The following is a 55,799-nucleotide window of genomic DNA, read 5'->3' as shown; positions in this document are numbered from 1 at the left end:
GCTGGCCTGGCGCCGCGTGTTGCAGGGGTGTGAGGCCGTGCTCATGACGGCCGAACCGCTGGGTGTGAAGCTGGCTTTCGAGCCGGAGCCGGGGATGTACATCGAGTCGGTCGACGACTGGCGCGCCCTGGACGAGCAGCTGAGCCACCCGCTGTTCGGGCTCACGCTCGACATCGGGCACTGTCTGGTCACCGAGAAGCGGCCGGTCCCTGAGGTGATCGAGCAGGTGCGTGACAACCTCACCTACGTCCAGATCGACGACATGCCCCGGGGTGTGCACCAGCACCTGAACTTCGGTGAGGGTGACGTCGACTTCCCGCCGGTGATGAGGGCACTGAAGGGTTTCGAGGGGCTGGTCGCGGTCGAGCTGTCGCGGCACTCGCACACGGCGCACACGGCGGTCCCGCGGGCGATCGAGTTTCTCCGTCACGCCGAACACGTTCGTCCGCGAGAGGATTTCACATGAGGGCAGCGATGACGGACGCGTCGGGAGACCGGGCGTGAACGGGGACGTCTGGGTTCGCGAGTCACTGGTCCGGATCGAGGCCGATCCCGCCAGCATCCGCCGGTTGTTCCCCATGGTCACGCGCAAGGTCGGCGCCGGGCACGAGCAGGTGCGGGCGCGACTGCTGCGGGCCCTGCCCGACCGCAGCGAGCTTCCCGGCCTCTACCGTTACGGTGACGTTCACGAGCGCCGGGCCGTGATCGCGTCCGCCGCGGTGCTCGGGGTCGATGACACTCTGCTCGAACTCGCCCGAGACGCGTTCCGCAGCAACGATCCCCGGCTCGTCACGGCGTCGGCCGCGGCTGCCGTCGTCGAGCGGCTGAGTGACGACGAGGTCGACCAGGTACTCATGAAGTGCGTGTTCATGGGCATCGACCTGAGTGAGGTGCCGGCGCTGACGGCCCGCGCCACCGCCCGCACCTCGAAGATGGTGGCCGGGTTCGCGCTGGAGCGGATCGTGGCCGGCCGCGACGTGGCACCCCAGCTCTGGGGCGTGATCGACCGTTATCCGCCGGACGTCGAGATCGCCCAGATCGAGCGGCAGCTCACGGCCGACGACCCGGAACGGCGAAGGGCGGCGGCGCAGGCCCTCGCAGGAAGAGGCTGACATGAGGATCTTCGAGCCCCACATCCACATGACGTCGCGCACCACCGACGACTACGAGGCGATGGCCGCGTCGGGGGTCACCGCTCTGGTGGAGCCCGCGTTCTGGCTCGGCCAGCCCCGGTCGGGCGCCGGGTCGTTCGTGGACTATTTCAACGCGCTGATCGGCTGGGAACGCTACCGGGCCGCGCAGTTCGGCATCGCGCACCACTGCACGATCGCGTTGAACCCGAAAGAGGCCAACGACCCGTCGTTCCGGGCCGAGGTGATGGACCTGCTGCCGCGGTACCTGGCCAAGGACGGCGTGGTGGGTGTGGGGGAGACCGGGTACGACTCGATCACCCCGGCCGAGGACGAGCTGCTCGCCCGGCACCTGGAGCTGGCTCTCGAGTTCGACCTGCCGGTGCTGGTGCACACGCCGCACCGCGACAAGCTGGCCGGCACGCGCCGCACGCTCGACGTGGTGAAGGAGTCGGGCCTCGCACCGGAACGGGTGCTGATCGACCACAACAACGAGCTGACGGCCCGGCTGGTGGTCGAGAACGGTTTCTGGGCCGGCTTCTCGATCTACCCCGACACCAAGATGGACGAACGCCGCATGGTGCTCGTGGCCAAGGAGCTCGGTCTGGCGCGGATCATCGTGAACTCCGCCGCCGACTGGGGCCGCAGCGATCCGCTCAAGGTCGCCAAGACCGCGCAGGCCCTGCTGGCGGCGGGGTTCAGTCACGCCGAGGTGGAGGGCGTGGTCTGGGGCAACCCGGTCGAGTTCTTCGGTCAGAGCGACCGATTGGACCTGACGCCGCCGTTGAGAGATGATCTTTCGCAAGGCAATTCGATCCTTCGGGGGGAGCGAAGCTGATGCGGTTCCGGCATCCTGACGGCAGTGTGATCCACCTGTCGTACTGCACCAACATGCATCCCGCCGAAGACCTCGAGGGCATCCTGGCGCAGTTGCATCAGTACGCCGGGCCGGTGCGGCGCAGCCTGGGCTGGCCGCTGCTGGGGGTGGGGCTGTGGCTGCCCGCGCCGGCGGCCCGGCACCTGGCGCAAGACCGCAAGGCGCTCGATCTGCTGTGGCGTACCCTCCGGGCCGAGCAGCTCGAGGTCGTCACGCTCAACGGCTTCCCCTACCGGGCCTTCCAGGCCGAGGTGGTGAAAGGTGCCGTCTACCGGCCCGACTGGCTGAAGCGCGAGCGGCTCGACTACACGCTCGATCTGGCCTCGATCCTGCACCAGCTGCTGCCCGGCGACGCGCTCTCCGGCAGCATCTCCACGCTGCCCTTCGGCTGGCGCACCCGGTTTCCCGACGGCACGGCGCCCGCCGACGCCGCGATGCTGGGCGTCGCGACCGAACTGCAGGCGCTGGCGGGGGAGTACGGGCGCCCGGTGCGGCTGGCCGTCGAGCCGGAACCCGGGTGCGTGGTCGAGACGATGGGCGCCGGGGTCGCCGCGGTCTCGCGGCTGGGGGTTCCCGGGTGGATCGGGATGTGCCTGGACGCGTGTCACCTGGCCACCCAGTTCGAGGACGTTCCCGACCTGGGGGAGGTGTCGATCTACAAGGCCCAGGTCTCGAACGCGCTGCGGGTCAACGGAGACGAGCGCGAATGGCTGGGGGAGTTCGCCGAGCCGCGGTTCATGCACCAGATCCGCCAGCAAGACGGCTACGGCGAAGATGATCTCGACATCGCCACGGTGAAGTCGTTCGACGCGGAACAGGAATGGCGGGTGCACTTCCACCTCCCGCTCGACCAGACGGTGAACACCACGCAGCCCGAGCTGGTGAACACGCTGAGGTACCTGGTCGGCGAGGAGCGGGCGCGCACCACCCACCTCGACGTCGAGACCTACACGTGGTCAGTGCTCCCCGGGCCACAACGTCCGCAATCGACGCATGATCTGGTGAAAGGCATTGCCGGGGAGCTCAACTGGACCGCCACCCAACTCGCCGCCCTGGGCCTGGAGCCGATCCGATGACGAAGAACCCGGTGCTCGTGATCAATGTCGTGGGTCTGACCCCGCGGCTGCTCGCGCACATGCCGCGCGTCGCCTCCACCGGATTCGTGGCGAACCTGGGCACCGTGCTGCCCGCCGTCACGTGCAGCGCCCAGGCCACGTACCTCACCGGCAAGCTCCCGTCCGACCACGGAATTGTCGGCAACGGCTGGTATTTCCGTGATCAGGGCGAGGTCTATCTGTGGCGTCAGCACAATCGGCTGATCGAGAGCGAGAAGGTCTGGGAGACAGCGCGTCACCACCGGCCCGGGCTGACCGCGGCGAACATCTGCTGGTGGTACGCGATGGGCGCCACCACCGACTGGACCGTCACCCCGAGGCCCATCTACTTCGCCGACGGCAAGAAGGATGCCGACTGTTACACGCGGCCTCCGTCACTGCATGACCGGCTCACGGGTGAGCTCGGCCCCTTCCCGCTGTTCACCTACTGGGGGCCCACCGCGTCCATCCGCTCGTCGGCCTGGATCGCGAACGCGACCCGCCGGCTGATCAGCACCGAAAGACCAGATCTGGCACTCTGTTACCTGCCTCATCTCGACTACGACCTGCAGAGGTTCGGCCCGCACAGCCCGCAGGCGGTGGCCGCGGCGCAAGAGATCGACGCGGTGGCGGGTGATCTCATCGCCTGTGCCCGGGGTATCGGTTACACGGTGGTCGTGCTCTCGGAGTACGGCATCACCGAGGTCGACCGGCCGGTCGACGTCAACCGCCTGCTGCGGCGAGAAGGGCTGCTCGAGGTCTACACCCAGGCGGGTATGGAGTATCTCGACCCCTGGACCTCGCGGGCGTTCGCGGTCTCGGACCACCAGATCGCACACGTGTACGTGAACGATCCTCGTGACGTGCCCCGGGTGCGGGAGCTGCTGACCGCTCTGCCGGGAGTGGAGACGGTGCTCGACGCCGACGGCAAGAAGGAGCACGGGCTCGACCACGCGCGCAGCGGTGAACTGGTGGTGGTGGCCGACGAACGGTCGTGGTTCACCTACTACTACTGGCTCGACGACGCGCGGGCTCCCGACTTCGCGCGGGGTGTCGAGATCCACCGCAAGCCCGGTTACGACCCGGCCGAGCTGTTCATGGATCCGGACGACCGTTTCGTGAAGGCCCGCGCTGCTCTGACCCTGGCCCGGAAGTTCAGCGGGCTGCGTTATGCGATGAGGGTGGTGCCGCTCGACCCGAAACCGGTGCGCGGGAGTCACGGTCGTGCGGCGGTGGATCCCTCGGACGGTCCGGTCCTGCTCTGCTCCGACTCATCCGTCGCAGCAGCATCGTTCGAAGCCACGGCCGTGCGCGACCTGATCCTGGAAGTCCTGCTCTGAGGTCACCGAATGCCACTGGTTGACTCCCGTTCATCCTCTGGTCGACCCTGCCTCACCCCCGCTTGAAAAGCTCCGCCCGACCAGGCAACAGATCGTGAGGAGTGACGTGGGTAAGAGGCAGACCGGGGTTCGCACCGCAGCCGTGTTCACCGCGACGGCACTGGCGGGGGCGGCCCTGGCGGCCGTCGCGCAGCCCGCCAGTGCGGGGTCGTCGCACGGCCGGTTCTTCTCCCGCACCGACACCTACGCGGTGTACCAGAACCGCCCGGCCGGTGCCGCGGTGTCCGACGAGACGGTGGCCGAGATCTCGACCGTCACCAAGGACGGCAAGACGATGATCTACACCGATGCGGCGGGCAGGCGCATCGGTTTCCTCGACATCTCGAACCCGGACGAGGTGAAGGGGCTCGGCACGCTGTCGCTGGCCCAGCTGGGCGACACCGAGGACGAGCCCACGTCGGTCACGGTGGTCGGTGACTACGTGCTCGTGGTGGTCAACACCAGCAAGAGCTACACCGAGCCGTCGGGCCGGGTCGATGTCATCCGCGTCTCCGACCGCACGCGGGTGCGCAGCATCGACCTCGGTGGCCAGCCCGACTCGATCGCGGCGAACAAGGCTGGCACCCGGGTCGCGATCGCCATCGAGAACGAGCGCGACGAGGAGGCCACCCCCACCGGTGGTGAGGAGGGCGACCTGCCGCAGCTCCCGGCCGGTTTCGTGCAGATCCTCGACCTGAGCCGGCCGGCCGACCCGGCGACGTGGACCGCGCACAAGGTCTCCCTGGTCAACGCCGACGGCTCGGCGCTGAAGTCGTTCGCGGACGCGGGGATCGACACCCCGATCGACCCCGAGCCCGAGTACGTCTCGTTCAGCGACGACGGCCAGCTGGCCGTGACGCTGCAGGAGAACAACGGCATCGTGCTGATCGACGCTGCCTCTCACCGGGTCAGCAAGGTGTTCAGCGCCGGCACCGCCTCGGTCTCTGGCATCGACACCGAGGACGACGGGGTGATCGACCAGACCGGCTCGATCAAGGACGTCCCGCGCGAGCCGGACGCCGTGGCCTGGCTGGACAACCGCTACCTGGGCACCGCGAACGAGGGTGACTGGAAAGGCGGTACGCGCGGCTGGACGGTGTTCGACTCGAAGACCGGCAAGGTGCGCTGGGACTCGGGCAACGAGCTGGAGAAGCTCGCGGTGCAGATCGGGCAGCACTCCGAGTCGCGGGCGGGCAAGAAGGGCATCGAGCTCGAGGGCCTGGCCACGGCCGACTTCAACGGCCAGAAGTACGCTTTCGTGGGTTCGGAGCGCAGCAACTTCGTCGCGGTCTACGACATCTCGAAGGCTCGCGACCCGAAGTTCGTGCAGGTGCTGCCGACGACGAACGGGCCGGAGGGCATCCTGCCGATCCCGTCGCGCGGTCTGCTGGCGGTCTCGAGCGAGGTGGACGACGCGGACGCCGGGGTGCGTTCGTCGGTGGCGCTCTACGAGCTGGGTGCTTCTTCGTCGTCGTACCCGCAGATCGAGTCTCGCGAACGTCGTGGTGCACCGATCGGCTGGGGCACTCTGGGTGCCCTGTCGGCGGTGCCGGACTCCCGCGACCGCCTGGTGAGCGTGACGGACGCCGGCTACAGCACCACGGGCATCCTCACGATCGACACCTCGTCGAAGCCGGCGCGGATCACGAAGCGTCTCGACGTCACCGATTCCACGGGCAAGGCGGTGGCGCTGGACGCAGAAGGCATCTACGCGCGTCCGTACTCGTCCGGTGGCGGTTACTGGCTGGCGGTGGAGGGTGCGACCGGCGCGGAGAACAAGCTGGTGCGCGTGGACAAGCGCGGTGTGGTGGCCCAGACGGTTCCGCTGCCCTCGGACGTGGCGGTGGGCCTGAAGTCGCAGGGTTTCGAGGGCGTCACGGCCACCTACGACCGTAACGGTGAGCACCTGTTCGCGGTGGTGCAGCGGGCGTCGTCGAAGGACCCGGCGAACGTGGCCCGGATCGGCCGCTACGACGTGAAGACGGGCAAGTGGACGTGGTTCGGCTACCAGCTGGAGACCACGACGACGGCGGGCGACTGGATCGGTCTGTCGGAGGTGACGGCGCTGTCGGACGGACGGCTGGCGGTGATCGAGCGCGACAAGCTGAACGGCCCGAACGCGAAGATCAAGCGGGTCTACACGGTGACGCTGCCGTCGAAGGACCCGGCGCCGGGGACGCTGCCGGTGCTGTCGAAGAAGCTGGCGGTGGATGTGCTGCCGTTCCTGCAGGCGGGGAACGGGTGGACGCAGGAGAAGCTCGAGGGTCTGACGGTGGGCGGTGACGGTCAGGTGTGGATCTCGACCGACAACGACGCGCTGGACGACTCGACGGGCGAGACGGTGTTCATGTCGATCGGCAAGGCGAACAAGATCTTCGGTAAGAAGTGACCTGAGCTCCTGCTTCTGGAAAGGCCCGCAGCTTCGGCTGCGGGCCCTTCCGCTTTTCCGACGGCTCGCCGCGTCTTAGGCTCGCCGCGTCTTAGGCTCGCCGCGTCTTAGGCTCGCGGCGTGACCGAGACCGTGACGATATCTATGTGGACTCGGCCCAACCACTGTTCGCAGCCTGGACCCCATCCACCTTGAGCTTCCTCGACCCCGGCGAAGTGGCTCTCGTCGCGAGAACGCTGGCCTCTACAGACCCGGATCAGGTCATTGCAGGCCTGGCGCTCCGGCCTCCGAGGCCCGAGAGAGTCCTGCTTTCGATCATCGATAATCGAAAGCAGGACTGTCCCGCTGATCCGAACTACTGGGGCGGCCCGCCGCTGAACACCCGATCTGTGCGGCCCCGAGAGGATTCGAACCTCCGACACAAGCTTGAGGAAACCTCTGCTCAATCTTCTGAGCCGGGGCACGGATGCAGTCGGAGAAGTCTTGACGTCCAGTTCTGGATCGGCCTCGGCCACAGGGGCAGAGAGTTCCTCAAAGGGAATCACCAGTTTCAGTGGCCATGCGCGACCACCTGTCAGGGCTTTCCTTCGCGGTGATGTGCGCTTCAAGTATCACGCCAGCCACAACACCACCCCCGTCACCCCGCTCAGCACGCTCGCCACCCCTGCCCGCACCGCGTCCCCGCACCGCTCGGCCGTGAAGGTCGCCGGGTCGAACTCGGACGACGCCTGCAGCTCCGCACCGCGGTAGGCAGCTCCCGTCCAGTCCACCGCCGTGACATTCGCCGTCGGCTCGCCGGTCTCGGCCCCGATCACCAGGAACTCCTGGTCGAGGTGACTCGCGCTCACCAGGGTCAGGGGGTCGATCAGGGCATTGCCCGCGCTGATCACCAGGTCGCCGTTCATCCCGATCGCCTCGGTGATCCTGGGGACGAGGTCGTGCTCACCGGTGCCGTCGACCGTACGCAGGTCCACGTCTTCCGCGGAGGCCCAGGACTCGACCGCCGAGACCAGCGCCCGGGTCGGGGCGTCGTCGCCGGCCGTCAGCAGCACCACGCGGAAGCCCTTCGACGGGCGCACCTCGTCCCACGAACCGGGTGCCGGGGTGAAGGTGGCCTCCGGGCCCGGGGGTGAGGCGGGGTCGGTGAAACCGGCTCCGAGAGCGCCGATCGCGGTCGGCATCGGGCGGGACTGCGACCAGTCACCCGATCCGCAGGCCGCGGTGGCGAGCACCGCCGCCAGAAGTACTGCCGCCGGAAGTACAGCCGCCGGAAGTACAGCGGGCCAGGGGCGCACGGGCTCCTCCTTCATGAATGCGTCCGTACTTCTTACCCCCTTGAAGACGTCCAACCCGATCGAGACCGTTTCGGGCCGGAGTGTTCCGTCTCTGTTGGCCGAGGCAACGTTATTCATTCACCTGGAACGGGAAGGTTGCTCGCGCCAACCGTAAGGAGTCCCATGTCCAGCCGCCCTCTCCGCGCCGCCGTCCTCGGGGTCGTCGTCGCCGCGGGGATCGTTCTCGGTGCGGCCCCGGCTCAAGCCCACGGCTTCACGTCCGTGGTGTACGTCGACGCCACCGCACCCGAGAAGAACCACGTCACCACCGAACTCGGCCTCGAGTACGACCTGCTCGTCGTCTCGGCCGCGGACGCCGCCCAGGAGGACGCGCTCTTCCAGGACGGAACCGCCGCCTTCGAGAGCGGCGACGCCACCGCCCAGGCCCAGGCTCTCGAGAAGCACACCGCGGTGGTGACCGACTACGTCACCCAGCGGTTCCAGGTGAACGGGTGCACACCTTCCCTCAGTGAAAGCATGGGGATCAAGCAGCGCGAGGGCGTGCCCTACGCCTTCCTGACGCTCGACCACGCCTGTACCTCGGACGATTACGTGGTCACGAGCAAGCTCTTCCCCGACAGCGAGACCTTCGTCCGGGACACCAGGACGATCGTCACCTACTCGGTCGGCGGACTCCACGGCTCCGCCGCCCTGGACGCGTCCAACCCCTCGTTCGACCTGTCGCAGAGCGGTTTCCAGCGCTTCCGGGAGTTCTTCAAGCTCGGCGCCGAGCACCTCTACGAGGGCCCCGACCACCTGCTCTTCCTGCTCGCCCTGATCGTCGGCTCCCGTCGCCTGCGCGAGGTCGTGCTGGTCGCGACCTCGTTCACCCTTGCCCACTCGGTCACGTTCATCCTGGCCGCCCTCGGCCTGGTGAGCGTCTCGGGCGACGTCGTCGAGCCGATCATCGCGATCTCCATCGCCGGCGTGGCCGCCTGGTACCTGTGGCGCCTCTTCCGGAAGGGCTCGAGGGCCTCCGACATCGATACCGGCGAGAGCCATTTCAGTCTCGACCGGGCCGGATGGACGCGTCTGGGCGTGGTCTTCTGCTTCGGCCTCGTGCACGGGCTGGGTTTCGCGGGGGCTCTGGGCATCGACGAGGCGTTCTCCTGGTCGCTGCTCTGGTCGCTGCTGGTGTTCAACATCGGGATCGAGGCGGTGCAGCTCGGCATCATCGCCGTGATCTTCCCCGTGCTCGCGCTGATGCGTCACCGGGCCCCGACCGCGGCGGTGTGGACGAGCGGCCTGATCTCGGTCGTCGTGACCGTCGTCGGCCTCTACTGGTTCGTGGAACGCGTCTTCTAGATAACGAAATGGCACACAGTGTCATGTCTTACGACGATCACCCCCAGAAACAGTGGGGCCGTTCACCGTTCGTTCATCGCACCGCTGAACATTGAGCCCGCCTCATTTCTGTTCACCCTGAAAGGGATGAATCAACGTGTCTCACAAAGACGCTCGCCGGCCGCTGCGGCTGGCCCGGCCGATCGCGGCGTGCGCGCTCGGTCTGGCCGTCGCGGTCGGTGGATTCGCCGCTCCCGCGTCGGCGGCCGACACGGTCAACCTGACCGGTGTCATTCTCGGTGTCGGTGCCGACGAAACGCAGCGCATGGTGTCCTGGTACTCCTCGGGCGACACCACGCAGGCTGTCGAGGTGGCCCCGGCCGCCTCGGTCAAGGACGGTGAGTTCCCCGCCTCCGCCAAGAGCTTCTCGGCGGTCGGCGGCGCCAACATCGCCTCGAGCGGTGGCTACAACCGGAACGCCACGATCACCGGTCTGGCCGAGAACACCTCGTACTCCTACCATGTCGGGTCGGAGGGCAACTGGTCGAAGGCCTACACCTTCAAGACCCAGGACTTCGACGGGGACTACGACTTCCTGTTCCTCGGTGACCCGCAGATCGGTGCGTCCGGCAACGTGGCCAAGGACCAGGCCGGCTGGGCGGACACGCTGGCCGTGGCGACCAAGGCCAACCCGGACGCCGAGATCCTGGTGTCCGGCGGCGACCAGGTCGAGACCGCCAACACCGAGACGCAGTGGGACGCCTTCCTGGCTCCCGACCAGCTGCGCTCGATCCCCTGGGCGGCGACGATCGGTAACCACGACGTCGGTGGCAAGGCCTACGAGCAGCACATGGCGGTGCCGAACAACGATCGCTCGGGTGCGTACTACTCGAACGGCAACCCGTCGTCGAACACCTCCGGTGGCGACTACTGGTACATCTACAAGGACGTGCTGTTCATCGACCTGAACAGCAACAGCTACGCCACCTCTCAGGGTGGTGGCGGTGACGAGGCACACCTGGGCTACGTCACCGACGTCATCAACAAGCACGGCAACGAGGCCAAGTACAAGGTTCTCGTGTACCACCACGCGATCTACTCGCCGGCCAGCCACGCGAAGGACAGCGACGCCAAGGTCCGCCGCGTCGACTTCCCGACCACCTTCTCGAAGCTGGGTGTCGACCTGGTTCTGCAGGGCCACGACCACGCCTACACCCGTAGCTACCTGATCAAGAACGGCGAGAAGGCGGACGCGGCCGAGCGGCCGGGGGCCGAGAACGTCTACCCGGGTCCGGGTGGCGTGCTCTACGTGACGGCGAACTCGGCCTCCGGGTCGAAGTACTACGGCATCACGGCGCCGGACAACAGTGGGACGAGCGGTGCCGGTAACGGCGCCGACCCGCTGAACCCGGGCAACTACTGGTACAACTCGGTCCAGAACCAGGAGAACACCCGCACCTACGTCAAGGTGAAGGTGCGCTCCGACGAGCTGGTCGTCGAGAACATCCGCAGCGAGACGAACGTCGGCTCCACGGTCGACAAGGTCACGGTGCACCCGTACCACGGTGAGGGCCAGGAGATCCAGGTCAAGGTGCCGAAGGCCGCCCCCGGTGAGTTCGGGTGGACGATCGACGGCAAGAACGGCCTGGTCGACATGGGCACGGCACAGGACAAGGACGGCAAGTACCTCGGCGCGACCGGCACGATCAACCCGATCGCGGTCACCGACACCCGCAGTTCCCAGGCCCCGTGGTCGATCTCGGCCTCGGTGGGCGACTTCAAGGACGGCGACAAGACGTTCTCCGGGTCGTACCTGGGCTGGACCCCGGAGGTGGCGCAGGCCGGCGCCGGGGCCAAGGCGGGTGCCGAGGTCGACTCCGGCCTGGACGGCGGTGACGGTCTTTCCGTCTCCCGCACCCTGGGTCAGGCCGACCAGGGACACGAGAAGGGCGAGGGCAAGCTCTCGGCCGACCTCGATCTGAAGATCCCGAGCAGCGTCGAGACGGGTAGCTACCGCGCCACCCTGACCATCACCGCGCTCAGCAGCTGATCCACCCGGTGGGGCGGTCCCGTACCGGGGACCGCCCCACCGACTCTCGAGGAATGAGCCGGTTCGTGAAGACCGTAAAGATGCTTGCCGCCATGGTTCTGGCCGCGAGTGCCGCCCTGGTGGGTGCCGCACCCGCGTCGGCCACCACGTCCACCATTGCCGCTCCCACCGATGACGTGACCTGGACCGTGCGCACGGCGTCGAACGACCTGGGCGAGAACCGCACCAGTTTCAGCTACGACATCAGGCCCGGCGACACGCTCGAGGACGCCATGGTGGTGGCCAATCGTGGCAAGACCCCGCTCACCCTGGGGGTCTACGCGGCCGACGGATTCACCACCGAAGCCGGCCAGATGGACCTGGTGACGAAGGACGCGGAGTCGATCGCGGTGGGCTCGTGGGTGCGGCCCACGTCCGACAACGTCACGATCAAGCCCGGCAAGAGCGCCGAAGTGCCCTTCAAGGTAATGATTCCCGAGAACGCCACGCCTGGCGACCACGCCGGTGGCATCATCACGTCGCTGGTGCAGGAGGACTCCGAGGAGACCATCAACGTCGACCGGCGGCTGGGCATCCAGATCAAGCTACGCGTGGACGGCGACCTGAAGCCGGGTCTCGCGATCGAGGGCCTTTCCGTCGAATACCGGGGCACTCCGAACCCGGCCGGAAAGGGTGACGCTGACGTCAGTTACACGATCCACAACACCGGCAACGCGATCCTGTCGGGTCAGGGGAACAGCACGATCACGGGCCCGTTCGGCTGGTTCGAGGCCGACGGTGACGCACAGGTCGTGCCCGAGCAGCTCCTGCCGGGCGAGAGCTGGAAGGTGACGGGCGTCGTCCATGATGTCGTGCCCTCTGGCCGCCTGACCGCGAGAGTGACTCTGGTGCCGATCATCACCGATGCGGCGGGTTCGAGCACGACGCTCCCGCCGGTGGTCGAGACCGCCACCACGTGGGCACTGCCGTGGACGCTCGGGCTGCTGATCGTGGTCGTGGTCGCCCTGGTCGTGGGAATGGTGGTGCTGTCGCGGCGGCGTCGCCGTCGTCGGCAGGAGCTTGAGGACGCGCGGGTCGACGCGGCGGTCAAGGAGGCCTTGGAGACGCGGTGACCATTCCGGGCCGCAGCAGTTCTCGGTCCTGTCGACGGCGCATCGGCACTGAAAGTCCTTCCGAATACGCTGACGTCTGGCTTCCGGGAAGCTGACGATTTCCGAAAAAGTGTTTCGCTGAGGCTTTTTGGCTCGTCGAGCGAGTTTCGGCTCCGGTCGCCCACCGGCGTTCGTCCTCCTAGCCTGACAGCAGTCGAGCGATGGACGAAGGAGCAACGGTGAGCCAGGCCCAGGACGTGAAGATGGCGGACAGCCGGGACATGGTCGGAGCGCACGACATGTTCCGGCTCCACTACGGAAAGCTGCCCGCGCTCGTGCGGGGCGTCGCGCCCGGAGACGTGGAGCGCGCCGGAGTCGTGACCGGCCACATCGAGCTGCTGGCCGCTCTGCTGCACGGGCATCACGGCAGCGAGGACGACCACGTGTGGCCGCTGCTGCACGAGCGCTGCCTGGAGGAGGTGCAGCCGCTGGTCTCCACCATGGAGGCACAGCACGACCAGCTCGACGTGGGGCTGCAGGAGCTGGTGGCCGGGGCCCGGAGCTGGGCGGTCTCGGCGGGCGAGGCGGAGCGCGACGCGCTGGCCGCCGTTGCCGACCGGGTCGACGCCGCGCTCCGGGAGCACCTGGAACTCGAGGAGAACCAGGTGCTCCGTCTCATCGACACGTACCTGACGGACGCGGAGTGGAAGGCCACGGTCGCGGCCGCCTCGGGCAAGCTGACACCCGAGAGCGGTGCGCTGGCGATCGGGATGATGCTCGACCAGGCGGACGCGCCGATGCAGGAGATCATCCGCGAGGGGGTGCCGGAGGAGTTCTGGCGCGAGGTGCGGCCGGCGGCGGTGGCTGCTTACCAGGACTACGCGAAGCGGGTCTACGGCTGAGCCTCATGAGGCCGCGTTGAGCAGGTCCAGGGCGCTGAGCTGGCAGGTGTGGCCGGTGCCGGAGTGGCCGTTCGTGACCGGGGCCCAGTCCCAGCCGTAGAAGTCGGCGGCGTTGCGGTCCGTGGACCAGGCACTGTCGGCGTTGGTCTTCAGGTAGCTGGAGTAGGCGCTGTTCGTGCTCTTGTTCAGTACGCCCAGTCCACGGATCGCGGCGCCCTTGAAGGTTCCGCCGTCCTGGTCGCAGTTGTTGCCGTTCGGCGGCTCCTGCAGCACGCCGGCCGGGGACAGGCCGGTCTTCGAGGTCATCGCGTCCGCGATCGAGCGGGCCTTGGCCAGCGTGGTGGCGTCACCGGTGGTGCGGTGCAGCTCGGTGAGGGCGTTCACCAGCACGCCCTGGTTGTACGTCCAGGTGGTCGATCCGTTGTTCTTGCAGGTGCTCATGTTCAGGCCGTCGTTGACCAGGTTCTGGCCGTTCACCAGGCCGGACTCGTTGAACCACTTCCAGCCCGCCTGAGCCCGGCCGCGGTAGGTGGTGTCACCGGCGATGCGCTGGCTGAGCTGGGCGTTGAGCTGGATGTAGAGGCTGTTCTCGATCGCGTTCTTGGCCTTCTTGTCGGTCTTCCACCAGACCCCGCCGCCGCACGTGGTGTCCCAGTACTGCTGCAGGTGATCGGCGTCGGCCCGGGCGGTGTCGAGGTAACGCTGATCCTTGGTCAGGTCGTAGGCCTTGATCCAGGCCAGGCCCCACCAGGCGGTGTCGTCGAGGAACTCGTTGCGGAACTGGCCCGCGTGGGCGTTCTTCTGCTTGTCGTAGGTGTTGGCGATCGCGTACCGGTAGCTGCCCATCGAGCTGCTGCTGATGTTGTCCATCACCGCGGTCAGGGCGTTGGCGCTGGTCCACCACGCGTTGTTCGCGAAAAGCCCGGTGTTCTGGTCGTAACCAGTCATCAGGGCAGTGGCGGCGGCGGTGCTGCGGGTCGACGCGTTCCAGGTGCTGCGGGCCCAGGGGGTGCAGGCGATCTCGGTGCGGTCGCCGGCCTTGCCGCAGGCGCGCACCAGCCCGACGCCGCGGGTGTTCCAGTCGTCGACGTTGAACTGGGTGGTGCGGGCGCTGCGCTCGGTGGCCTTGGTGGCGCCGAGCCGACTGCCCGCGCTCCAGGTCTTGCCGCCGTCGAACGAGCGGTCGAGCCACACCTCGTCGGCCGGGTTGCCGGTCTCGAGCGAGGCCCAGGCCATCGAGTCGGCGTCGTTGACGTGCAGTTTCACACTGCGGCCGTGCACCGCGGCGTTGACGGGGATCCGGTCGCCGGCGGCGGACGCGGCGTCGCGGCCGTCGCAGTAGCGGTTGCAGATCTGGCCGGCGGCGGCCTGCGTGGACGCGGTCTGGGCCTCTGCCTGGGCCTGGGCCTGGGTCTGGGCCGACGACGACATCGGCCACTGGATCACGACGCCGACGGCCAGCGCACCGGCGGCGGCCACGGAGGCGAGCTTGAACCTGGAGGGACGCATCCGGGGAGGCTAGGGGCGGGTGCCCTAAGCGTTGTGGTCGCGCGGGGTTAAGAGCCGCGCAAGGGCGTGGGCCGGGCGCCTGAACAGGGCGGATGCGGAGTTGCCCGGGCTCTGCGATAGCCTGGACCCGCGCCTTGCCCCCGTAGCTCAGAGGATAGAGCAGAGGTTTCCTAAACCTTGTGTCGGAGGTTCGAATCCTCTCGGGGGCACCACTGGTCAGGGCCGGGAAACCGGCCCTGCATTGACACTCATTGCCCACAGCATGCGGCCAGGCACTGCCGCATGCTGTTCGGCGCGTCGAAGTGAACCGCCGCGGCGCTGTCCCGTGCCCCTGGCCGCGACGATCCGCAGGCCCTGCGCATCGCCCGGGGCCTCCTCAGCGCGTACCTGCTCTGCGCGCTGCGCCGCGAGGTCGGTGAACTGCGCGCTCAGGACTCCAGCGGGCTGGATACGGCGCAGAGGCAGAGGGCGCTGGGGCCGTATCTGGGACGTCAGCCGGCGACAGGCGACCTGCCAAGGGTCGAGAGCGTCGTCCGGGCGCCGGACGTCTCACCCGAGGCGACCTTCGAGGCCGAGCTCACCTCGTCCTCAATTCTCTGAGGTGAGGATGTAAGAGTGTGAGAAGAGAGCATCATGCCACCATGACGCTTCCCGACCCCCAGGCCTTCGCCGCCCAGTGGCTCGCCGCCTGGAACGCCCATGACCTCGAAGCCGTGCTCGCACACTTCGCCGAAGACGTCGTCTTCACCTCCCCGGTCGCGCGGCAGTTGCTCGACGGGTCCGACGGCGTGATCCTTGGCAAGGCAGCCCTGCGCGAATACTGGACCCGAGGGCTGCAACTCATTCCCGACCTGCGGTTCGAGATCGTCGGCGTGTACGCGGGAGTCGAGGCGATCGTCGTCCAGTACCGCAACCAGAAGGGCGGTCTGGTCTGCGAGGTGCTCATCTTCCGCGACGGGCTGGTGGCCGAGGGGCACGGTACCTACCTGGACGCCGCGATCGACGGCAACCTGGCGGGCGCCGGAAAAGCCGGCATCACGCCACGATCGTCGTGATGCGGCACGGAGATCATTTGTTGGCCGAAACCTTGGTGGGCGGCGCGGGCGGCGGACGAAATGCCCTGCAGGTGTCGGACAATTGGGCAGAGGGGGCGGGTCAGATCCTCACCAAGGGGTGATTTCACCGGCTGGTCAAAGGCTGGGCGGGCGCGGGATAATCGGGCATGGCGACGAAGCAGCAACGCTCCGAGTTCGCCGTCAGTCTGGCCGAGCTGGAGCGCACCACCCGCGTTCCCGTCGAAGACCAGGTGACGGAGCAGGCCATCACCGATCGTGAGCCGGCCATCAGTGAGTACGACCTCCGTCTCGGCCGCCTTCTGGGCATCGAGCACGCCGGGTAGAACGCTGCTCACGCCCTACCCTGTTTCCTTCCGGACGTCGGCGGGGGCGGAACGGTGCGGGCATGGACGGGCAGACCTGGGCCAACATCTTGGCCGTGGGGGGATCGTTGCTGGGCGTGGTGGTCGGCGGGGCCCTCGCGTCCCGGGCGCAGCAGCGGCACTGGCGCTTCGCCGAACAGGCCGACGCCTGCTCCGAGTTCCTCGCGGCCTACTCCGGCGTCTATCTGGCCCACGTCGCCGCGGTGCGCTCGGGCCGCACCGAAACGGCCTCCTCGAGCTCGGGTTTCATCGACTGGCACGAGTTCGACCAGGCCACCGAGAACCTGAACCTGCGGGTGGACGCCGAGGTGGTCCAGGCCGCGCACGACCTCGACAAGGCCCTGTGGGAAGTGGCGCCGCAGATCGTCGGCCGGCCGGTCACGCTGGAGCAGTGGAACGCTCTCCGCCGCCCGCTCGACGCGGCCAAGCTTCGGTTCGTGAACGTCTGCCGCACCCGGATCGGCCGTCGCTCGGTGCCCCTGACCAGCCTCAACGGCCGTCCGGCCGACGATGATCCGCACTGGGACGAACATCGTTCAGGGTGTCCCGTACCGTCTCCAGCGCCGCCAGCAGATCACGCCGCCGGCTCTCGCTGAGGTTCGCCACCGTCCGCCGTTCCAGCTCCTGCCAGGCCTCCTTCGCGCGCGGAGCCGCCTCGGCCCCGGCCGGCGTCATCTCGACGACCATCGCCCGCCGATCGGTCGGTGACGGCGTACGCACCACCAGCCCCGCCCGCTCCATGGCCTGCAGGGTTGCCGTCACCGTGGAGCGGTCGCGGGCCAGGTAGTGCACCAGATCGGTCTGCGGCACCGGGCCGTGTTCGTGCAGGTAGAGCAGCACGATCTCGTGAGGCGGGGTGACGCCCGCCGCCGTCAGCAGCTCCGTGCCCATGCGCGCGTGCGCCCGCAGGGCCTGCAGCAGGGCTGAGCCGATCGGGGCCCCGTCGATCGATGTGCCCACATGGTTCGTCACGTCCACAGGATAGTTGGCATGCCAGCGAACGGCGGGTACGTTTGTTGGCATGCCAGCAATGAGGGACGCGTCGGTGGACCGGGAACTCGTCCGGCTCGTCGGTGTGCTGCTTCTCGGGGCGATGGCCGCGCTCATCGACACGACCGTCGTCAGCGTCGCCCTGGGTGACCTGGCAAAGGTTTTCGGGGTGGACGTGTCGGTCGTCCAGTGGGCGTCGACGGGTTACCTGCTGGCCATGGTCGCCGTGATCCCGCTGCTCGGCCCTCTGGTCGACCGTTTCGGCACGCGCCGGCTCTGGTTGGGCACGATCTCGGTGTTCCTCACCGGGTCGGTCTTGTGCTCGACGGCCTGGTCGATCGAGAGCCTGATCGTGTTCCGGGTGGTGCAGGGGCTCGGCGCCGGGCTGATTCTTCCTCTGGTGCAGGCCATCCTGGCTCAGGCGGCCGGCCCGCAACGCATCGGCCGGGTGATGGGGCTCGTCGGGATCCCCGGTCAGCTCGCGCCCGTCCTCGGCCCGGTCGTCGGTGGGCTGATCGTGGGTTCGCTGGGCTGGCGCTGGATCTTCCTGGTCAACGTGCCGATCTGCGGGGCGGCGTTGCTGCTGGCCGGGCGCAATCTGGAAAGTCCGGGCACGACGCCGACTTCGAGGGGATCCCTGCTGAAGACCCGGTCGCTCGTTGTGGGAGCCTTGCTGGTCTTTCTCAGCGGTGCCTGTCTGTATGCTCCGATGTTGTTGACCCCGCTCTTCTTTCAGCAGGTCCGAGGCTATGACGTGGAACAGGTCGGGCTTCTGCTGGCGCCGCAGGGCATCGGGCTGATGGTCTCGCTGTGGTTCACCGGGCGCTGGGCCGACCGTTCGGGGCCGCGTGTCGTGGCCGCGTTCGGCGCGCTGATGCTCGCTCTCGGGGTCGTGACGCTGGCGCTGGGCGCGAGGGCGCCACTGTCGGTGCTGCTCACGGCTCTGGTCTGCATGGGGATCGGGTTGGGCGGCATCGGGATCGGGGCCTCGGCAGCCAGTTATCGCGATGTGCCGTCCGGTTCGATCCCGCGGGCGGCGGCGTTGGTCAGCGTGGTGCAGCGGGCCGGGGCATCAGCCGGCACGGTCACGGCGGCGCTGGTGCTGCAGAGCGGTTCGTTCGTGCGGGCGTACGGCTGGGTGCTGGCGTTGATCGGGGTCAGCGGGGCGGTCGTGTGGTTCCTGCCGTCGGGGGCGGCCGGGGGTTCGAGGAGTGACGCGATGAGGGAGGCTGCGGATGTGGACTGTCGTTGCTGAAAGAATCGGTGGTCCGGAGGTTCTGACGTATCGGGAAATGCCGGATCCCGAGCCCGGTGCTGGGCAGGTGCGGGTGCGGGTGGAGGTCGCCGCCGTCACCTTCATGGACGTGATGCGGCGCTCCGGCAGCCCGATCGGCCCGCCGGCCTCGTTCCCGATCGTGCTGGGCAACGGGGTGGCGGGTGTCGTCGACCGGGTCGGACCGGGAGTTGACGAATCCTGTTTGACGACAAGGGTTGTCACCACAACCGGAGGCTCGGGAGGCTATGCGAGCCTGGCGGTGGCGAACGCGGCCGATCTGCACGTCGTCCCTCATTCTCTCGATTCAAGGTCGGCGGCAGCGGTTCTCGCCGATGGTCGCACAGCGCTCGGGTTGTTCGAGGCAGCGAAGATCAGAACGGGAGACGTCGTGGTCGTCACCGCGGCGGCCGGCGGTGTGGGCAGCCTGCTGGTTCAGCTGGCCGTCGCGGCGGGAGCCCGGGTGACCGGACTGGTGGGAAGCGCGACGAAAGCCGAGAGCGTGGGGCTCGACAATGTCCTCAATTACCGCGAAACCGGCTGGAGCGGAAGGGTGCCGCAAGCTGATGTGGTTTTCGACGGGGTCGGTGGCGAGATCACGACGGCTCTGGCCGCCCGTATCCGGAGCGGCGGGAGGTATCTGCAACACGGTGCCGCCAGTGGCACCTGGGGTGTGATCGAGCCGCGATCAGACGTCGACGTCATCCCTCTGTCGGTGATCTCGGTGGACGGGATGGCCGCACGAGCCCTCGAACTGACTGCGGCCGGAACGCTGAAACCCCTTATCGTGCAGACCTTCCCGCTGGCCGAGGCGGTCCGGGCGCACGAGGCGATCGAGGCCCGCACGGCCATCGGGAAGACCCTGCTGATCCTCAGAAGCTCTTCCAGGTCCAGCGACCACCGAGAAGCGTTGCGGCCACGGGCAGACCACGCAACGCCGACGAGTCCAGGCTCGACGGATCCTCGTCCAGCACGATGAGATCGGCCGGTTCGCCGACGGCGATGCGGGAGCGGGTGCTGGCGTCCAGAGCCACGGAGAACGGAATCCGCTGCTCCGGGTGCCAGGCCTCGCGGCCGTCGCGGTCGCGTCCCACGGCGGCGGCGATCGCGATCCACGGGTCGAGCGGGGCGACCGGCGCATCCGAGCCCAGGGCCAGCGCAGCCCCCGCGTCGATCAGTGAGCGAAATGCGAAAGTGCGCTCGGTGCGGCCCTTCCAGAAACGGTCGGCGACGTCCCGGTCGTCCATCGCGTGTTCGGGCTGCACACTCGCGACCAGACCCAGGCGGCCGAAGCGCTCGAAGTCCGTAGCCGCCACCAGTTGGGCGTGCTCGACGGTGCCGGTGACGCCCAGACGCTCGTACTCGTCCAGCACCAGTTCGTTCGCCCGGTCGCCGATCGCGTGCACGGCGGCCGTGATCCCGTTGCCGTAGGCGGTTTCGAGCAGGTCGCGCAGCTCCGCCGGGCTGAAGCTCTGCACTCCGCAGGCGTGGGGCGAAGCGGGATCGAGGCCGGGGTAGGGCTCGTGGCAGAGGGCCGTGCGGGTGTTCAGCGAGCCGTCGACCACGACCTTCAGCCGGCCGACCGTGATGAGCCCGTCGGGGTCGAGCACTGCTCCGGTGCGCAGACCGCCCGCCACCGCCGCGGCCAGCCGGTCGGGCCAGATCGACGCCTCCACCCGTAGTGACCGGATGCCGGCCGCGACCCGGGCGGGCCATTCGGCCACGTTCTCGGTGGCCTCGAAATCGACGATGCCGACCACGCCCCGCCGGGCGGCATCCTCGGCCGCCGTGGCGAAATGCTCGAGCAGAGGCTGGGTCTCGGCGCCCAGACGGCTCTGTCCCTGCATCCACTCGGCCTCGCGCACCAGTCCGAACTCGTCGGGGACCATGCCGACCGAGGCCGCGGCCCGGGTGTTGATCCAGCCGCAGTGCAGATCGCCGCTGACCAGGATCACCGGACGGTGGGGCGCCAGCGCGTCGAGCGCCGCCAGGGTGGGCGGGTACGGCCACAGCCCGTCGCGGAACCCGTAGCCCACCACCGCCGTGCCGTCGTCGGGCCGCGCGGCCAGCTCGGCGGCGACCACCGCCAGCACCTCGTCGGGGCTGGTGGTCGCGGACAGGTCGATGCGCTGCCGGGCCCGCACCCACTGGGTGAAGTGCACGTGGTTGTCCCACAGGCCGGGAGCCAGCCAGCGGCCGTCCAGATCGATGACCTCGGTACCGGTGCCGGTGACGGAGCCGGCCGGGGCGATGCGCCCGTCGCGCACCTCCACGTCGACGAGGTCACCGGAACCGAGAAGCCGGGCGTGCCGCAGAATCATGGGCACCACTCTGGCTCACCCGGCGCTCACGGACCAGCTTGTGTGACACGAAGATCATTCCGAAAACCTCTGGCATGCATGATCAACCGGCGAAAAGCAAGCCCCGGTGCGGTAAAGAGACGCGTTTGCCAGGATTTCCCCGGTAAATCTAAGGTTTGGAGGTCCGGCTGGGCCGACGAAGGAGTCACCGGTATGCACCGCTCGAAGATTCTCCGGCGAAGTGTTGCCGTGGCTGCGCTGGCCGCCCTGGTTGCCTGCGGAGGGCCCGCCTCCTCCGACAGCAGCGCGAGCAAAGACACGCTGACCGCCGTCATCGGCTACGGCAACAACCAGAGCTGGGACCCGACCCAGACCGCGTCCGCCTTCTCGATGGCCGCGTTCACCAACGTCTACGAGCCTCTCGTCACGGGCGACCCGATCACCCGGGAGCCGGAGGCGGGCCTGGCCGCGGTGCCCGACGACATCGACGGCGACACCATCACCTTCGAGTTGCGTGAGGGCGCGAAATGGTCTGACGGGCAACCGGTGACGGCCGAGGACGTGAAGTTCACCTACGACCGCATTCTCGATCCCGACGAGAACGTCCAGTTGCGCGCGTTCTTCTCGGGGTGGCTCGAGGACGTCGTGGTCACCGATGACAGAAGCGTCGAGTTCCGTCTCAAGCAGCCCTTCCGGTACGCGCTCAACCGGGTCGAGACCGCGATGATCCTGCCGAAGCACGTGTTCGACGGAAAGTGGGAAGACGCGGCGGGCGGCAAGACCCTGGGGTCGGGGCCGTACAAGGTCACCGAGCAGGCCCCGCTCGACCACACCACCTTCGTCAAGAACGACCAGTACAACGGCGATCACCCGGCGCAGTACGACACTCTGGTCTGGCGTTCGATCGTCGACGCGGCGCCGCGCGTGGCCGCGATCTCCGGGGCCCGTCCGCAGGCGCAGATCGTCGACAACATTCCGCCGGCCAACCTCGAGCAACTGCGCGAAGACGGGCGCCAGGTCGAGGCCGTGCAGGGTCAGAACAACGTCTTCCTCATGTTCAACACCACGAAGAAGCCGTTCGACGACAAGCGGGTGCGGCAGGCCCTGCACTACGCGATCGACAAGGACAAGGTCGTGCAGGTCGCGCTCAAGGGGCAGGGCGTGGGGGCGGACTCGTACCTCAACCCCGAGCTCGAGGCGTACCAGAAGGCGTCCACCGACTTCGCCTACGACCCCGACAAGGCCGAGCAGCTGCTCAAGGAGGCCGGGGTCAGCGACCTCAGCATCACGCTCGGCTCGACCAACACCTCGCTGGTGGCCGACACGATCAACGTGATCAAGGAGGGGTGGGACGCGATCGGGGTGAAGACCACCCTGAACGCGCAGGACACCAAGGCCCTGTTCTCCAAGCTCGACGGCGGCGAGGACTACCAGGTCGTGGCCGCCTCGGGTAACCCGCAGCAGTTCGGCAACGACCCCGACCTGATCGAGCGGTTCTACTACAGCAAGTCGTCGCTCTGGTCGGCCACCTATGCGCGCTTCACCGGGCCCGACGCCGACGCGCTCTACGAGCAGATGGACAAGGCCGCCTACGCCGCCGACGAGGCCGCCGCCAAGACCGAGAACAAGAAGGTGCTCGACACCATCGCCGACGAGGCGGTGCTCTACCCGGTGGTGTTCACCAAGCTGGTCACCGCCTGGAACGGGTCGCGGCTGGAAGACATCCAGCCGCAGGGGTATCCGGGCATCAACATCGTGCGGGCACAGAGAATCGACGAGCAATGACCGTGGTGGCACGGATGCTGGCCCGGCGTCTGCTGCTGTTCGTGCCGCTCGTGCTCGGGGTGGTCCTGTTCGTCTTCGTGGTGATGCGGTTCGCTCCGACCGACCCGGCCCTGGCCGCGTTCGAGGGCGGCAGCGCCACGGCCGAGCAGCTCGAGGCGTTCCGCGAGGCGAACGGGCTCAACGATCCGCTGCCGGTGCGCTACGTGAACTTCGTGATCGACCTGGTGCACGGTGATTTCGGCACCTCGCTGATCACACGGCAGCCGGTGCTCGACACGATCCGCACCGCGCTGCCGCTCACCGTTCAGCTGACGGCACTGGGCATCCTCATCGCCCTGAGCCTGGCGGTGGTCCTGGGCGTGACCGCGGCGGTGTTCCGCGACCGCTGGCCCGACCAGCTGATCCGGCTGGTCAGCCTGGTCGGGGTGGCGGCGCCGCCGTTCTGGGTGGCGCTGCTGCTGATCCAGTGGCTGGCGGTGGGGCGAGGGTTGTTCCCGACCGGGGGCTACGTCAACCCGGCCGAAGGGGTCGGTCCCTGGCTGAACTCGCTCGCACTGCCCGCCGTTTCGCTGGCGATGCCGGTCGCGGCCCAGATGACGCGGGTCATCCGCACCTCGGTGGTGGAGGAGCTCGACAAGGACTATGTGCGCACGGCCCGCGGTCTGGGGCTGCCGCCGCTGGTGGTGGTCGGGCGCAACGTGCTGCGCAACGCCCTGGTGAATCCGCTGACGGTGCTCGGGCTGCGCATCGGCTACATGCTCGGGGGAGCGGTGGTGATCGAGACGATGTTCGCGTTGCCGGGTATGGGGCAGAACATGATCCAGGCCGTGGGCGACGGTGACACCGCCAAGGTCCAGGGCTTCGTGCTGACGATCGCCATCGGGTTCCTGGTGGTGAACCTGGTGGTCGACGTGCTGTACCTGATCGCCAACCCGCGACTGAGGACGGCGTCGTGAGAGGCTCGCTGAAAGCGCTGGCCCGGCCGGGCGTCCGGTTCCGTCGGCTGGGCCGGGCTTCCTGGCTGGCCGTGGGTGTGGTGGTCCTGCTGGCGTTCGTGGCCTTGCTCGCGCCGTTGATCGCTCCCTACTCGCCGAACGAGCTGAGTTCCGACACCGGCGGGCCGTCCGGCGCCCACTGGTTCGGTGTCGACGACAACGGGCGTGACGTGTTCACCCGGCTGTTGTACGGCACCCGCTGGTCGCTGGCCATCGGGCTGCTGGCCACCGCTTTCGCCCTGCTGTGCGGTGCCTTTCTGGGGGCCTTCACGGCCACCGCGGGCAAGTCGGTCGACGAGGTGGTGATGCGGGTGCTGGACGTCGTCATGGCGTTCCCCGGCATCGCGCTGGCCGCGGTGCTCGTGGCCGTGTTCGGGCGGGACATCCCGGTGCTGATCCTGGCCATCGGCTTCCTGTACGTGCCCCAGGTGACGCGGGTGGTGCGGGCGAACGTGCTCGCGCAGTACGCGGAAGACTACGTCGCGGCCGAGAAGACCATCGGGGCGCGACGTTTCTACACGCTGACCCGGCACGTGGCGGTGAACTGCGCGGCGCCGGTGCTGGTGTTCTGCACGATCCTGGTGGCCGACGCGATCGTGTTCGAGAGCTCACTGTCCTTCATCGGCGCGGGTATTCAGCCGCCCGACCCGTCGTGGGGCTCGGTGCTCGCCGACGGAAAAGACCTGGTGCTGCTCGGCGGATGGTGGGCCACGCTGTTTCCCGGCCTGCTCATCCTGATCACCGTGCTCGCGCTGAACGTGCTGGCCGAGGGCATCTCCGACGCCTGGGCGGCGCCGTCGGCCCGGCCGCAGGCCCAGCAGGCGGTGCAGGCCGACGTGGCCCGGGCGGCTGCTTCGAACACGCTGGTCTCTCTTCCCGACGATGAATTGAAGACGGTCGGGTCGCGTCTCGCGGAACGGCACCGGGATCGTGGATCGGCTCCGGTGGTGCTCGACGTGCGGGGCCTGTCGATCACGTTTCCCGCTCGGCACCAGGGAAAGTCGGTGGTGCAGGACATCTCGTTCAGCGTGCGGGCGGGGGAGGTGCTGGGGCTGATCGGGGAGTCGGGGTGCGGCAAGTCGCTGACGGCCCTGGCGGTGATGGGACTGCAGCCTCCGGGCGCCGTGGTGAGAGGCGAGGTGCTGTTCGGGGGGCGTGATCTGCTGACGTTGAAACCCGCCGAACGCCGTCGGCTGATGGGCCGCGAGATCGCGATGGTCTACCAGGACGCGCTGTCGTCGCTGAATCCCGCGTTGACCGTGAAGAGTCAGCTGGGGCAGGTGGTGCGGCGGGGTGGCCGCCGGTCGCCGGAGGAGCTGCTGCGGCTGGTCGGGCTGGATCCGGAGCGCACCCTGCGGTCGTACCCGCACGAGCTCTCCGGCGGGCAGCGGCAGCGGGTGCTCATCGCCCTGGCCCTGGCCCGGGATCCCCAGCTGATCATCGCCGACGAGCCCACCACCGCGCTCGACGTGACCGTGCAGGCCCAGGTGATGGAGCTGCTGCTGCGGCTGCAGACCGAGCTGGGGTTCGCCCTGGTGCTGGTGTCGCACGACCTCGCGCTGGTGGCCGAACTGACCGACCGCGTGGTGGTGATGTACGCCGGGCAGGTGGCCGAGAGCGGCCTGACCTCGTCACTGATCGCCGGGGCGCGACACCACTACACCCGGGGTCTGCTGGCGTCGGTGGTGTCGATCGAGCGGCAGGAGCAGGTGCTGGCCCAGATCAAGGGCGTGGTGCCGGCCCCGGCCGACTTCAATCACGGCTGCCGGTTCGCCGATCGCTGCCCGGCCGCGGATTCCGACGTGTGCCCGGTGCAGTTGCCCCCGGTGGTCGGGGAGGCCGATCACGAGGTGGCGTGTCACTACCCGGTGGGGGTGTCGGCGTGAGCGATCTGATGACGCTGAACGGGGTGTCGGTGGTGCACCGCATCCGGGGCCGGGGGTTGTTCGGCCGGGCCTCGGTGCACGCGCTGACCGAGGCCACGCTGTCGATCCGTGCCGGTGAGACGGTCGGTGTGGTGGGTGAATCCGGTTGTGGCAAGACCACTCTGGCGCGAGTGCTGGTGGGGTTGCAGCGTCCGACGGCCGGGGAGGTGGCGTTCGAGGGCACGTCGCTGTGGTCGATGTCGGCCCGGGAGCGGCGGCTGATGTTCGGTGCGCGGGTGGGCACGGTGTTCCAGGACCCGTCCACGGCGCTGAACCGGCGTCTGAGCGTGCAGCGGATCATCGCCGACCCGCTGGTGGTGCATCAGCGACGTGGGCGGGCCCGGCGGGTGCGGGATCTGATGGACCTGGTCGGGTTGCCCTCGGCGGTGGCCGACGCCGTGCCCGCACAGCTCTCGGGCGGGCAGCGGCAGCGGGTGGCGATCGCCCGGGCCCTGGCCCTGGAGCCCTCGCTGCTGGTGGCCGACGAGCCCACCTCGGCGCTCGACGTCTCGGTGCGGGCGCAGATCCTCAACCTGCTCGACGTGCTGCAGGCAGAACTGGGCCTGGCCATGGTGTTCGTGTCCCACGACATCCAGACGGTGCGGCGCATGTCCGACCGCATCGTGACGATGTACCTGGGCCGGATCGCCGAGGAGGCCCCGGCCACCGGGGTCGAGGAGGTGGCGCGGCATCCGTACACGCACGCCCTGTTCTCGGCCACGCCCCGCCTGCTCACCACGGCCCGGCCGATCCCGCTGCGCGGCCGGGTGCCGTCGGCCACGAATCCCCCGTCCGGGTGCAATTTTCGCACCCGCTGCTGGCGGGCGGGCCCGGAGTGTGCGCAGGCCCTGCCCCCGCTCTCGACGGAACCTTCGGGCGTGGCCTACCGCTGCCTGCACCCGATCCTCGAACCGGGCGACCTGGAGCAGCCGGCCCCGGCCACCTAGGCACTGTCAGCTGTCCGCGATCGCCTCGAACCGCGTCCTCAATTCCTCTCCCGACCACCCGTGCATCAGGCACAGCATCAGCAGCAGACGGGCCTTCACCCCGGTGAGGTGCCCGCCCCAGATCAGACCCCGGGCCAGCAGGTCGATCTCACCGCCCGGGTAGCCGTAGGTGCGGCGCAACGTGGGGCCGGCCCCGGCTCGGCTGCACAGCACCACGGGCACCTCGCACGCGGCCACCGCCGACACCGCCCGGGCCGCGACGTGCCCACCGCCCATGCCCTCCAGCGCCACACCGACGTAGCCGAAGGAAGCCAGGCCGGGCAGGAGCCTCAGGTCGTCGTCGACGCCGGTGCTGATCAGGGCCACCGCGGGCGGTTCCCCGGCCGGAACCGGCACGGGCAGCGTGGGCTCCCCGGCCGCGCACAGCGGCAGGTGCACCTCCCCTTCGCGCACCAGGCCGAGCGCGCCCCACGGCGAGGCGACGAAGGCGTCGGCGTGCACGGCGCTCTCCTTGCGCACGGTGCGTCCGGCGAAGATGCGGTCGGCGAACACCACCAGCACCCCGCGCGCGGACGGTGACGCGGCCACGTTCACGGCCGCCACCAGGTTCGCCGCCCCGTCGGCGCCGGGGGTGTCCCGGTCGCGCATGGCCCCGGTGACGACCACCGGGCAGCGGGCGCCGGCGCCGAGCACGTCCAGGAAGAACGCCGTCTCCTCGAGCGTGTCGGTGCCTTGCGAGACCACGATGCCCGACGCGTCCTCACTGGTCGTGATCAGCTCGAGCAGGGCGAACAGGTCGGCGAGACCGAGCGAGGGCGAGGGCAGCAGCCGCAGCTCGTGCGGCACCACCCGCACGTGCGGGAGCCAGGGTGCGAGCTGCCCGGCCATCTCGTCGGCGCCGCTGCGCGGGATCACGCCCGGGGACGAGCCGTCGGCCGACGAGCTGATCGTGCCACCCAGAGTGATCAGGAGAACGTTCTTCACGGTGGCCACAGTGGGGCCAGGGGGCCTGCCACGTCTAATCGGCCTTCGGTCCGCATCACCTGAAGCCACCTGAAGTCCGCTGAATTTGCAGTGCCTGTCAGTGAAAACGTAGATCGACCGTGACATCGGCATGACCGCTGCACCTAGCCCCGTCCGTCGTTGCCAGGGGTTCTCGAGGCGCGTGAAACTGCTGAGAGCGCTGAGGCGTACGGACGCGATTCCATGGCGAAATGCGTCCGTGACACTGGTTTCTGTTGTGACGGGGTGCGGCGGTGACAAGTTCAGTTGTCGAGTCTGGGTGGTCAGGGCAGGGTTTCGGTGCGGACCACGGTGTAGGTGCTCTGCGTGACATCGAGTTGTTCCGGGTTCCGGAGAGCGAGTGGCGGGTGCTGCGTGACGCGCGGCTGAAGGCGCTGCGCTGCTCGCCCGAGGCCTTCTGCGGGAACTACGCCCGCGAGCGCCTGGTGCACCGGCGCACCTGGCGGCGCCGGGCCCGCACCGGGCAGTGGACGGTGGCCCGGTCGGGGGGCGAGATCGTGGGGCTGGCCGGGCTGCTCGACGACCCGGACCAGGAGCTGGGGGCGCTCACGAGCAAGTGCATCGAATCGGTCTGGGTTCACCCCGAGCGGCGCCGCCGGGGGCTGGTGCGGCACATGCTGGGAACGATCGAGGAGAAGGCGTACCGGCAGGGGGTCGGCACGCTCGTGCTGTACGTGCTCACCGCCAACCAGCCGGCCCGCGAGGTCTACCGCCGGCTCGGCTACCACGACGTCGGCCTGGACTCGTTCATCGAGGTGCGGCGGGGGTGGCAGAGCCGTCCCGAGCCCGAGCGCCGGCTGGTGAAGAGCCTGGTCTGATGCGCCCGGCCTCGGCCGCGTACCCGGTGGCTCCGGGTACGCGGCCTTTTCCGGTTCTGCGGAGAGTTACCCGGGGGCTCGCCCGGAGGGGCCGTGCGTCTCGGTAAGGCGACGATCGGTGCGGCGAGCCCGGCGGGGCGCGCAACGAGTGCGGGCCGGGGCGGAAAAGCATTATTGTTCCGCTGTCTTTCACCTCTTCGCAGACAGAGAGCGACGCCGTGGCCACGACAACGGGTGAGCGGATCGACACCGATCGGGCTCACGACGGGCCGATCGACGCAACGGGGGCCGAGCCGGCCGGCGGGCCGACCCGTCAGCCGGGCAGCAAGCCGGCCGGCAGGCCGATCGGGGTGCCGGCTCAGACGCCGTCCCCGTCTCCCGTGCGGCTGGTCCGGCTGACCGGCGAGCACTGGGAGGTGCTGCGCGACCTCAGGCTGCGCGCACTGTTCGAGTCACCTCAGGCCTTCCCGGTGCCCTACGAGCGGGAGCGGCACTGGCCCGACGCCCGCTGGCGCGAGCGCTGCACCTCGTCGGTGTGGGTGGCGGCCGAGTGCGCCGGGACGTACGTCGGTCTCGCCCGCCTCACCGGTGAGCCCCCGGCCGACCACGGCAAGCCCTACCCGCCGCACGAGGTGCGGTACGTGGAGTCGGTCTGGGTCGATCCGTCGGCGCGGCGGCAGGGGGTGCTGCGGCAGATGCTGGCCTTTCTCGAGGTCGAGGCCCGCCGCGACCCGAAGGTGCGACGCCTGTTGCTGTGGGTGCTCCGGGGCAACGACGGAGCCTCGAAGGCCTACCGCCGCCTGGGTTTCCGCTCGGCGCGGGGCAAGTTCTGGCAGGTCTTCACCATCTCCGAGACCGAGTCGGTGTGGGAGTGCCGCCTGCGCAAGGAGCTCTACCCGACCTCGAGCAGACCGGTCGGCTCCACCGCGCTCAGCCCCAGGTAGCCCACGGCGGCGCGGCTGGTGCCCAGGCCGTTGAGGCGCAGGGTGGCGCGCTCCCAGTCGGCCAGGTCGGCCTGCCAGGCGGTGAGGAAGTCGGCGCACAGCTGCGGACCGATGCGGTCGAGCTGGTCGGTGGCGGCGCGCAGGGATCGTACGGCGCGGCGGGCCGGCCGGTCGGGGCGCCGCCTCAGCAGCACGGCGGTGCGGGTCAGGTCGGCCCGGCGGGCCGCGATGAAGTGCTCCCAGTAGCCGGCGGTGGCCCCGCGAAGCCTCTCGTCGAAGGGCATCTCGGTGGGCTGGCGGTCGAACAGTGCGTAGAGCCCTTCGGCGAGCAGGTCGCCGAACTCCTCCTGCCGGGCGCGCAGCGGGTTCTCGTAGGGGTCGTACGGAGTCTGCCGGGCCTCGCCCACCTGCGACAGCTCGCGGCTCGCGGCGTGGCGCGAGAAGAAGAACCAGTCTTCGTTGTAGATGTCGGGGAAGAACGGCAGCGGCTGGTCGGAGCAGTTCACACCGAGCGCGCCGCCGGTGACGAAGTTGTCTTGCGGCAGCCCGGCCAGGCGCCGGGCGTGGCACACCACCGAGTTGTCGGGGAACGAGCGGCACACCAGCCCCGCCACCTGGCGGGAGTCGAGCTCACGGCCGAGGCGCTGCACGGTGGCGGCGTCGAGCCCGGGCCCGGCGCCGCGAGGGGTGGCGATGTCGTCGTCGAGAAAGAGGATCTTGCCCCAGCCGTGCAGCCGGGCCAGCAGCAGCCCGAGGTTGCGCTTGAGGCTGAGGTCGCTGGTGCGGCCCACGCTCGCCTCGGTGAAAGGGGACGCGGCGGTGCGGCCGGGCAGGATCGCGTGGGTGTAGTGGGCGGGGACGTCGATGGCCAGGACCCGGGCGCCCGGGGTACGGCTCGCCAGCTCGGCCACCTCGAAGGCCCGGGTGCGGCGGCTGCACAGGGCCACGAGCTGCACGCCGAGCCGGGCCGAGAGGTCGAGCGCGCTGCGCAGGGAGGCGGCGCCGCGGGCGGCCGGGACGACGATCGCGTCGAGCGTGGCGGTTTCGGGCCGGCGCCCGGGATCGCGGGCGCCGCCCAGGAGAACGGCGTGGGACGGCTGCTGCCGCACGGAGGACGGGCCCGGGGCGAGGACCTGGCGGGCATCGGCGACCAGTTCAAGGGCGGGGCCACCGGCCGCCCGGGAGACCCCGGCGGGCTCGCGCCCCGCCGGCGCCGTCACTCCGCTTCCTCGTCGGCCGCCCACTCGAAGAGCCGGGCCCGGGCGTTCTTGAAGTCCGGCGCGATCACCTTGCCCTGGATCACCGGAACCCGCATGAGCAGGGCGAAGTTGCCCACCGGGAAGCGCTCGCCGAGGTACTCCTGGTTGCCCGTGCGGATCGTCTCGTCGGTGACCGCCAGGGCCGCGCCCAGCACGCCCCGGCTGTGGATGCCGTTGAGGATCGTGAGGGTGCGGTTGGAGTTGAACGGGTTGGACACCCGGGCGACGAGGGCGACGTCTTCGGTCAGCTCACCGGTCTTCTCGTCGGTGACCGGGAAGAACACCCGCTCCTCGGTGGCGCCGGACTTGGTCAGCCGGAACACCTCGCCGGTGTCGAGGTCGGGGTGGTCGATCTGCTCCACCGGCATGTCGATCAGCGAGAGCACGCGCCGCGTGGTGCGGCTCCAGCCGATGCCACCGATGAGCACCAGGTGGTTCTGGATCTCGTTGCGGCTCACGCTGTCGGAGGTGCGGTAGTACACCTTGCGCTCGGGGTTCAGCGCGCGGATGTGGCCGAAAACCTCGATCAGCGCGTCGGTGTCGGCGAACTGGTGCAGCAGCGTGTAGTTCGGCGACGCGTCGACCGCCAGCGGCCCGCGCGAGTCGGTGGGCGCGTCGGGGCAGATGATGACGATGTCGCCGTCGTCGAAGTCGAGCAGGGTGCGCTGGCCGGTCTCGGCCTCGATCACGTCTTCGCCCTGCAGCAGCTCGACCAGCTCGGCGTGCAGCCGGTCGTAGGCCAGCAGGTCGTCGGGGTTGTCGCGCAGCTCGGCGTGGGTGGGCAGGTGCGCCCGGCGGCCGTCGAACGAGCGGTCGACCGCGAAGAACCGGGCGTAGGCCTCGAGCCGGGTCGGCGTGGGGGTTTTCGGGTTGTTGGCCGACTCCCACGAGCTCAGCGTGGCCGCGGCCACCCTGGCCTCGGTGCTCAGTGCCCCCGCCAGCAGGTTCTGGGTGAGACCGGGCCTGCCCTCCCGCAGCTCCTTGAGTCTCTGCGCCAGACGCGCGGCGTTGCCCACGCTTGCGGCCATGCCCCCAACCCCCTCCCGGTCAGCAGCCAACTGCGGCGTAATGGAACGAAACATCCGCATTCGGAGTCTACGGTCTTACTGCGAGCTTTGGCGAGGCTCACCCGGGGTTGGGTGGAGTGCGGGGCAACTTGCTCACCGCACCGGGTAGACGAAGGCGGCATGAAGGGGTGCACCTTTCCCGGCTTGCGGTGAGCCGGCCCGGGCCCCGGTCTGCTCACCGCACGAAAATCACTGCCGGGCAGGGCGAAATCCACGGCACCGTTTCTGCCTAACCTGACGCATGACCGATCCCCGACCGGGGCAGGTAGCCACGATGACCATGACCACCGCCGCTCCCCGCCCCCTCGCCCCCGCCGTGCACGCCCTGGAACGCGGCGACTGGCGCACCGTTCTCGGGCCGCGCTCGCCGCTGTCCGGGGGCGACCGCACGATCCTTCACCTCACCCACTGCCTGCGCCTGGTCGCCGACGCCATGCGACTGCAGACCCTCGGCCAGGCCGTGGCCGCGCAGGCCCGGCTGAACGAGGCCGTGCCCCCGTTCGTGGCGGCGAACGGACGCAGGGCGATCGGCCCCGAGCCCCGCCCCGGCCGGGTGGCCGAGCACCTGCTCTGGCGCACCGGGCGCGTGCTGGAGCGCGAGCACGACGAGCTGGCCGCGCTGCGCCGGGCCGGCGGCGCGCTGGCCAAAGGTCAGCCGGAGCTGGTCTGCGCCTGCGTCGAGCATCTGACCTGGGTCGAGTTCGACCCGTTCTCGGTGCGCCCGGGCCCCGACGAGGCCCGCCGCCTCGGCCTCGACGACCCGGCCGCCCTCGAGCGTTTCGGCAGCGGCAACCGCATCGACCTCTGCGACCGCGCCTCCGACCTGCGGCAGCTCGCCGGTGTCTGGACCGGCCCGGTCAGTGGCCGCACCTGGCAGCGGGCCGGCGGCTACCGGGTGCTCCGCGCCGAGGCCCTGACCCTCCTGGCCGACGAGCCGCCCTCTCGGGCGTCGTCGCTGCCGGTCCCGCCCCGGCTCGGCCGCCTGCGTGCCTGGGAGTACGCCCGGCAGTGGAGCAGAGACAGCGACCCGGCCGAAGTCGCCTGAAGCCGAATCACGTTCAAGCGGGGTTCAGTGAAGTTCAGCGGGACTTCAGGCAGGTCTGACCACGGCGAACCGGGCTGAGGAACATTTGAGGGTGACTTTCTCCGACTCCCCTCAACGAGAGCGACCGGTGGGGCACTCGCGAGTAACTCCGGCAAGTGCGGATTTCATGGTCACGGCGGCGGAACCGCCGGACGCCGGATGCGCAGGTCGGCGGGCCGCAGGGGTTACCTAGAGATCGTGAAAGTCCCGAAGCAGGACTTCCGCCGCTGCGCCATGAACCCGCGCAGCACGCTCATGGCATGACCACGACGCGAAGAGAAATCCTCAGAGGCCTTCCCCGGGTGCGGATCCCGTTCCAGTACAACGAGTCCCACCCCCAGCCGCCCACGGGCGCGACCGGGGCGCCCGTGAAGGCGACCCGACCACCCGCGAACGAGACCCCGCCGTCCGAGCCGGAGACCCGCTCGTCCGAGAACACGACCCGGCCCGCAGGAAAGGAGCGCCGGACGCCCGAGCCTCCGGAACGTCCGCCGCTGGACGTCTACCTCACCCGATTCCTGCGCGGCACCGCCGTGCTCGACCTGGCTGCCGGCACCTGGCTCCGCCTCGTGGACACCGGCCGGGCCCCGTGCGGCACCCGGCTCTGCGAGGTGGCCACGCTCAACGGTCACGAACACGTCGCCGGCCTCGTCGCGCTGATCGCCGCCGCCGTGCTCATCCTCGCCCTGCCCCTCACCGCCGGCCTGACCCGGGCCTCGATCGTCACCGCCACCGCTCTCGGCGGTGTCGCCGTGATCGGGCTGGGCGCGGTCACCGGCGTCGTGATGGTGGCGGTGCTGCTCCTGTCCGTCGTCGTGGTCACCCTCGCCGCCGTGCTCGGCGTGATGATGGGCGCGATCCGCGGGGAGCTGACCAGATGACCGAAACCCTTGCCGCACAGGAGGTGACCGTGCAGACGAAGGCACCGCGACGTCCCCCGTCGCGCTACGGCCGCAAGCCCTGGGCGCTCGTGCTCCTCGACGTGCTGGCCGGGGCCTGGACGACCACGGCCGGCCCCTGGATCGACGACGCCGGGGTGCTCGCGGTGATCACGCTGGGCGGGCATCACGAGGTCGTGACCGCCCTGGCCGCGGTCAGTTTCGTGATCCTGACCGCGCTGTCGGTGACCACTCGGGGCTTCGCCCGGGCGTCCGGGCCCGAACTGGTTCTGCTGGCCACGGCCGGGCTGCTCACGCTGGTGGCGCTCGCCGGGCTGCTCTCGGTGGTGCTGCTCGTGGTGCTGGGCGGTACCTCGGTGGGGCTCGCGCTCAAACTCCTACGACGATGAGGCTTTTCGCCGGGCCCGGTAGGCCCGCACGTTGGCCCGGTTACCGCACGTGGCGACGTCGTGCCACGTGCGGCTGTTGTTCTTCGAGCGGTCGTAGAAAATGACGGTGCACCCCGGGTTGTGGCACAGCTTCAGGCGCCGGAGCAGGTCGTGCTCCTGGGCCCGGAACAGCTCCAGCGTCACGGCCGAGGCCAGCCAGTCCACGCCGGTGCCGACGGGTGATCCCTCTACCCCGTTCGGGCCGGCCCTCAGGTTCACCGGTGCGTCGAGCGGCGGCTCCGCGCCGGAGTGCAGGGTCTCGTCCCCCCGGGCCAGAAGCCGGTGCAGGCTCGCGCGAATCGCCCGCAGCCGCTCGATCTCGCCGGGGCCCAGGCGGATCACCGGAGCGCCGGGATACTCCTCGAGCAGCCCGTCGAGCCAGGCCTGAGCCGGCTCCGGGGTGTCGAACAGGTCGATGCCGTAGGTCGGAGGGCCCTGCGAATTGGCGAGTTCCTGTGTGAGCAGCAGATCTTCCGGGGCGACCGAGGTGTCCAGTCGCTCCGTGGCGGCGAATCGTGGCATCCCGGCCTCCCTCTGAGCCTCACACGATAGCGAGAGCCTCCGGCGGTCCGCTCAGCGCGCCCTTGGCCCAGCGGCTCGCGTCGTCGGCCAGGTACTCGCTGTCCCCGGCGACCAGTGCTTCGACCATGCCGCGGGCCACGTCGGCCGGGTCGATCTTGGGCACGTCGAGCCGGGCGGTCATGTCGGTGTCCGCGTAACCGAGGTGCACGCCCAGAACCTGGGTCCCGGCCTTGCCGAGCACCGGGCGCAGCGAGTTGGTGAGCGACCAGAGCGCCGCCTTGGACGCGCCGTACAGGCCGCTCCCGGCCAGCCAGCTGAGCACCGAGTGGATGTCGACGAGGGCACCACCGCCGTTGGCGGCCAGGATCGGTGCGAACACCTGGGCCACCCGCAACGGGCCGAACACGTTGGTCTCGAAGATCGTGCGGGCGTCGGCCAGGCTCGCCTCGGTCACCGGCGCCGGAACGGTGACGCCGGCGTTGTTGACCACGATCGTGACGTCGGGTGCGGCCAGGGCCAGGTTCCGCACGGACTGCTCGTCCGTGACGTCGAACGGCAGGGGGACCAGCCGGGGGTCGTCAGTGGGAACCGGGTTCCGGGCTGTCACGTAGACCTTCGCCGCTCCCGCGTCGAGCAGGGCCTGGGCGAAGGCGCGCCCGAGTCCGCGTTGCCCACCGGTCACCAGTGCCACTGAGCCGCTGACGGTCGTCATGTCCGCTCCCTTGGTTGAGTAAGTAGTGAACATCGAACGCCTCTTACGGCAATTATGCAAGAGGTAAATGGCGGACGCCTCTGTCAAGGGATTGCGTGGGTGCGTCACCGGACGGGTGCGTGGGAGGGCGGACCGCGAGACGCTGGGGCGTATGACTCTGCGTGCGCTGATCACGAACGACGACGGGGTGGATGCCCAGGGCATCCACGTTCTGACCGAGGTGGCGCTGGCGGCCGGGCTCGACGTGACGGTCGCGGCGCCCCATGAGAACCGCAGCGGCACCGGCTCGATGCTGAGCGCCCTGGAGCAGGGCGGGCGGCTGCTGTACGACCGGGTCGAGGTGGCGGGGGTGAAGGCCTTCGCCGTGCACGCGTCACCCGCGATGATCGCGTTCGTCGGGGTGCGCGGGGCGTTCGGCGACGTGCCGGACATCGTGCTGTCGGGGGTGAACCACGGCGCGAACACCGGCCAGGCCGTGATCCATTCGGGCACCGTGGGGGCGGCGCTGACGGCCGCCAACCACGGCGTGCCGGGCCTGGCCCTGTCCGTGGACGGCTGGCCGCCGCAGCACTGGGACACCGTGCGGGCCGAGACGCCCCGGGTCCTGCGCTGGTTCGCCGAGGCCCGGGCCGGGCTCTTCGCGGTGAACGTGAACATCCCCGACCGCCCGCTCGATCAGGTCAGGGGCCCGAAACCGGCCGGGTTCGCCGACTTCGGCGTGGTGCAGGCCGAGATTGGTGATCCGGGAGAGGGTTTCGTGACGATGGCGTTCCGCGAGCCGGGCGAGCACGCCGGTCCGGGCAGTGACCTGGCCCTCCTGCGCCAGGGCTGGACCACGGTGACCGCGATGCGGCAGCCGATCGTGGCCGAACCCGCCCTGCCTCCCGGACTGTGACGGGTCAGGCCCTCCTAAGCCTTGAGGCGTCCATTCGATGGTCGCCTCTGTGTCACTTCCTGATGGCGTGGTGGTCCCCGGCGGCGAGCAGCCTGAAGGCCATGCCTAACCCTGTCTCCCGGCCCTCCCGGCGTGGAGTGCTGCGTGGCGCCCTCGGTATCACCGGCGTCACCGCCTCCGGCGTACTCGTCCCGGCAGCCTCCTCGTCGGCTCTGGTCGACACGGCCAGACCCTCCATCACCCACGGCGTACAGGCGGGTGATGTCACCGCCGACAGCGCGGTGGTCTGGACCCGCTCCGACCGGCCCGCGCGGATGTTCGTGCAGGTCTCGCCCACCGGCCGGTTCTCCGGGCGCAGCCGGGTCTTCCGCGGTCCGGTGCTGACCGGCCGCAGCGACTTCACCGGCCGGGTCCAGCTGCACGGGCTGCCCGCTGGTGAGGACGTCACCTATCGCGTGGTGCTGACCCACCCGGACTCGCACCGGGTGGTCGGAGAGCACACCGACGGCCTGCTGCGCACCGCCCCGCGCAAGGCCCGCGACCTGCGCTTCCTGTGGAGCGGCGACCAGGCCGGCCAGGGCTGGGGCCGTAACCCCGACCTCGGCGGCTTCCCGATCTACCGGGCGATGCGGGGGCGTGACGCCCACTTCTTCCTGCACTCCGGCGACTCGATCTACGCCGACGGCCCGATCACCGGCGACGTCACCCTGCCCGACGGCCGGGTGTACCGGAACGAGCTGGAGGAGGCCAAGTCTCACGTGGCCGAGACGCTCGCCGACTTCCGCGGTGCGCACCGCTACAACCTCGGTGACGCCGGGCTGCGGGACTTCTACGCGCACACGCCGCTGGTGTCGCAGTGGGACGACCACGAGGTCAGCAACAACTGGTACCCGGGCGAGATTCTCGACGACACCCGGTACTCCGAGAAGGACACCGACGTGCTGAAGGCCCGTGCCTACCAGGCGTGGACCGAGTACCAGCCACTCAGCCCACGCACGGTGCGCGACCACCAGATCTACCGCAAGGTCTCGTACGGCCCGCTGCTCGACATCTTCATCCTCGACATGCGCACCTACCGGGACGCGAACACCCCGGGCCTGCAGGCCGGGGGACCGTCGCCGGACGGCGGCATCCTCGGCGGCGAGCAGGCCCGCTGGCTGGTCTCGGAGCTGAAGAAGTCCAAGGCCACCTGGAAGGTCATCCAGTCGGACATGCCGATCGGGCTGGTCGTGCCGGACGGCGACGACATCGAGGCGGTGGCGCAGGGCAACGCGGGCGCGCCGCTCGGCCGGGAGCGCCAGATCGCCTGGATCCTGCGGGAGATCAAACGGCGCCGGATCGGCAACACGGTGTGGCTCACGGCTGACGTGCACTACACGGCCGCCCACCACTACGACCCGTCCCGCGCGGCCTTCCAGGACTTCGACCCGTTCTGGGAGTTCGTCAGCGGCCCGCTGCACGCGGGGGCGTTCGGCCCCAACGCGCTCGACTCCACGTTCGGGCCGAAGGCCGAGTTCGTGGCGGCGCCACCGCGGGCGAACACCTCGCCGATGGAGGGCTACCAGTTCTTCGGTGAGGTCGAGATCGACGGCCACAGCCGGGATTTCACGGTCCACCTGCGGGACATCGACGGCAGGTCGCTCTGGTCGAAGACCCTGAAGCCGGCCTGAGAGTGATCCGGCGAGACCGTCACTTGATGGTGATGGTCTCGCTGGTCGCCCGGGTGATCGAGTAGGCCCGGCCGTTCAGCGGGGACTTGTTCACGCCCATCAGGCTGAAGGTGTACTGGGAGCCCTTGGCCAGGCCGGTGACGGTGGTGCTCATCTGCTTGCAGCCCTTGGACGCCTTGACCTCGGTGAACTTCTTCGGCGGGTCGGCCCTGGGCCTGGAGTAGTCGTACTGGTTCACGTACCGCGGCACGGCCACTACCTCGTAGGTCTGGGTGTCCGGGTCGCCCATGTCCCACCAGCGCACCGAGACGCTGCCACCGCCGGTCGCCGTCACCACGAAGTTGTGGGCGATCGAGACCGGGTTGTGCGGCTGCATGCAGTCGTCGCGCGGAGCCAGGCTGTAGGTCGGCATCGGGGGCTGGCCGGAGAAGATGAAGCGGTGCGGGCTCTCCGGCGGGGCGATGGTCGGGCGCACCGCGTCGGTCGGTGCCGACGGCCGCTGCACCTTCTCGGGAACACCTCGCACCTGCGACCAGTCGGGCACGTCGTCGGTGTACATCCAGTCCGCGACCTTCTCGGCGTTCAGCCCGTTCGCGTCGGACGAGCCCGAGGACACGTAGGCGACCACGTCGTGCACCACCGGGTCGAGGGTTCCGCTGACGAACAGGCCCCCGGTCATCGCGGCCACGCCCAGTGACACGGTCAGCAGGGTGGAACGGCGCCGTCTGCGAACGGCTCGTGACGGCTGGGACCGGTGCTCACGTCGTCCACCCTTCTTCGCCCCTGCCACGCACCCCTCCTCGATCGACCGGCTTTACCGAGAAGGGGCATCGGCACGAGGATGGCCCACCTGGCCGAACGAACGACACCGTCACCCGGCCGGGCGTCACCCGACCGGCGGTGCGCCGCCCGACAGGAATGGCGCGTAAGGTACAGCGACGCCCGAACGCTCACAGAAACCCGCTGATGGAGAGGCAGGCATGAGGCCCAGGCACATCCTCGGGGCCGCGGCCGCACTGGTCGCCGCCACCACGATGGTGGGGTCGCAGGCCCTCCTGACCGAAACGGCACAGGCTGCCGGTTCGGTGCACGCCGCGGACTCGGCACGCGCTGTTGACGGGGCGAAGAAGAAGTCGAGCTGGTCGCTCAGCAGCGAGGTCAACTTCAACGGCTCGTCCCTGGCCGACGGCTGCGTCAGCTACTCCGGCAAGTACGCCGCGGGCAACAGCGCCTGGTCGTCGAAGAACGTCACCATGGGTGACGGCGAGCTCACGATGAAGGTCGAGAAGAAGAAGACCGACGGCCAGACCTACACCACCGGCGGTTTCGGCTGCTGGGACTGGGCCCAGAAGTACGGCAAGTGGGAGATCAAGGCCAAGGTCCCCTCCGGCCAGGGCATCAACAGCTACATCACGCTGTCTCCCTCGAGCGACGACGACAACGCGCTCACGAGCATCGAGCTGCTGGCGCCGGGCACCGACACCGCCTACGTGAGCAACGGCTACGGCAAGGGCTCCGAGCAGGCGTTCTCCGAGCAGGACTTCGCCGACAAGAAGTTCCACACCTACACGATCGAGTGGGCGCCCAAGCACCTGCTGGTGCGCCTCGACGGCGACGAGATCTTCTACTCGGACAAGGCCTACACCAAGGCCCGCTGGATCAGCATGGCCACCACCACCGGCGACGAGCTGACCGGCAGCCCGAACAAGAAGACCAAGCTGCCCGCGTCGTTCGTGATCACGCAGATGAAGACCTACAAGTACACCGGCGTGAAGCCCACGGCCGGTGAGACTCTGAGCACGCAGACGGACGCGTCGGCCGCCGGGGCGACCCCGTCACCTTCGGTCTCGGGTGAGGCCGGGGCCACCCCGGAACCCTCGGCCAGTGCAACACCTCTCGCCGCCGAGAACACCTCGGGTTCCTCGGGGGACAGCAAACTCACCGGTGGCGTGTGGCCGTGGCTGATCGGCGGCAGCGTGATGGCCGTGACCGCGATCGGGATCCTCAGCTACCCGGGGCGGCGTAAGCAGCAACCCGCGCGGCGTTCGTAGCCCCCAGCAGGTCGGCCTCGACCGGCAGCAGGTCGCTGCCGGTCGCCGTGACCAGAAGGCCCCCACCCGCCAACGGGAGGGCCGACGCGTCCCCCGTCGTGGCCGGCGTGTAAGAACCTTCGGTGCTGACGAGCGTGGAGATCACCCGGACGCCGCCGACGGCCACCAGCGACGAGCGCAGGGTGTGCCGCAGCAGAGGGGAGCCGTCGCGGGTGACGACGGTGCGCCCCGCCCAGACGCCCGGCGGCTCGTAGGCCCGGCCGAGCAGCACCTGCTCCACCACCCGAGCCTGTCCGGAGCCGGAAAGGCCGATCGTGGTGCGGTTCTCGTGGTGCGCGCCGTGACAGACCACCGTCGGTTCGGTGGCCAGGTCGAGATACGCGCCGTCGTGAACGTGCAGGTTCAGCTCGACCACCGAGTCGGGCTGCAGGCGCCCGGGCTGAATGATCGTGGCCCCCGCGCTGCGCACGCTCAACCGGGCACCCTCGTGCACGTGCACGTCGACGACCGCGTGGTCGCCGCCGAGCGGGCCCGCCGCCGTGCCGACCAGGTGCACGGTGCCCGGCTCGGTCTGGCGGCCGGCGAAATGGCCGCCGCCGCGGATGGCGCGCACGACCGTGCGGCCACCGCGGAGCTCGGCGACGATCTCGAGACGACTACGCATGAACCGGGTTCATCTGAGCCATCACCCAGTTGACGACGTCGGTCGCGGCCGGGTCTTCACGCAGCGACTGCAGCACCACCGGCTTGTCGCCGCGCACCTTGTGGGCGTCGCCGGACATCACGCCGAGGTCGGCGCCGACCAGGGGAGCCAGGTCGGTCTTGTTGATGACCAGCAGATCGGCCGTGGTGACGCCGGGACCGCCCTTGCGGGGCACCTTGTCGCCACCGGCCACGTCGACGACGAAGATCTGCACGTCGACCAGGCCCTTGCTGAACGAGGCGGTCAGGTTGTCGCCGCCCGACTCGACCAGCACCAGGTCGAGCGGGGCGAGCCGCTCGTCGAGGTCGTCGATGGCGTCGAGGTTGGCCGTGATGTCGTCGCGGATCGCGGTGTGCGGGCAGCAGCCGGTCTGCACCGCGACGATGCGCTCGTCGGGCAGAACCGCGTTGCGGCGCAGGAAGTCCGCGTCTTCGGTGGTGTAGATGTCGTTCGTGACCACGCCCAGCTGGAGCTTCTCGCCCAGCACCCGGCACAGGGCCGCGACCAGGGCGGTCTTGCCCGAGCCGACCGGGCCGCCGATACCGACGCGCAGCGGGCCGTTCTCGCCCGAGAGCCGGCCCGGGCCCGCGAGGTGCTCGTGCGGGTCGTCGCCCGGCAGTTCGTGAGGGAGAGCGGCGGGACGGGGAACTCCGAGACGAGCTTCGGAGTCGGTGAGAGACAGGTCAGGACGCAAAGAGGCGCTCCTCTCGGGCGGCGTGGCGCTCGGCCAGCAGATCCAGCAGGGGGTCGGAATCGTCGGGCAGTTGTGACATTTCGAGGTTGTGCACGGCAACCGCCGCGATCTCCTCGATCACGGGGCTCAGCCTCACCGTCACCGCGGCGACCGCGACCGGGTCGAGCGCCAGCAGGCGCTGGGCCGCGGTCGAGGGGGCGCTCACGGACAGGTACGCGGCGGCCAGGGCGGCTCCCTCGGGTTCGATGCCACCGGCGCGCGCGGCGCAGCCGAGCACGATCGGGTGGTGCGGGCGGGCACCCAGGTCGCTCCAGTTCAGGGTGGCCGACGGGGCGGCCCAGGCGGCCTTGGCGGTGCGCAGCAACCCGCGCCCCTGGGCCCGCGAGGCCAGGCGCTGGGCGGGGGACGGGGTGCGGGCGTCGGCCTCGGCGTCCAGTTCGGTGATCTTGAGTTCCTGGTCAAGGGTGGACGCGGCGGCGGCGAGTCCCGCGGTCACCAGCCCGGTCGTGCGCAGCCGGCGTTCGAGGAAGCGCTCCAGGGACCGGACCCCGGACACCAGCCCGTCGGTGATCGCCTGCTCGACGCCGCCCGAGTGCACGTGACCGCCGCTGGGCAGGCGCTGATCGGCCAGCGCGAGAAGAGCGGCGGTTCCGGGGGCGAACATGGGGCCAGCGTATGTTCGTTGTGTTACAAGCGATGTCATCGGCCGGTCGTAGGCTGACGGGCGTGTCACACGAACCCGGGCCCGCCCGCTCGGCCTGGCCCTGGTTGATCCTCCTGACCCTCGTCGTCAGCATCTCGCTCCTGCTGCACCTGGCCGGCCTGCCCTCGCCCGTGCTGTTCGGGGCGCTCGCCGCCGGGCTCGCCTACGCCCTGGTCGCGCCGCACCCGCCGACCGTGCCGGGCTTCGCCTTCACCGCCGGTCAGGCCGTGCTCGGCGCCTCGATCGGCAGCACGCTCGACCCGGCGGCCCTGTCGTCGCTGCAGGCCGACTGGTTCCCGGTGATCCTGTCCTGCCTCGCCACCCTGCTGCTCAGCGTCGGGGCGGGCTACCTGCTGCGGCTGAAGAGCGGGATCTCCACCGCCACGGGCGTGTTCGCGATGGTCGCGGGCGGGGCGTCGGGCATCGTGGCGATCTCCCGCGATCTCGGGGCGGACGACCGGGTGGTGGCCGTGGTGCAGTACCTGCGGGTGCTGATCATCCTGGTCGGGATGCCGCTGGTGGCGCAGTTCGTGTTCCGGGCCGATCCGGTTGCCGATCCGGTCACCGGTGCGGCCCCGGGCCTCACGCCCGAGTCGGCCGGGACCTTGCGCGAGATCGGGGCCGGCCTGGCCCTCACCGCGCTCGCCCTGGTCATCGGGATCCCCCTGGCCCGCCGGATCCCGCTGCCGGCCGGCGCCCTGCTCTTCCCGCTCGTCGTCACCGCGTCGCTGACCGGCACCGGCCTGGTCGACGCGAGCGTGCCGGGCGCGCTCGAGAGCGTCGGCTTCGCCCTCATCGGCCTCCAGGTCGGCCTGCGCTTCACCCGGGCGAGCCTGAAGGCCGTGGCCGCCGTGCTGCCCCTGGCCATGCTCGCCATCATCGGCCTGATCGTGGCCAGCGCCGGCCTGGGTGTGCTGCTGGCCCGGGCCACCGGCCGCAGCCTGCTCGACGGCTACCTCGCCACCACCCCCGGCGGCCTCTACGCGGTGCTGGCCACGGCGGTGGGCAGCGGCTCGGACGTGACCTTCGTGCTCACGGTCCAGATCGTGCGGCTCTTCGTGATGCTTTTCAGCGCACCACTTCTGGCCCGGTTCATCAGCCGATCGTGACCTCGGGCATTCGGTTCGTCCCGAACCGAACCGCCCGTCCGAAGACGCCTCGTTTCCTAGGTTCGGCCCATGCTGAGACGACTCGGGGCAGTCACGGCGCTCGCCGCCGGACTGGTCCTCGCCCCACTGACCCCGGGCGCCGTGCACGCGGCGCCGGTGACCTCCGATCCGGTCCAGACTTCCGCCGTCTGCGATTTCGGGCCGCGGGCCGTTCGGCTCGGGTCCAGCCCCCGGCGGGTGGAGTTCGACGTGCCGGGCGCCACGCAGTGGCGGGTGCGGGTGCCGGACCTGGGCATCGACGCGCGGCCCGGCCATCGCGTCAAGACGTTCGACCCGGCCCGCTACGACAACTCCGACGCGGGCCTGCACCCGGCCCGGGTCACCGTCGACGGCAACAGTTGCGACAGCACTTTTCGGCTGCTGCGGGCCAGTAACGTCGGGCTGCTCGTACGGCACCGGCACCCCTACCGCTACCTGACCGGCACGGTGACGCGGGTCGGCTTCGGCGACCGGACCGGCGTCAGCCGGGTGGGCGGCGTGCGGGTGGCGGTACAACGGCGGACCGGGACGGGCTGGGTCACCGAGAAGGTCCTCACCACCGACAAGAAGGGGCGTTACTCGGGACGCGTCGCGATCGGGAAGCGGGTCTGGCGGGCGGTGGCCGGGCCGACCGCGACCACGGCCGGGCAGGTCTCGGCGGTCGCGAAACACGAGAAGGAGTGGCCGAAACCGAAACCGAAGCCCAAGCCCAAGCCGAAGCCCGAGCCCAAGCCGGAGCCCGCTCCCGAGCCCTACTACGAGAACTGCGACGCCGTGCGCCGGGCCGGAGCGGCGCCCCTGCACCGCGGGGAACCGGGCTACGCCTCGCACCTCGACCGCGACGGTGACGGAGTCGCCTGTGAGTAGACGGTGACGGAGTCGCCCGCGAGTCACCGCAGCGGGCGAACGAAACCGCCCGCGTGGTCACGGTGGTGGTGCGCGTCCAGCCCCTGACAGACCGGGGGTGGCGTCAGGAGTTCGGGCGAGACTGCCGCGAACGCTGTCCTGACGTCACAGTAGGCACCTACGGTCACTGGCATGTTCAGAAGACTCGGGGGAGTCTCGGTGATCGTCGCCGGGCTGGCCTTCACACCACTCACGTCGGGCAGCGCACTCGCCGCCCCCGCCAGTTCCGAGGGCGGCACCGTGACAACGGCCGCCGCGACCTGCGCCTTCACACCGAACACGCTGGTGCTGGGCGCGGATCCCCGGGCCGTGAAGTTCGCGGTGCCGGGGGCCTCGGACTGGCGGGTGCGGGTGCCGGACCTGGAGATCGACGCCCGGCCGGGTTTCCAGGTCAAGCATTTCGAGCCGAAGAAGTACCACAACGCGGACGCCGGACTGCATCAGGCCACCATCAGCAAGGACGGCGAGAGCTGCATGGCTCGCTTCCGGCTGCTGCGGCCCAGCATGCTCACGCTGGTGGTCGTGCACAACCAGCCCTACCGCTACATCGGCGGTCAGCTGGTGCGCGCGAACTACGGCAAGGGCGCCGTGCGCAGCCCGATGCCGGGTGCCCGGGTCGCGATCCAGTACCGGACCGAGAACGGCTGGAAGACGACGGCCCACTTCACCACGAACAAGAAGGGCATCTTCATCGGCCGCCTGAAGTCTCCCAAGCGGACCTGGCGCGCGATGCTGGAACAGACCACCACGACCGCGAAGTCGGTGTCCCGGGTCGCCGCCGACGAGACCGAGTACAAGGACACCGCCAGGTAGAACCTACGCGGCGCCGACGATCTCGGCCGGCGACGAACCGGCGACCGCGTTCTTCAGCGCGGGCGTCAGGTGCTCGAGCACGTACGTCAGGCTCAGCGGCGTCACGAAGTACATGGCGCCGGACAGCGTGGGGTCGGTGTAGACGACGCCCTGGTTCTTGACCACGTCGAGCGCCGCGTAGGTCGGCACCTTCTCCAGGGCCGCGATGTCCGCGGCCTTCTCGGCCGCGATCACCAGCACGTCGGTGTCGATCACGTCCAGGCGCTCGGACGAGATCGCCGCCTGCTCGCCCGGTTTCGCCAGGGCGGCGAGATCGGGGTTGACCGTGAACCCGAGCATCGAGAGGAAGTCGGTGCCCAGGCCGGCCGGGTAGACGTAGATCAGGCCGTCGTAGAAGCCGTTCTGGCTGAACGTGGCGACCTTGTCCTTGAACTCGGGGTGTTCCGAGGCCGCCTGCGCGTAGGCGTCTTTCACCGAGTCGATGAGCTCCTGGCCCTTGGCCGAGGAGCCCAGCGCGGAGGCGATCAGCAGCGTCTGGTCCTCCCAGGGCGAGAAGTAGTCGGTGCCGCCGACGACCCCCGGCAGGGTCGGTGCGAGCTCCGAGAACTTCTCGTAGTCCGACTCCTTCATGCCCGAGTTGGTGCCGATGATCAGGTCGGGCGCGAGCGCGGCGATCTTCTCGAACTGGAACCCGTCGGCGGTGCTGAGCACGGTCGGCTTCGCGTCGCCGAGCGCTTCCTGCGCCCACGGCCAGACCGCGTAGGGCTGCTCGCCGTACCACTCGGTGGTCGCGACCGGCGTGAAACCCAGCCCCAGCACGATGTCCTGCTCGGACAGGCCGACGATCACGATGCGCTCGGGCCTCTTCGGCACGGTGGTCGAGCCGAACCGGTGCTCGACGGTGGCCGGGAACGTGCTCTCGGGCGAGGACGAGGAGGATGACGCGGACGCGGCGGTCGTCGAGCCCCCGGACGACGAGGAGCCGCAGGCCGCCAGGGCCGCTCCGCTCACCACCGAGACGCCCGCGAGCAGCGCTGCGCGGCGGGTGAACTGGGCGGAGTCACGGGCCAGGATCGGGGTCATGAACCGGAAGGTAGCAGAAGGAAGGTAAGCCTCTCCTTACCAATCGGAGGCAAAAGCGCCCGGCGACCACCACGTCCTCGATCAAAAGCACTCAGAACATGAAATACCGCTGCGCCATCGGCAGACTCGTGGCGGGCTTCTCCTCCCAGACCTCGCCGTCGATGCGCACCGTGAAGGTGTCGGGGTCGACCTTGATGTCGGGGGTGGCCGTGTTCTCGGGCATGTCGGCCTTGCCGCGCTGCCGAACGTTCTCGACCGCCACCAGGCGCCGGTCGACGTTCAGCCGGCTCGCCAGCCCGTCGTCGATCGCCTGCGGGGCCACGAAGTGCACGCTGGTGGCCGCCGCGACCTTCGGCGCCGCGCCGAACATCGGCCGCGGGAGGATCGGTTGCGGGGTCGGGATCGAGGCGTTCGCGTCGCCCATCTGCGCCCAGGCGATCATGCCGCCCTTGACCACCACGTGGGGCCGCACCCCGAAGAAGGCCGGGTCCCAGAGCACCAGGTCGGCGAGCTTGCCCTTCTCGATCGAGCCGATCTCCTGCTCCATGCCGTGCGCGACGGCCGGGGCGATCGTGTACTTGGCCACGTAGCGCCGGGCGCGCAGGTTGTCGTTGTGCACGTCGCCCTCGAGCAGGCCGCGCCGCGTCTTCATCACGTGCGCCGTCTGCCAGGTGCGCAGCACGACCTCGCCGATCCGGCCCATCGCCTGCGCGTCCGAGCCGATCATCGAGATCGCCCCGAGGTCGTGCAGCAGGTCTTCCGCGGCAATGGTGCTGGGGCGGATCCGGGACTCCGCGAAGGCCAGATCCTCGGGAATCGACGGCGACAGGTGGTGGCAGACCATCAGCATGTCGAGGTGCTCGGAGAGCGTGTTGACGGTGTGCGGCCTCGTCGGGTTGGTGCTCGAGGGCAGGATGTGGCCGTAGCCGGCGACCGTGATGATGTCGGGCGCGTGACCGCCACCCGCACCCTCGGTGTGGTAGCTGTGGATCGCCCGGCCGTTGATCGCGGCCAGCGTGCTCTCCACGTAGCCGGCCTCGTTGAGGGTGTCGGTGTGGATGCTGACCTGCACGCCGCTGGCATCGGCCACCGTGAGACAGGCGTCGATGGCCGCGGGGGTGGTGCCCCAGTCCTCGTGGAGCTTGAAACCCGAGGCGCCGGCGCGCAACTGCTCCCACATCGCCTCGTGCGAGACGGTGTTGCCCTTGCCCAGCAGGGCGACGTTGACGGGCTGGTCGTCCATCGCCTCGAGCATGCGGGCGAGGTACCAGGAGCCGGGCGTGACCGTGGTGGCCTTGGTGCCCTCGGCCGGTCCGGTGCCGCCGCCGATCAGCGTGGTGATGCCGTTGCCCAGGGCCTCCGGCACGATCTGCGGGCAGATGAAGTGCACGTGGCAGTCGATGCCGCCCGCCGTGAGGATCTTGCCGTTGCCCGCCAGGATCTCGGTGTTCGGCCCGATCACCAGGTCGGGGTGCACGCCGTCCATCGTCTCGGGGTTGCCGGCCTTGCCCAGGGCCACGATCCGGCCGTCGCGGACACCGACGTCGGCCTTGATCACACCCCAGTGGTCGAGCACCAGCGCGCCGGTGATGACCAGGTCGGGCGTGCCCTCGCCGCGGGTGACGCGACTCTGGCCCATCGACTCCCGCAGCACCTTGCCGCCGCCGAACACGGCCTCCTCGCCCGCTCTTCCGGGCCCGCCGCACCGGTCCTCGGTGGGGGAGATGACCAGGTCGGTGTCGGCCAGCCTGACCTTGTCGCCCACGGTCGGGCCGTAGAGCTGGGCGTAGCGGGCGCGGGAGAGGTCCAAGCGGTCAGCCTTCTTTCTGATGGACGCTTCGGTCCGGCTTCAGCGGTCCAGCGGACCGGGAGCCGGGAGACTCAGGCCGGGCACGACCCGGGTGCCGGCGATCGGCACCAGGGTGACCTCACGGTCGACGCCGGGCTCGAAGCGCACGGCGGTGCCGGCGGCGATGTCGAGCCGCTTGCCGTGGGCCAGCTCGCGGTCGAACTCCAGGGCCGCGTTGGCCGAGGGGAAGTGGAAGTGCGATCCGACCTGGACGGGCCGGTCGCCGGTATTGACCACACGGACGACGGTGCGCTCGGCGCCCTCGTTCAGGGTGATGTCGCCGTCTTCGGGGATCACTTCGCCGGGGATCATGGCGTCTCTCCTGCCGGATCAGACGATCGGGTCGTGAACGGTCACGAGCTTGGTGCCGTCCGGGAACGTGGCCTCGACCTGCACCTCGGGCAGCATCTCGGGCACGCCGTCCATCACGTCGTCGCGGCTCAGGACCTCGCGCCCGGCCTGCATCAGATCGGTGACCAGACGGCCGTCGCGGGCACCCTCGAGGATGAACGAGCTGAGGATCGCCACCGCCTCGGGGTGGTTGAGCTTCAGCCCGCGGCCCTTGCGGCGCCAGGCCAGATCGGCCGCGTAGGAGAGCATCAGGCGTTCCTGCTCGTGCGGGCTCAGCTGCATTCCGGGATCCGCTCCGTTCCTGGGGACTCGGCGGCACGATACTGATCTCTTGTTACAACCAGGCGCATGCGCGGCCGCGTTTCCGGGCCCGGACCGGGCCCAGCCGCACAGGAACTTATGTGAAACTTGAACTTGTTCTGGATCGTTGCTGGTGGGGCGGTACCGTGGCCGCGCTCTTTCCTGTGAGAAGTCCGGAACTGCGGCGCTTCGCCGTCCGTCTGTTCCTTGTCGATGCCCCCAGACCCCCGAGAGGCACCCAACCGTCATGACCAACGCCAGGAAAGCCCGGCAGGCCACTGCCGAGAAGGCGGCGAATCTTCGTGCCCAGCAGGCGAAGGCCGAGCGCAACCGGCGCTTCGCCCTGGCCGCCGGTGCCTTCGTGATCGTGCTCGCGGTCGTGGGTGGGGGCACGGCGATCGTGATGACCGCTCGCGGCGACCAGGCCGAGCTCGACGCCACGTCGCTGACCGGTCTGAAGGAGTACAAGGACCTCAGCCAGAACCACGTCACCACGCCGGTGACGTACGAGCAGACCCCGCCGGTCGGTGGCGACCACAACCCGGTGTGGCTGAACTGCGGCGTCTACGACGCGCCGGTGCAGAACGAGAACGCGGTGCACGCGCTCGAGCACGGCGCGGTCTGGATCGCCTACCAGGAAGACCTCCCCGAGGCCCAGGTCGAGACGCTCAAGAAGACCGTGGGCAGCCAGACCTACATCGTGCTCTCCCCGTACAAAGACCTGAAGAGCCCGATCTCGGTGCAGGCGTGGGGCCTGCAGATGACGGTCGACGACGCGTCCGACCCGCGCATCAACAAGTTCATCAAGGAGTACAAGCAGGGCGAGCAGACGCCGGAGCCGGGTGCCGCGTGCACCGGTGGCGTGGGTACGCCGGAGGGCTAATCACAATGGTGACCATGAGCGAGCCCGATCAGGACGTCCTGCACGACGAGCAGGCGCCGCCCAGCCGCGGCTCCTGGCTGACCGGGCGCGCTCTGGTGCGCATGGCCATCGGCGGCCTCGTGCTGCTGGCGGGCATGCTCCTGCTGGTGTCGTACGTGCAGGGCCCGGCCACGCCGACCGACAACTCGGCCGCGGCCGGCCTGGCCCGCGACATGATCGACCACCACGCGCAGGCCGTGGACATGGCGACGATCGTGCAGCGCCGCACCCAGGACGACGACATCCGGTACCTGACCACCGACATGGCGCTGACCCAGTCCAACCAGATGGGCCAGATGCAGGCGTGGCTCAACGTCTGGGGCCTGTCGATCGGGCGCAGCGGTGAGCCGATGGCCTGGATGCAGGGGCACGAGGCCGAGCACCGCAACGCCGGGCTCTCCGCCGACGAGACCCATCTCGACGAGAACGGCCTGATGCCGGGCATGGCCACCCAGGCCGACGTGAACAAGCTGCGCACGCTGCCCACCGAGCAGGCCGACATCCTGTTCCTGCAGCTGATGATCAAGCACCACCGGGGCGGGGTGGCGATGGCCCAGGCCGCGCTCAACCTCACCGACGAGCCGGTGGTGGTGAGCCTCTCCCGGGCGATCGTGAAGGGCCAGGAGGCCGAGATCACGCTGATGGAGAACATGCTGAAAGAGCGTGGCGCCCAGCCTTAGTACCGTTCGGCGCATGGCGACCCCCGAATTCATCCTGAGGCTGCGCGAGAAGATTGGCACCGAGCAGCTCTGGCTCCCCGGCGTCACCGCGCTGGTACGTGACGACGCCGGGCGCGTCCTGCTCGGGCAGCGGTCCGACAACGGGCTCTGGTCGCTGCCCAGCGGGATCTCCGAGCCGGGCGAGCCGATGGCCCTCACCTGTGCCCGCGAGGTGGAGGAGGAGACCGGCGTCCGCGTCGAGGTGGTCGCGCTCATCTCCATCCACAGCACCCTGCCGATGGCCTACCCCAACGGCGACCGCTCCGTCTTCGTGGACCACTTCTTCGAGTGCCGGGTGCTCGGCGGCGAGGCCGTGGTCAACGACGACGAGTCGCTCGCCGTCGGCTGGTTCGCGCCCGGCGAGTTCCCCGAGCCGCTCTCGCCCCAGGTCACCCGGTGCCTGAAGCAGGCCGCCGAGTTCGCCGCGACCGGCCGGACCTTGTTCGACACCTAGAGCTGGCACTCGGGGGGTCTTGTCTGCTAACGCCCTCGTGCCGCACCGTGTGATCACGTGCGACGGAGCGCCGTGACGTCCCGCGCGTCCGGTGCCTCCGTTCCTGGAGGGAGTCGGCATGTCAGATTCTGCGAACCTCTCGTCCGTCGAGATCGCCCCCTACCAGGGCCGAGACGACCTGCTCAGCGGGTTCGTCGTCAGTGGACGCTGGCCCTCGTCCACCCGGGAATGGGCGCAGTTCCTGCTGCTCGCGGTGCGGCTCGCCGCCGTGCCCGGGCTGGTCCCGACCACCACCGTGTTCCGGGCCGTGGACGACACCCCCGAGGGCCCGCTGCCGGGCGCGGTCGGCCTGGTGACGTCGGCGGGTCCGGTACTCGGCGACGGGGCTCCGGCGCCCGGTGAGTTCGGCCGGCACACCCCGGCCGCGCTGCTGCTCCTGCACCCGCCGTCGGAGAGCCGCCCGTCCATCCCCGAGGCCGCCGCCGCGGCGTCCGGCTGCGTGCTGCTGCCGGGTGTGCCGCATCTCGGCCTCGAGCACCGGGCGTCGTGGGTCGAGGCCGAGCGCGACGGCACGATCACCCGGCTGGTCAGCAAGGTCGGCGTCGACCCGGCGCAGGACCCGGACACCGCCGTCCTGGCGATGCTCCTGGCGGCCTGAGCGCGCCGTCGTTTTGCCGTGATCATGCAGGTTCCGCCCGTCGGCTCGGTTTTTGGTGTCCCACGTTCCGGTGTCATACCGGTCACACCACTTTCCGGGTCCGGAACCCCGAAAACCGCCCTCACCAGGCTTGTTACTCGTCCGTCCGGTGGGGCGTGACCGTCCTCCGAGCGGGCACCGAACAGAGCGGTCCTCCGGCGCGCCGGGTGCGGTTTGTGGGTCCACCGCGCCGTGCGGGCTAGCGTTGGGTGGTGCCCGAGCAGTCCGCCGGGGGGCCGCTGATCCAGCGGCCCCTGACGCCCCGTGTCGAGCGCCCGGCGGATCCGTCTGCGGGCGCTCCCGGTGTCGATGTCGAGAGAGTCGCCGCCGCCGTCGATACCTGGCGCCGTGCGCTGGCCGGATCCGGCCTGCCCGACACGCTTCTCACCACCGGTCCGGCGGCCCGCGACTCCTGGCTCGATCTCACCCACGCACACCCCTCCGGCCTGGCCCAGCTCTTCGCCGGCCGCCCGACGCGGCTCTCCAGCCTGTTCCGCGAGCCCGACGCGCACGACGTGGCCTGGAACCAGGTCCGGATGATCCGCCGCGCGGCGATCGTGCTCTCGGCCCAGCGCGGTGTGCAGGCCTGCTGCCTGTCGATCGGCGTGGCCACCTGGCGGCCGGCCGGGGCCAGCGATCCGGTCAACGCGCCGGTGGTGCTGCGGGGCTGCTCGATCCGCCCGCGCGGGGGCGAGAGCGACTTCGACCTCGACCTCGACGACGCGGTGCTGATCAACCCCGAGCTGATCCGCCTGCTCAACGACGACTACGGCATCGAGGCCGACGGCAACGAGCTGGCCGCGATGGCGCACGGCGAGAAGGGCTTCGACCCCCGCCCGGTCTACACCTGGCTCGAGGAGCACTGCGGGCAGCTGCGCGACTTCACCATCGAGCGCAGCCTGGTGCTGGCCACGTTCGCCGCCGGTTCCGGCGCCGTGCTGGCCGACCTCGACGCCGCGGTGCCCGCCATCGCCACGAACGAGCTGCTGAGCGCGGTGGCGGCGTCGATCGCGCCGACCGTGATCCGGCTCCCCGACACCACCACTCCTCCTCCGGCGGCCGACAGCTCCGGTGACCCCGGTCCGTCCCTCATTCCCGCCCAGAAGTTCAGCCCGGCCGAGTCGGACTCGCGCCGCCTCGCCGTGGTGGGCCGGCTCGGCCCGCGCGGTGCGCGCCCGGTCAGCCCGCCGCAGCAGGCCGACCCGGCCGACGAACTGCTGGTGCTCGACTGCGACCCGGCCCAGAGCGAGGCCGTGGCCGCCGCCCTGCGCGGCGAGCACCTGGTGATCGAGGGCCCGCCCGGGTCCGGCGCCACCCACACGCTGGCCGCCGCGATCGCCGGGCTGGTGGCCGCGGGCCGCCGGGTCCTGGTGCTCAGCCCTCGCCGGGCCAGCACCGAGACCCTGCTCAGCCGCCTGTACGACGCCGGCATCGGCGACCTGGTGCTCGACCTGCGGGACTCACCCGGGGGCCGTCCGGCCACCCGCACCGCCCCGCTGACGGCCACCCTGACGGCCGCGCTGACCGCCGCGACCAGCGAGAGCGCGGGCGATCTGCCGCCGGTCGGCAAGGCCGCTCTGGACGACGACTCGGCGCGCGCCATCCGCCGGGCCCGGGCCCTGCTCGACGGCGACGTCATCGCCCTGCACGAGGTGCGCCAGCCCTGGGGGGTGAGCGCCTACGACGCGATGGTGGCCCTGGCCGACCTGAGCCGGTCCGGTCCGGTGGGCCAGGTCCGGATCGGTGACGAGGTGCTGCGCGGTCTCGACGGCATCACCCGCGAACGCGTGCGCGCCCACCTGCACGCCGCGGCCGCCGCCGGGGCCTTCACCCTGACCCGTGACGACACGCGGTGGTACGACGCCCGGGTCACGACCAACGAAGACGCCCGCAAGGCGCTCGAGGCCGCGCTCGTGCTGCGGGCCGGCCTGCGGCGTACCCGGATCGCGATGGACGGCGTCACCGCCGCGGCCGGCCTGCGCCCCGCCACCACCGCGGAGGAGTGGCTGCCGCTGCTCAACCTGCTGCTCGGGGTGCGCACGGTGGTGGACTCGATGCTGCCCCAGCTGTTCGACGCCCCGCTCGACGAACTCGCCCTGGCGCTCGCCCCGCGCGCCGAGCGCTCGGCCTCCGGGCTGGGCCGGGTGGAACGCCGCCGTCTGCGCCGCCAGGCCCAGGCCCTGGTGCGGCCCGGCGTCAGCGTGCCCGACCTCTACCGGGTGCTGCGCTCGGCCCAGGACCTGCTGAACCGCTGGCAGGATCACGCTCTCGCGCCGTCGGCGCCGCGGGTCGTGGTCGGGCTGACCGAGGCCTCCGCCACCGTCACCGCCGCCATGGGCGCGATCGCGGTGCTGGCCGAGACCTTCGCCGGTACCCCCACGCCGCAGCTGCGCGCGATGCCGCTCGACGACCTCGAGAAGCGCGTCGGTGATCTGGCCGGCGACACCCAGGGCATCCTCGGCCAGCCTCGCCGCGCCCGCCTGCTGCAGGCCCTGCGGGACGCCGGGCTCGGTGACCTGGTCGACGACCTGCGCACCCGGCGGATCGGCCCGGACGACATCGACGGCGAGTTCGACCTCGCCTGGTGGTCGTCGGTGCAGGCCAGCATCGTGAGCTCGGACGAGCGCCTGGCCGCGCACGACCCGGCCGCCCTGCGCAGCGCCGCCGCACAGCTGCGGGCCGCCGAGATCGCCCGGATCGAGGCCGGTTCCACGCTGGTGCGCACCGCCGTCACCAACCGCGCCGCCAAGGTGGTCGCCGCCCAGCCCGGCCAGATGAGCACCCTGCGCACCTGGCTGACCCGTGACGACTCCCGTCCGCGCCTGTCCGACCTGGTGCGTCGCTGCGGTGACGTGCTCTCCGCGCTGACCCCGGTCTGGGTGATGAGCCCGGACACCGTGGCCGCCTGCCTGGCGCCCGCTCATCCCGACGTCACCCCGGTCGTCGACACCGTCGTGGTCGACGACGCCGGGCACATCGGCCTGCCCGAGGTCGTCGCCGCGCTCGCCCGCGGTGGCCAGGTGATCGTGGCCGGTGACCGCCGCCGACTGTCCCCGCCCGACGGCAGCCGCTCGGTCGTGGAGTCACTGGCGCCGTTCACCCGGGTCTGCCGTCTCGACCGCGACCACCGCAGCGTCGACGGCCGCATGCTCCTGCCCCTGGCACCCCGTTACCCGGAGGGCTGGCAGCAGACCCCGGGCACGGCCGTGCAGGCGCCGCTGTACCTGGAAGCCGTCGAGAACGGCATCGCCATCCCGCCGCCCGGCGAGGAGCTCCCGGTCAGTGCCGACGGCGAGGTGCTGCGGGTGATCGAGCTGGTCGAGCGGCACGCCGTGCAGCATCCCGACCAGTCGCTCATCGTGATCACCCTGAGCGAGCGGCACGCCGAGCGCATCGAGGAGTCGCTGCGCATCAGCCTGCCCGAGCGTCCCGCCCTGGCGCAGTGGCTCAGCCGTCAGCGCCGGGCCGGTCTGGCCGAGCCGTTCACGATCCGCCCGGTGCAGCGTCTGCTCGGCATCGAGCGTGACGCCGCGGTGGTCTCCATCGGCCTGGCCCGCACCCCGCACGGCCGGGTGCTGCACCGCTTCGGTGTGCTCGACGGTGACAAGGGCGCCGCCGCACTGACCACCGCCGTCAGCCGGGCCCGGCACCGCACCACGGTGGTCTGCTGTTTCACCGCCGACGACCTGCTGGTCGACCGGCTGCGCACGGCCGGAGCCCGGTTGCTGCGCGACGTGCTGCTGGCCGCCGGCGGCCGCGGCACGAGCAGCGCGGGCCGCGTGCCCAAGACCTCGGACGCTCTGGCCGGTGACCTGCGCGATCGCCTCACGGCGGCCGGGCTGCCGGTGAAGCTGCGGGTCGGTGACGGGGCCTGGCCGCTCGACGTCGCGGTGGCCGACCCCCGCGTCCCGGGCCGGATGCTGGTGGCCGTCGACCTGGACGGACCCGCCTTCGCCTCCCGCAACACCCGCGAGCGGGAGCGGCACCGTCCGGCTCGCTGGGAGCGGGCGGGCTGGGCCTACTACCGGGTGTCCGCGCTCGACCTGATCGCCGATCCCGACCGGGAGGTGGCGAGGGTGCGGGAGGTCTGGGAGTCGGCCATGACGCGTCCGCTGCCGCCCGAGGTCTACGGGCCCTTCGAGGTGCTCGACGACGCGTCGGTTCACCACGGCGCCCAGGTTCACCAGGGCGACGGGGTGCTTGAGGACGCGTCGGGGCACCTGGGCGACCGGGGTCACCGGGGCGGCCCGGAGTTCGGGAACGTGCCGGGACACGCGGGCGCCGGGGTGTTCGAGGACGCGTCGGGGCACCCGGGCGGTGCGGCTCGACCCGGTGGTGAGGCGTTCGAGGACGCGTCGGGGCACCTGAACGGCATCGCTCAGCCGGTCAATGG

52 protein-coding genes and 2 tRNA genes (2 of these 54 cut by a window edge) are annotated in these 55,799 nt (G+C 70.1%); 36 read left to right on the top strand and 18 right to left on the bottom strand.

Features of this window, described 5'->3' with window-relative positions:
* From J2S57_RS07850 to J2S57_RS07825, 6 genes are all read left to right on the top strand, one after another.
* On the top strand, nt 1-466 hold the 3' portion of the coding sequence (locus J2S57_RS07850; RefSeq protein ID WP_307239979.1) for a sugar phosphate isomerase/epimerase family protein. Its footprint begins 386 nt before the window's first position; 466 of the gene's 852 nt are visible here — the last part of the coding sequence; the start codon falls outside the window, past its left edge; it ends in the stop codon at nt 464-466.
* Nucleotides 467-500: 34 nt separating this feature from the next.
* The gene (locus tag J2S57_RS07845) at nt 501-1,112 is read left to right on the top strand and encodes an EboA domain-containing protein (RefSeq protein ID WP_307239976.1); all 612 of its coding nucleotides are present in this window, start codon (nt 501-503) and stop codon (nt 1,110-1,112) included.
* 1 nt (nt 1,113) lies between these two features.
* Complete coding sequence (locus J2S57_RS07840) at nt 1,114-1,968, top strand: TatD family hydrolase (RefSeq protein ID WP_307239974.1); 855 nt, start codon at nt 1,114-1,116, stop codon at nt 1,966-1,968.
* Nucleotides 1,968-3,083, top strand: a complete 1,116-nt coding sequence (gene eboE, locus J2S57_RS07835; RefSeq protein WP_307239972.1) for a metabolite traffic protein EboE — start codon at nt 1,968-1,970, stop codon at nt 3,081-3,083. The genes J2S57_RS07840 and eboE overlap by 1 nt, the downstream gene beginning before the upstream one ends.
* Nucleotides 3,080-4,441: an alkaline phosphatase family protein gene (locus J2S57_RS07830; RefSeq protein WP_307239969.1), complete on the top strand. Its 1,362-nt coding sequence runs from the start codon at nt 3,080-3,082 to the stop codon at nt 4,439-4,441. The genes eboE and J2S57_RS07830 overlap by 4 nt, the downstream gene beginning before the upstream one ends.
* Nucleotides 4,442-4,547: 106 nt before the next feature.
* Nucleotides 4,548-6,869, top strand: a complete 2,322-nt coding sequence (locus J2S57_RS07825; protein ID WP_307239967.1) for an esterase-like activity of phytase family protein — start codon at nt 4,548-4,550, stop codon at nt 6,867-6,869.
* A 393-nt stretch (nt 6,870-7,262) separates the two neighbouring features.
* Here J2S57_RS07825 and J2S57_RS07820 read toward each other — a convergent pair.
* Both J2S57_RS07820 and J2S57_RS07815 read right to left on the bottom strand, forming a co-directional pair.
* Nucleotides 7,263-7,331: transfer RNA gene (locus J2S57_RS07820), tRNA-Arg, on the bottom strand.
* A 149-nt stretch (nt 7,332-7,480) separates the two neighbouring features.
* Nucleotides 7,481-8,179 (bottom strand): type 1 periplasmic-binding domain-containing protein, encoded by a 699-nt coding sequence (locus J2S57_RS07815; RefSeq protein WP_307239965.1) that lies wholly within the window; start codon nt 8,177-8,179, stop codon nt 7,481-7,483.
* Between the two features lie 147 nt (nt 8,180-8,326).
* On the opposite strand from J2S57_RS07815, the gene J2S57_RS07810 reads away from it, so the two are divergent.
* From J2S57_RS07810 to J2S57_RS07795, 4 genes are all read left to right on the top strand, one after another.
* Entirely contained in the window at nt 8,327-9,508 is a 1,182-nt protein-coding gene (locus tag J2S57_RS07810; protein ID WP_307239963.1) for a HupE/UreJ family protein, read from the top strand.
* Nucleotides 9,509-9,644: 136 nt separating this feature from the next.
* Nucleotides 9,645-11,537, top strand: a complete 1,893-nt coding sequence (locus J2S57_RS07805; RefSeq protein ID WP_307239960.1) for a purple acid phosphatase family protein — start codon at nt 9,645-9,647, stop codon at nt 11,535-11,537.
* A gap of 65 nt (nt 11,538-11,602) precedes the next feature.
* Nucleotides 11,603-12,649 carry a WxL protein peptidoglycan domain-containing protein gene (locus J2S57_RS07800; protein WP_307239958.1) on the top strand — a complete coding sequence of 349 codons (1,047 nt, stop codon included), beginning with the start codon at nt 11,603-11,605 and terminating at the stop codon, nt 12,647-12,649.
* A gap of 218 nt (nt 12,650-12,867) precedes the next feature.
* Nucleotides 12,868-13,530 carry a hemerythrin domain-containing protein gene (locus J2S57_RS07795; protein ID WP_307239956.1) on the top strand — a complete coding sequence of 221 codons (663 nt, stop codon included), beginning with the start codon at nt 12,868-12,870 and terminating at the stop codon, nt 13,528-13,530.
* A gap of 3 nt (nt 13,531-13,533) precedes the next feature.
* Here the strand turns inward: J2S57_RS07795 and J2S57_RS07790 are convergent, their stop codons facing one another.
* On the bottom strand, nt 13,534-15,039 hold the full coding sequence (locus J2S57_RS07790; protein ID WP_307239954.1) for a glycoside hydrolase family 76 protein: 1,506 nt from the start codon (nt 15,037-15,039) through the stop codon (nt 13,534-13,536).
* A gap of 136 nt (nt 15,040-15,175) precedes the next feature.
* On the opposite strand from J2S57_RS07790, the gene J2S57_RS07785 reads away from it, so the two are divergent.
* The 4 genes from J2S57_RS07785 (at nt 15,176) to J2S57_RS07770 (ending at nt 17,073) form a co-directional block, all read left to right on the top strand.
* A tRNA-Arg gene (locus tag J2S57_RS07785) sits at nt 15,176-15,251 on the top strand.
* A gap of 429 nt (nt 15,252-15,680) precedes the next feature.
* Complete coding sequence (locus tag J2S57_RS07780) at nt 15,681-16,094, top strand: nuclear transport factor 2 family protein (RefSeq protein WP_307239952.1); 414 nt, start codon at nt 15,681-15,683, stop codon at nt 16,092-16,094.
* A 167-nt stretch (nt 16,095-16,261) separates the two neighbouring features.
* Nucleotides 16,262-16,438 carry a hypothetical protein gene (locus J2S57_RS07775; protein ID WP_307239950.1) on the top strand — a complete coding sequence of 59 codons (177 nt, stop codon included), beginning with the start codon at nt 16,262-16,264 and terminating at the stop codon, nt 16,436-16,438.
* Nucleotides 16,439-16,500: 62 nt separating this feature from the next.
* Nucleotides 16,501-17,073 carry a hypothetical protein gene (locus J2S57_RS07770; protein ID WP_307239948.1) on the top strand — a complete coding sequence of 191 codons (573 nt, stop codon included), beginning with the start codon at nt 16,501-16,503 and terminating at the stop codon, nt 17,071-17,073.
* Here J2S57_RS07770 and J2S57_RS07765 read toward each other — a convergent pair.
* The gene (locus tag J2S57_RS07765) at nt 16,967-17,449 is read right to left on the bottom strand and encodes a MarR family winged helix-turn-helix transcriptional regulator (RefSeq protein WP_307239946.1); all 483 of its coding nucleotides are present in this window, start codon (nt 17,447-17,449) and stop codon (nt 16,967-16,969) included. The genes J2S57_RS07770 and J2S57_RS07765 overlap by 107 nt on opposite strands.
* A 49-nt stretch (nt 17,450-17,498) precedes the next feature.
* Between J2S57_RS07765 and J2S57_RS07760 the strand changes: the two genes are divergently transcribed.
* Nucleotides 17,499-18,722: an MDR family MFS transporter gene (locus J2S57_RS07760; protein WP_307239944.1), complete on the top strand. Its 1,224-nt coding sequence runs from the start codon at nt 17,499-17,501 to the stop codon at nt 18,720-18,722.
* Nucleotides 18,703-19,719, top strand: coding sequence for a zinc-binding dehydrogenase (locus J2S57_RS07755; protein ID WP_307239942.1), 1,017 nt, complete (start codon nt 18,703-18,705; stop codon nt 19,717-19,719). Before J2S57_RS07760 ends, J2S57_RS07755 begins: the two co-directional genes overlap by 20 nt.
* Here the strand turns inward: J2S57_RS07755 and J2S57_RS07750 are convergent.
* Nucleotides 19,613-21,061: an amidohydrolase gene (locus tag J2S57_RS07750; RefSeq protein WP_307239940.1), complete on the bottom strand. Its 1,449-nt coding sequence runs from the start codon at nt 21,059-21,061 to the stop codon at nt 19,613-19,615. The genes J2S57_RS07755 and J2S57_RS07750 overlap by 107 nt on opposite strands.
* Before the next feature lie 192 nt (nt 21,062-21,253).
* On the opposite strand from J2S57_RS07750, the gene J2S57_RS07745 reads away from it, so the two are divergent.
* From J2S57_RS07745 to J2S57_RS07730, 4 genes are read left to right on the top strand one after another with little or no spacing between them, the layout of a single operon-like run.
* Nucleotides 21,254-22,825 carry an ABC transporter substrate-binding protein gene (locus tag J2S57_RS07745; protein ID WP_370882447.1) on the top strand — a complete coding sequence of 524 codons (1,572 nt, stop codon included), beginning with the start codon at nt 21,254-21,256 and terminating at the stop codon, nt 22,823-22,825.
* Nucleotides 22,822-23,781, top strand: a complete 960-nt coding sequence (locus J2S57_RS07740; protein WP_307239937.1) for an ABC transporter permease — start codon at nt 22,822-22,824, stop codon at nt 23,779-23,781. Before J2S57_RS07745 ends, J2S57_RS07740 begins: the two co-directional genes overlap by 4 nt.
* Entirely contained in the window at nt 23,778-25,706 is a 1,929-nt protein-coding gene (locus J2S57_RS07735; RefSeq protein ID WP_307239935.1) for a dipeptide/oligopeptide/nickel ABC transporter permease/ATP-binding protein, read from the top strand. Before J2S57_RS07740 ends, J2S57_RS07735 begins: the two co-directional genes overlap by 4 nt.
* A gap of 8 nt (nt 25,707-25,714) precedes the next feature.
* Nucleotides 25,715-26,692 (top strand): oligopeptide/dipeptide ABC transporter ATP-binding protein, encoded by a 978-nt coding sequence (locus J2S57_RS07730; RefSeq protein WP_370882595.1) that lies wholly within the window; start codon nt 25,715-25,717, stop codon nt 26,690-26,692.
* Between the two features lie 6 nt (nt 26,693-26,698).
* On the opposite strand, the gene J2S57_RS07725 is transcribed toward J2S57_RS07730, so the two are convergent.
* Nucleotides 26,699-27,676, bottom strand: a complete 978-nt coding sequence (locus J2S57_RS07725) for an asparaginase (RefSeq protein ID WP_307239931.1) — start codon at nt 27,674-27,676, stop codon at nt 26,699-26,701.
* A 356-nt stretch (nt 27,677-28,032) separates the two neighbouring features.
* Here J2S57_RS07725 and J2S57_RS07720 point away from each other — a divergent pair, with 356 nt between their 5' ends.
* On the top strand, nt 28,033-28,533 hold the full coding sequence (locus J2S57_RS07720) for a GNAT family N-acetyltransferase (protein WP_307239929.1): 501 nt from the start codon (nt 28,033-28,035) through the stop codon (nt 28,531-28,533).
* Between the two features lie 218 nt (nt 28,534-28,751).
* Nucleotides 28,752-29,477, top strand: a complete 726-nt coding sequence (locus J2S57_RS07715) for a GNAT family N-acetyltransferase (RefSeq protein ID WP_307239927.1) — start codon at nt 28,752-28,754, stop codon at nt 29,475-29,477.
* Here the strand turns inward: J2S57_RS07715 and J2S57_RS07710 are convergent.
* The gene (locus J2S57_RS07710) at nt 29,426-30,697 is read right to left on the bottom strand and encodes a hypothetical protein (RefSeq protein ID WP_307239925.1); all 1,272 of its coding nucleotides are present in this window, start codon (nt 30,695-30,697) and stop codon (nt 29,426-29,428) included. The genes J2S57_RS07715 and J2S57_RS07710 overlap by 52 nt on opposite strands.
* A complete protein-coding gene (locus tag J2S57_RS07705) occupies nt 30,694-31,764 on the bottom strand; it encodes a helix-turn-helix domain-containing protein (RefSeq protein ID WP_307239923.1) in 1,071 nt (356 codons plus the stop codon). The genes J2S57_RS07710 and J2S57_RS07705 overlap by 4 nt, the downstream gene beginning before the upstream one ends.
* Nucleotides 31,765-32,044: 280 nt before the next feature.
* On the opposite strand from J2S57_RS07705, the gene J2S57_RS07700 reads away from it, so the two are divergent.
* The 3 genes from J2S57_RS07700 to J2S57_RS07690 all read left to right on the top strand — a co-directional run bounded on the left by J2S57_RS07700 (nt 32,045) and on the right by J2S57_RS07690 (nt 34,175).
* Nucleotides 32,045-32,848, top strand: coding sequence for a hypothetical protein (locus tag J2S57_RS07700; RefSeq protein ID WP_307239921.1), 804 nt, complete (start codon nt 32,045-32,047; stop codon nt 32,846-32,848).
* A gap of 299 nt (nt 32,849-33,147) precedes the next feature.
* Nucleotides 33,148-33,768, top strand: coding sequence for a hypothetical protein (locus tag J2S57_RS07695; protein WP_307239920.1), 621 nt, complete (start codon nt 33,148-33,150; stop codon nt 33,766-33,768).
* Nucleotides 33,765-34,175 carry a hypothetical protein gene (locus J2S57_RS07690; protein WP_307239918.1) on the top strand — a complete coding sequence of 137 codons (411 nt, stop codon included), beginning with the start codon at nt 33,765-33,767 and terminating at the stop codon, nt 34,173-34,175. Before J2S57_RS07695 ends, J2S57_RS07690 begins: the two co-directional genes overlap by 4 nt.
* Here the strand turns inward: J2S57_RS07690 and J2S57_RS07685 are convergent.
* Both J2S57_RS07685 and J2S57_RS07680 read right to left on the bottom strand, forming a co-directional pair.
* On the bottom strand, nt 34,164-34,736 hold the full coding sequence (locus J2S57_RS07685) for a CGNR zinc finger domain-containing protein (RefSeq protein ID WP_307239916.1): 573 nt from the start codon (nt 34,734-34,736) through the stop codon (nt 34,164-34,166). The genes J2S57_RS07690 and J2S57_RS07685 overlap by 12 nt on opposite strands.
* Before the next feature lie 19 nt (nt 34,737-34,755).
* Nucleotides 34,756-35,448 (bottom strand): SDR family oxidoreductase, encoded by a 693-nt coding sequence (locus tag J2S57_RS07680; protein ID WP_307239914.1) that lies wholly within the window; start codon nt 35,446-35,448, stop codon nt 34,756-34,758.
* Nucleotides 35,449-35,599: 151 nt separating this feature from the next.
* On the opposite strand from J2S57_RS07680, the gene surE reads away from it, so the two are divergent.
* Both surE and J2S57_RS07670 read left to right on the top strand, forming a co-directional pair.
* Nucleotides 35,600-36,343 (top strand): 5'/3'-nucleotidase SurE, encoded by a 744-nt coding sequence (gene surE / locus J2S57_RS07675; RefSeq protein ID WP_307239912.1) that lies wholly within the window; start codon nt 35,600-35,602, stop codon nt 36,341-36,343.
* Nucleotides 36,344-36,444: 101 nt separating this feature from the next.
* Nucleotides 36,445-38,013, top strand: coding sequence for an alkaline phosphatase D family protein (locus tag J2S57_RS07670; protein ID WP_307239910.1), 1,569 nt, complete (start codon nt 36,445-36,447; stop codon nt 38,011-38,013).
* A gap of 19 nt (nt 38,014-38,032) precedes the next feature.
* Here the strand turns inward: J2S57_RS07670 and J2S57_RS07665 are convergent, their stop codons facing one another.
* The gene (locus J2S57_RS07665) at nt 38,033-38,713 is read right to left on the bottom strand and encodes a fibronectin type III domain-containing protein (protein WP_307239908.1); all 681 of its coding nucleotides are present in this window, start codon (nt 38,711-38,713) and stop codon (nt 38,033-38,035) included.
* A 280-nt stretch (nt 38,714-38,993) separates the two neighbouring features.
* Between J2S57_RS07665 and J2S57_RS07660 the strand changes: the two genes are divergently transcribed.
* Nucleotides 38,994-40,064 (top strand): glycoside hydrolase family 16 protein, encoded by a 1,071-nt coding sequence (locus tag J2S57_RS07660; RefSeq protein WP_307239906.1) that lies wholly within the window; start codon nt 38,994-38,996, stop codon nt 40,062-40,064.
* Here the strand turns inward: J2S57_RS07660 and J2S57_RS07655 are convergent.
* From J2S57_RS07655 to J2S57_RS07645, 3 genes are all read right to left on the bottom strand, one after another.
* Nucleotides 40,018-40,728, bottom strand: coding sequence for an urease accessory protein UreD (locus tag J2S57_RS07655; RefSeq protein ID WP_307239904.1), 711 nt, complete (start codon nt 40,726-40,728; stop codon nt 40,018-40,020). The two genes, J2S57_RS07660 and J2S57_RS07655, sit on opposite strands and share 47 nt — an antisense overlap.
* On the bottom strand, nt 40,721-41,386 hold the full coding sequence (ureG, locus tag J2S57_RS07650) for an urease accessory protein UreG (protein WP_370882594.1): 666 nt from the start codon (nt 41,384-41,386) through the stop codon (nt 40,721-40,723). The genes J2S57_RS07655 and ureG overlap by 8 nt, the downstream gene beginning before the upstream one ends.
* A 64-nt stretch (nt 41,387-41,450) precedes the next feature.
* On the bottom strand, nt 41,451-42,125 hold the full coding sequence (locus J2S57_RS07645) for an urease accessory protein UreF (RefSeq protein ID WP_307239899.1): 675 nt from the start codon (nt 42,123-42,125) through the stop codon (nt 41,451-41,453).
* Nucleotides 42,126-42,187: 62 nt separating this feature from the next.
* Between J2S57_RS07645 and J2S57_RS07640 the strand changes: the two genes are divergently transcribed.
* The 3 genes from J2S57_RS07640 (at nt 42,188) to J2S57_RS07630 (ending at nt 45,031) form a co-directional block, all read left to right on the top strand.
* Nucleotides 42,188-43,273 (top strand): AbrB family transcriptional regulator, encoded by a 1,086-nt coding sequence (locus tag J2S57_RS07640; protein WP_307239897.1) that lies wholly within the window; start codon nt 42,188-42,190, stop codon nt 43,271-43,273.
* A 69-nt stretch (nt 43,274-43,342) separates the two neighbouring features.
* Nucleotides 43,343-44,179, top strand: a complete 837-nt coding sequence (locus tag J2S57_RS07635) for an excalibur calcium-binding domain-containing protein (protein ID WP_307239895.1) — start codon at nt 43,343-43,345, stop codon at nt 44,177-44,179.
* A gap of 171 nt (nt 44,180-44,350) precedes the next feature.
* Entirely contained in the window at nt 44,351-45,031 is a 681-nt protein-coding gene (locus J2S57_RS07630; RefSeq protein ID WP_307239893.1) for a hypothetical protein, read from the top strand.
* A 3-nt stretch (nt 45,032-45,034) separates the two neighbouring features.
* Here J2S57_RS07630 and J2S57_RS07625 read toward each other — a convergent pair whose 3' ends face one another.
* The 4 genes from J2S57_RS07625 to J2S57_RS07610 all read right to left on the bottom strand — a co-directional run bounded on the left by J2S57_RS07625 (nt 45,035) and on the right by J2S57_RS07610 (nt 48,596).
* On the bottom strand, nt 45,035-46,114 hold the full coding sequence (locus J2S57_RS07625) for an ABC transporter substrate-binding protein (RefSeq protein ID WP_307239890.1): 1,080 nt from the start codon (nt 46,112-46,114) through the stop codon (nt 45,035-45,037).
* A 91-nt stretch (nt 46,115-46,205) separates the two neighbouring features.
* The gene (locus tag J2S57_RS07620; RefSeq protein WP_307239888.1) at nt 46,206-47,924 is read right to left on the bottom strand and encodes an urease subunit alpha; all 1,719 of its coding nucleotides are present in this window, start codon (nt 47,922-47,924) and stop codon (nt 46,206-46,208) included.
* 39 nt (nt 47,925-47,963) lie between these two features.
* Entirely contained in the window at nt 47,964-48,275 is a 312-nt protein-coding gene (locus J2S57_RS07615) for an urease subunit beta (protein ID WP_307239886.1), read from the bottom strand.
* A gap of 18 nt (nt 48,276-48,293) precedes the next feature.
* Complete coding sequence (locus tag J2S57_RS07610; protein WP_307239884.1) at nt 48,294-48,596, bottom strand: urease subunit gamma; 303 nt, start codon at nt 48,594-48,596, stop codon at nt 48,294-48,296.
* 265 nt (nt 48,597-48,861) lie between these two features.
* On the opposite strand from J2S57_RS07610, the gene J2S57_RS07605 reads away from it, so the two are divergent.
* From J2S57_RS07605 to J2S57_RS07585, 5 genes are all read left to right on the top strand, one after another.
* Nucleotides 48,862-49,497, top strand: coding sequence for a thioredoxin-like domain-containing protein (locus tag J2S57_RS07605; protein ID WP_307239882.1), 636 nt, complete (start codon nt 48,862-48,864; stop codon nt 49,495-49,497).
* Between the two features lie 14 nt (nt 49,498-49,511).
* Entirely contained in the window at nt 49,512-50,216 is a 705-nt protein-coding gene (locus J2S57_RS07600; RefSeq protein ID WP_307239880.1) for a DUF305 domain-containing protein, read from the top strand.
* Between the two features lie 13 nt (nt 50,217-50,229).
* The gene (locus tag J2S57_RS07595; protein WP_307239878.1) at nt 50,230-50,709 is read left to right on the top strand and encodes an NUDIX hydrolase; all 480 of its coding nucleotides are present in this window, start codon (nt 50,230-50,232) and stop codon (nt 50,707-50,709) included.
* A gap of 118 nt (nt 50,710-50,827) precedes the next feature.
* Nucleotides 50,828-51,367, top strand: coding sequence for a peptidase (locus tag J2S57_RS07590; RefSeq protein ID WP_307239877.1), 540 nt, complete (start codon nt 50,828-50,830; stop codon nt 51,365-51,367).
* Nucleotides 51,368-51,618: 251 nt separating this feature from the next.
* Nucleotides 51,619-55,799 carry the 5' portion of a PDDEXK-like endonuclease domain-containing protein gene (locus tag J2S57_RS07585; RefSeq protein WP_307239875.1) on the top strand. 373 nt of this gene lie beyond the right edge of the window, so the window shows 4,181 of its 4,554 coding nt (coding positions 1-4,181); the start codon lies at nt 51,619-51,621; its stop codon lies off the right edge, out of view.

The organism is Kineosporia succinea, assembly GCF_030811555.1.
In the GTDB taxonomy this organism is placed as follows: domain Bacteria; phylum Actinomycetota; class Actinomycetes; order Actinomycetales; family Kineosporiaceae; genus Kineosporia; species Kineosporia succinea.
Note: the sequence above shows the minus strand (reverse complement) of the source record. Positions and strands in the feature narration are given on the sequence as shown.

What these genes read in the sequence shown, in the direction of transcription:
- J2S57_RS07810 (WP_307239963.1), top strand. Translation starts at nt 8,327, where the DNA reads ATGTCCAGCCGCCCTCTCCGCGCCGCCGTCCTCGGGGTCGTCGTCGCC.
- J2S57_RS07705 (WP_307239923.1), bottom strand. Translation starts at nt 31,764, where the DNA reads ATGGCCGCAAGCGTGGGCAACGCCGCGCGTCTGGCGCAGAGACTCAAG.
- J2S57_RS07740 (WP_307239937.1), top strand. Translation starts at nt 22,822, where the DNA reads ATGACCGTGGTGGCACGGATGCTGGCCCGGCGTCTGCTGCTGTTCGTG.
- eboE (WP_307239972.1), top strand. Translation starts at nt 1,968, where the DNA reads ATGCGGTTCCGGCATCCTGACGGCAGTGTGATCCACCTGTCGTACTGC.
- J2S57_RS07760 (WP_307239944.1), top strand. Translation starts at nt 17,499, where the DNA reads ATGCCAGCAATGAGGGACGCGTCGGTGGACCGGGAACTCGTCCGGCTC.
- J2S57_RS07730 (WP_370882595.1), top strand. Translation starts at nt 25,715, where the DNA reads ATGACGCTGAACGGGGTGTCGGTGGTGCACCGCATCCGGGGCCGGGGG.
- J2S57_RS07745 (WP_370882447.1), top strand. Translation starts at nt 21,254, where the DNA reads ATGCACCGCTCGAAGATTCTCCGGCGAAGTGTTGCCGTGGCTGCGCTG.
- J2S57_RS07590 (WP_307239877.1), top strand. Translation starts at nt 50,828, where the DNA reads ATGTCAGATTCTGCGAACCTCTCGTCCGTCGAGATCGCCCCCTACCAG.
- J2S57_RS07645 (WP_307239899.1), bottom strand. Translation starts at nt 42,125, where the DNA reads ATGTTCGCCCCCGGAACCGCCGCTCTTCTCGCGCTGGCCGATCAGCGC.
- J2S57_RS07815 (WP_307239965.1), bottom strand. Translation starts at nt 8,179, where the DNA reads ATGAAGGAGGAGCCCGTGCGCCCCTGGCCCGCTGTACTTCCGGCGGCT.
- J2S57_RS07635 (WP_307239895.1), top strand. Translation starts at nt 43,343, where the DNA reads ATGCTGAGACGACTCGGGGCAGTCACGGCGCTCGCCGCCGGACTGGTC.
- J2S57_RS07600 (WP_307239880.1), top strand. Translation starts at nt 49,512, where the DNA reads ATGAGCGAGCCCGATCAGGACGTCCTGCACGACGAGCAGGCGCCGCCC.
- J2S57_RS07690 (WP_307239918.1), top strand. Translation starts at nt 33,765, where the DNA reads ATGACCGAAACCCTTGCCGCACAGGAGGTGACCGTGCAGACGAAGGCA.
- J2S57_RS07755 (WP_307239942.1), top strand. Translation starts at nt 18,703, where the DNA reads ATGTGGACTGTCGTTGCTGAAAGAATCGGTGGTCCGGAGGTTCTGACG.
- J2S57_RS07670 (WP_307239910.1), top strand. Translation starts at nt 36,445, where the DNA reads ATGCCTAACCCTGTCTCCCGGCCCTCCCGGCGTGGAGTGCTGCGTGGC.
- J2S57_RS07680 (WP_307239914.1), bottom strand. Translation starts at nt 35,448, where the DNA reads ATGACGACCGTCAGCGGCTCAGTGGCACTGGTGACCGGTGGGCAACGC.
- J2S57_RS07685 (WP_307239916.1), bottom strand. Translation starts at nt 34,736, where the DNA reads ATGCCACGATTCGCCGCCACGGAGCGACTGGACACCTCGGTCGCCCCG.
- J2S57_RS07625 (WP_307239890.1), bottom strand. Translation starts at nt 46,114, where the DNA reads ATGACCCCGATCCTGGCCCGTGACTCCGCCCAGTTCACCCGCCGCGCA.
- J2S57_RS07605 (WP_307239882.1), top strand. Translation starts at nt 48,862, where the DNA reads ATGACCAACGCCAGGAAAGCCCGGCAGGCCACTGCCGAGAAGGCGGCG.
- J2S57_RS07700 (WP_307239921.1), top strand. Translation starts at nt 32,045, where the DNA reads ATGACCGATCCCCGACCGGGGCAGGTAGCCACGATGACCATGACCACC.
- J2S57_RS07830 (WP_307239969.1), top strand. Translation starts at nt 3,080, where the DNA reads ATGACGAAGAACCCGGTGCTCGTGATCAATGTCGTGGGTCTGACCCCG.
- J2S57_RS07780 (WP_307239952.1), top strand. Translation starts at nt 15,681, where the DNA reads ATGACGCTTCCCGACCCCCAGGCCTTCGCCGCCCAGTGGCTCGCCGCC.
- J2S57_RS07595 (WP_307239878.1), top strand. Translation starts at nt 50,230, where the DNA reads ATGGCGACCCCCGAATTCATCCTGAGGCTGCGCGAGAAGATTGGCACC.
- J2S57_RS07750 (WP_307239940.1), bottom strand. Translation starts at nt 21,061, where the DNA reads ATGATTCTGCGGCACGCCCGGCTTCTCGGTTCCGGTGACCTCGTCGAC.
- J2S57_RS07695 (WP_307239920.1), top strand. Translation starts at nt 33,148, where the DNA reads ATGACCACGACGCGAAGAGAAATCCTCAGAGGCCTTCCCCGGGTGCGG.
- surE (WP_307239912.1), top strand. Translation starts at nt 35,600, where the DNA reads ATGACTCTGCGTGCGCTGATCACGAACGACGACGGGGTGGATGCCCAG.
- J2S57_RS07840 (WP_307239974.1), top strand. Translation starts at nt 1,114, where the DNA reads ATGAGGATCTTCGAGCCCCACATCCACATGACGTCGCGCACCACCGAC.
- J2S57_RS07655 (WP_307239904.1), bottom strand. Translation starts at nt 40,728, where the DNA reads ATGCGTAGTCGTCTCGAGATCGTCGCCGAGCTCCGCGGTGGCCGCACG.
- J2S57_RS07660 (WP_307239906.1), top strand. Translation starts at nt 38,994, where the DNA reads ATGAGGCCCAGGCACATCCTCGGGGCCGCGGCCGCACTGGTCGCCGCC.
- J2S57_RS07775 (WP_307239950.1), top strand. Translation starts at nt 16,262, where the DNA reads ATGGCGACGAAGCAGCAACGCTCCGAGTTCGCCGTCAGTCTGGCCGAG.
- J2S57_RS07610 (WP_307239884.1), bottom strand. Translation starts at nt 48,596, where the DNA reads ATGCAGCTGAGCCCGCACGAGCAGGAACGCCTGATGCTCTCCTACGCG.
- J2S57_RS07630 (WP_307239893.1), top strand. Translation starts at nt 44,351, where the DNA reads ATGTTCAGAAGACTCGGGGGAGTCTCGGTGATCGTCGCCGGGCTGGCC.
- J2S57_RS07790 (WP_307239954.1), bottom strand. Translation starts at nt 15,039, where the DNA reads ATGCGTCCCTCCAGGTTCAAGCTCGCCTCCGTGGCCGCCGCCGGTGCG.
- J2S57_RS07770 (WP_307239948.1), top strand. Translation starts at nt 16,501, where the DNA reads ATGGACGGGCAGACCTGGGCCAACATCTTGGCCGTGGGGGGATCGTTG.
- J2S57_RS07615 (WP_307239886.1), bottom strand. Translation starts at nt 48,275, where the DNA reads ATGATCCCCGGCGAAGTGATCCCCGAAGACGGCGACATCACCCTGAAC.